The organism is Xanthomonas massiliensis, from assembly GCF_900018785.1.
Taxonomy (GTDB): domain Bacteria; phylum Pseudomonadota; class Gammaproteobacteria; order Xanthomonadales; family Xanthomonadaceae; genus Xanthomonas_B; species Xanthomonas_B massiliensis.
The window spans coordinates 1,535,297-1,589,498 of sequence record NZ_FCOY01000006.1 but is presented as its reverse complement, the minus strand read 5'-3'; the positions used below and the strand labels follow the sequence as shown (position 1 = coordinate 1,589,498).

The 54,202-nt window shown below is 71.8% G+C and carries 55 protein-coding genes and 1 pseudogene (2 of these 56 cut by a window edge); 19 read left to right on the top strand and 37 right to left on the bottom strand.

Annotated features, from left to right (window positions below; genetic code table 11):
• A protein-coding gene (locus BN3794_RS10155; RefSeq protein WP_066096875.1) for an alkaline phosphatase crosses the window boundary here: on the bottom strand, positions 1-327 show its beginning. Its footprint begins 1,374 nt before the window's first position; 327 of the gene's 1,701 nt are visible here — the first part of the coding sequence; it begins with the start codon at positions 325-327; the stop codon falls past the left edge of the window.
• Positions 328-485: 158 nt separating this feature from the next.
• Between BN3794_RS10155 and BN3794_RS10150 the strand changes: the two genes are divergently transcribed.
• Positions 486-1,826: a dicarboxylate/amino acid:cation symporter gene (locus BN3794_RS10150; protein ID WP_066096872.1), complete on the top strand. Its 1,341-nt coding sequence runs from the start codon at positions 486-488 to the stop codon at positions 1,824-1,826.
• 21 nt (positions 1,827-1,847) lie between these two features.
• On the opposite strand, the gene bla is transcribed toward BN3794_RS10150, so the two are convergent.
• From bla to BN3794_RS10135, 3 genes are all read right to left on the bottom strand, one after another.
• Positions 1,848-2,717 carry a subclass B3 metallo-beta-lactamase gene (bla, locus tag BN3794_RS10145; RefSeq protein ID WP_066096867.1) on the bottom strand — a complete coding sequence of 290 codons (870 nt, stop codon included), beginning with the start codon at positions 2,715-2,717 and terminating at the stop codon, positions 1,848-1,850.
• 266 nt (positions 2,718-2,983) lie between these two features.
• Positions 2,984-3,700 carry a C40 family peptidase gene (locus tag BN3794_RS10140; RefSeq protein ID WP_066097234.1) on the bottom strand — a complete coding sequence of 239 codons (717 nt, stop codon included), beginning with the start codon at positions 3,698-3,700 and terminating at the stop codon, positions 2,984-2,986.
• 123 nt (positions 3,701-3,823) lie between these two features.
• Positions 3,824-4,354, bottom strand: a complete 531-nt coding sequence (locus BN3794_RS10135) for a C40 family peptidase (protein ID WP_066096864.1) — start codon at positions 4,352-4,354, stop codon at positions 3,824-3,826.
• A 111-nt stretch (positions 4,355-4,465) separates the two neighbouring features.
• Between BN3794_RS10135 and BN3794_RS10130 the strand changes: the two genes are divergently transcribed.
• From BN3794_RS10130 to BN3794_RS10115, 5 genes and pseudogenes are all read left to right on the top strand, one after another.
• Positions 4,466-4,945: an FKBP-type peptidyl-prolyl cis-trans isomerase gene (locus BN3794_RS10130; protein WP_066096860.1), complete on the top strand. Its 480-nt coding sequence runs from the start codon at positions 4,466-4,468 to the stop codon at positions 4,943-4,945.
• A 138-nt stretch (positions 4,946-5,083) separates the two neighbouring features.
• Complete coding sequence (locus tag BN3794_RS10125) at positions 5,084-6,307, top strand: DUF418 domain-containing protein (RefSeq protein ID WP_066096857.1); 1,224 nt, start codon at positions 5,084-5,086, stop codon at positions 6,305-6,307.
• A gap of 70 nt (positions 6,308-6,377) precedes the next feature.
• Positions 6,378-7,739: a glutathione-disulfide reductase gene (gorA, locus tag BN3794_RS10120; protein ID WP_066096854.1), complete on the top strand. Its 1,362-nt coding sequence runs from the start codon at positions 6,378-6,380 to the stop codon at positions 7,737-7,739.
• A pseudogene (locus tag BN3794_RS15945) lies at positions 7,736-8,106 on the top strand (MGMT family protein). The gene gorA and the pseudogene BN3794_RS15945 overlap by 4 nt, the downstream one beginning before the upstream one ends.
• A gap of 43 nt (positions 8,107-8,149) precedes the next feature.
• Complete coding sequence (locus tag BN3794_RS10115; RefSeq protein WP_066097232.1) at positions 8,150-8,803, top strand: rhomboid family intramembrane serine protease; 654 nt, start codon at positions 8,150-8,152, stop codon at positions 8,801-8,803.
• A gap of 314 nt (positions 8,804-9,117) precedes the next feature.
• Here BN3794_RS10115 and BN3794_RS10110 read toward each other — a convergent pair whose 3' ends face one another.
• The 5 genes from BN3794_RS10110 to purM form a co-directional block, all read right to left on the bottom strand.
• Positions 9,118-11,136, bottom strand: coding sequence for a M13 family metallopeptidase (locus BN3794_RS10110; protein ID WP_066096851.1), 2,019 nt, complete (start codon positions 11,134-11,136; stop codon positions 9,118-9,120).
• A gap of 94 nt (positions 11,137-11,230) precedes the next feature.
• Complete coding sequence (locus BN3794_RS10105; protein WP_066096849.1) at positions 11,231-11,914, bottom strand: DUF3108 domain-containing protein; 684 nt, start codon at positions 11,912-11,914, stop codon at positions 11,231-11,233.
• Between the two features lie 2 nt (positions 11,915-11,916).
• Complete coding sequence (locus BN3794_RS10100; RefSeq protein WP_066096847.1) at positions 11,917-12,690, bottom strand: DUF3108 domain-containing protein; 774 nt, start codon at positions 12,688-12,690, stop codon at positions 11,917-11,919.
• Between the two features lie 64 nt (positions 12,691-12,754).
• Entirely contained in the window at positions 12,755-13,420 is a 666-nt protein-coding gene (gene purN / locus BN3794_RS10095) for a phosphoribosylglycinamide formyltransferase (RefSeq protein WP_066097230.1), read from the bottom strand.
• Between the two features lie 175 nt (positions 13,421-13,595).
• Complete coding sequence (gene purM, locus BN3794_RS10090; protein ID WP_066096844.1) at positions 13,596-14,618, bottom strand: phosphoribosylformylglycinamidine cyclo-ligase; 1,023 nt, start codon at positions 14,616-14,618, stop codon at positions 13,596-13,598.
• Between the two features lie 125 nt (positions 14,619-14,743).
• Here purM and BN3794_RS10085 point away from each other — a divergent pair, with 125 nt between their 5' ends.
• The 3 genes from BN3794_RS10085 to hda are packed head-to-tail and all read left to right on the top strand — an operon-like array spanning position 14,744 to position 17,720.
• Complete coding sequence (locus BN3794_RS10085; protein ID WP_066096842.1) at positions 14,744-15,859, top strand: DUF2066 domain-containing protein; 1,116 nt, start codon at positions 14,744-14,746, stop codon at positions 15,857-15,859.
• Positions 15,856-17,019, top strand: coding sequence for an AI-2E family transporter (locus tag BN3794_RS10080; protein ID WP_066096840.1), 1,164 nt, complete (start codon positions 15,856-15,858; stop codon positions 17,017-17,019). The genes BN3794_RS10085 and BN3794_RS10080 overlap by 4 nt, the downstream gene beginning before the upstream one ends.
• On the top strand, positions 17,016-17,720 hold the full coding sequence (hda, locus tag BN3794_RS10075; RefSeq protein WP_066096837.1) for a DnaA regulatory inactivator Hda: 705 nt from the start codon (positions 17,016-17,018) through the stop codon (positions 17,718-17,720). Before BN3794_RS10080 ends, hda begins: the two co-directional genes overlap by 4 nt.
• A 136-nt stretch (positions 17,721-17,856) precedes the next feature.
• On the opposite strand, the gene murU is transcribed toward hda, so the two are convergent.
• From murU to BN3794_RS10055, 4 genes are all read right to left on the bottom strand, one after another.
• Positions 17,857-18,579 carry an N-acetylmuramate alpha-1-phosphate uridylyltransferase MurU gene (gene murU / locus BN3794_RS10070; protein WP_066096834.1) on the bottom strand — a complete coding sequence of 241 codons (723 nt, stop codon included), beginning with the start codon at positions 18,577-18,579 and terminating at the stop codon, positions 17,857-17,859.
• Positions 18,576-19,607: an aminoglycoside phosphotransferase family protein gene (locus tag BN3794_RS10065; RefSeq protein ID WP_066096832.1), complete on the bottom strand. Its 1,032-nt coding sequence runs from the start codon at positions 19,605-19,607 to the stop codon at positions 18,576-18,578. Before BN3794_RS10065 ends, murU begins: the two co-directional genes overlap by 4 nt.
• A gap of 11 nt (positions 19,608-19,618) precedes the next feature.
• Complete coding sequence (locus BN3794_RS10060; RefSeq protein WP_066096830.1) at positions 19,619-19,891, bottom strand: GlsB/YeaQ/YmgE family stress response membrane protein; 273 nt, start codon at positions 19,889-19,891, stop codon at positions 19,619-19,621.
• Between the two features lie 102 nt (positions 19,892-19,993).
• Positions 19,994-21,487, bottom strand: a complete 1,494-nt coding sequence (locus tag BN3794_RS10055) for a M20 family metallopeptidase (RefSeq protein WP_066096827.1) — start codon at positions 21,485-21,487, stop codon at positions 19,994-19,996.
• Positions 21,488-21,608: 121 nt separating this feature from the next.
• Here BN3794_RS10055 and BN3794_RS10050 point away from each other — a divergent pair, with 121 nt between their 5' ends.
• Entirely contained in the window at positions 21,609-22,013 is a 405-nt protein-coding gene (locus tag BN3794_RS10050; RefSeq protein ID WP_187128050.1) for a ComEA family DNA-binding protein, read from the top strand.
• A gap of 293 nt (positions 22,014-22,306) precedes the next feature.
• On the opposite strand, the gene BN3794_RS16385 is transcribed toward BN3794_RS10050, so the two are convergent.
• Positions 22,307-22,771: a hypothetical protein gene (locus BN3794_RS16385; RefSeq protein WP_147675719.1), complete on the bottom strand. Its 465-nt coding sequence runs from the start codon at positions 22,769-22,771 to the stop codon at positions 22,307-22,309.
• A gap of 597 nt (positions 22,772-23,368) precedes the next feature.
• Here BN3794_RS16385 and BN3794_RS10040 point away from each other — a divergent pair.
• Positions 23,369-23,998 (top strand): HutD/Ves family protein, encoded by a 630-nt coding sequence (locus BN3794_RS10040; RefSeq protein ID WP_425476705.1) that lies wholly within the window; start codon positions 23,369-23,371, stop codon positions 23,996-23,998.
• 55 nt (positions 23,999-24,053) lie between these two features.
• Here BN3794_RS10040 and BN3794_RS10035 read toward each other — a convergent pair whose 3' ends face one another.
• The 15 genes from BN3794_RS10035 to BN3794_RS09965 form a co-directional block, all read right to left on the bottom strand.
• A complete protein-coding gene (locus BN3794_RS10035) occupies positions 24,054-25,676 on the bottom strand; it encodes a flavodoxin domain-containing protein (protein WP_066096816.1) in 1,623 nt (540 codons plus the stop codon).
• Positions 25,673-26,602 (bottom strand): FAD:protein FMN transferase, encoded by a 930-nt coding sequence (locus BN3794_RS10030; RefSeq protein WP_066097226.1) that lies wholly within the window; start codon positions 26,600-26,602, stop codon positions 25,673-25,675. Before BN3794_RS10030 ends, BN3794_RS10035 begins: the two co-directional genes overlap by 4 nt.
• Before the next feature lie 114 nt (positions 26,603-26,716).
• Positions 26,717-27,625, bottom strand: coding sequence for a DUF4198 domain-containing protein (locus tag BN3794_RS10025; RefSeq protein ID WP_066096814.1), 909 nt, complete (start codon positions 27,623-27,625; stop codon positions 26,717-26,719).
• 35 nt (positions 27,626-27,660) lie between these two features.
• Complete coding sequence (locus BN3794_RS10020; RefSeq protein WP_066096811.1) at positions 27,661-28,176, bottom strand: DUF2271 domain-containing protein; 516 nt, start codon at positions 28,174-28,176, stop codon at positions 27,661-27,663.
• Positions 28,177-28,201: 25 nt separating this feature from the next.
• Entirely contained in the window at positions 28,202-28,846 is a 645-nt protein-coding gene (locus BN3794_RS10015) for a PepSY-associated TM helix domain-containing protein (protein WP_066096809.1), read from the bottom strand.
• 109 nt (positions 28,847-28,955) lie between these two features.
• Complete coding sequence (locus BN3794_RS10010; RefSeq protein ID WP_066097224.1) at positions 28,956-29,651, bottom strand: Fe2+-dependent dioxygenase; 696 nt, start codon at positions 29,649-29,651, stop codon at positions 28,956-28,958.
• A gap of 60 nt (positions 29,652-29,711) precedes the next feature.
• Positions 29,712-32,039, bottom strand: coding sequence for a catecholate siderophore receptor Fiu (locus tag BN3794_RS10005; protein WP_066096807.1), 2,328 nt, complete (start codon positions 32,037-32,039; stop codon positions 29,712-29,714).
• Between the two features lie 265 nt (positions 32,040-32,304).
• Positions 32,305-32,637 carry a non-heme iron oxygenase ferredoxin subunit gene (locus BN3794_RS10000; RefSeq protein ID WP_066096803.1) on the bottom strand — a complete coding sequence of 111 codons (333 nt, stop codon included), beginning with the start codon at positions 32,635-32,637 and terminating at the stop codon, positions 32,305-32,307.
• Positions 32,634-33,182, bottom strand: coding sequence for a GNAT family N-acetyltransferase (locus BN3794_RS09995; RefSeq protein WP_066096800.1), 549 nt, complete (start codon positions 33,180-33,182; stop codon positions 32,634-32,636). The genes BN3794_RS10000 and BN3794_RS09995 overlap by 4 nt, the downstream gene beginning before the upstream one ends.
• A gap of 56 nt (positions 33,183-33,238) precedes the next feature.
• Positions 33,239-34,477, bottom strand: coding sequence for a cysteine desulfurase (locus BN3794_RS09990; protein WP_066096797.1), 1,239 nt, complete (start codon positions 34,475-34,477; stop codon positions 33,239-33,241).
• Positions 34,474-35,778: a Fe-S cluster assembly protein SufD gene (gene sufD, locus BN3794_RS09985; protein ID WP_066096794.1), complete on the bottom strand. Its 1,305-nt coding sequence runs from the start codon at positions 35,776-35,778 to the stop codon at positions 34,474-34,476. Before sufD ends, BN3794_RS09990 begins: the two co-directional genes overlap by 4 nt.
• Positions 35,778-36,542 (bottom strand): Fe-S cluster assembly ATPase SufC, encoded by a 765-nt coding sequence (gene sufC, locus BN3794_RS09980; protein WP_066096791.1) that lies wholly within the window; start codon positions 36,540-36,542, stop codon positions 35,778-35,780. Before sufC ends, sufD begins: the two co-directional genes overlap by 1 nt.
• 12 nt (positions 36,543-36,554) lie before the next feature.
• Positions 36,555-37,064: a lysozyme inhibitor LprI family protein gene (locus BN3794_RS09975; protein ID WP_066096789.1), complete on the bottom strand. Its 510-nt coding sequence runs from the start codon at positions 37,062-37,064 to the stop codon at positions 36,555-36,557.
• The gene (sufB, locus tag BN3794_RS09970; protein WP_066096786.1) at positions 37,061-38,518 is read right to left on the bottom strand and encodes a Fe-S cluster assembly protein SufB; all 1,458 of its coding nucleotides are present in this window, start codon (positions 38,516-38,518) and stop codon (positions 37,061-37,063) included. Before sufB ends, BN3794_RS09975 begins: the two co-directional genes overlap by 4 nt.
• A 16-nt stretch (positions 38,519-38,534) precedes the next feature.
• The gene (locus BN3794_RS09965) at positions 38,535-38,999 is read right to left on the bottom strand and encodes an SUF system Fe-S cluster assembly regulator (protein WP_066096783.1); all 465 of its coding nucleotides are present in this window, start codon (positions 38,997-38,999) and stop codon (positions 38,535-38,537) included.
• Between the two features lie 165 nt (positions 39,000-39,164).
• Between BN3794_RS09965 and BN3794_RS09960 the strand changes: the two genes are divergently transcribed.
• Together BN3794_RS09960 and BN3794_RS09955 are read left to right on the top strand one after the other, a co-directional pair.
• Positions 39,165-39,632: an SET domain-containing protein gene (locus tag BN3794_RS09960; RefSeq protein ID WP_066096780.1), complete on the top strand. Its 468-nt coding sequence runs from the start codon at positions 39,165-39,167 to the stop codon at positions 39,630-39,632.
• Between the two features lie 80 nt (positions 39,633-39,712).
• A complete protein-coding gene (locus tag BN3794_RS09955; protein ID WP_066096777.1) occupies positions 39,713-40,258 on the top strand; it encodes a type 1 glutamine amidotransferase domain-containing protein in 546 nt (181 codons plus the stop codon).
• A 7-nt stretch (positions 40,259-40,265) separates the two neighbouring features.
• Here BN3794_RS09955 and BN3794_RS09950 read toward each other — a convergent pair whose 3' ends face one another.
• The 4 genes from BN3794_RS09950 to BN3794_RS09935 all read right to left on the bottom strand — a co-directional run bounded on the left by BN3794_RS09950 (position 40,266) and on the right by BN3794_RS09935 (position 42,344).
• On the bottom strand, positions 40,266-40,880 hold the full coding sequence (locus tag BN3794_RS09950) for a DUF1439 domain-containing protein (protein WP_066096774.1): 615 nt from the start codon (positions 40,878-40,880) through the stop codon (positions 40,266-40,268).
• A 63-nt stretch (positions 40,881-40,943) separates the two neighbouring features.
• A complete protein-coding gene (locus tag BN3794_RS16380; protein WP_066096771.1) occupies positions 40,944-41,465 on the bottom strand; it encodes a hypothetical protein in 522 nt (173 codons plus the stop codon).
• A 28-nt stretch (positions 41,466-41,493) separates the two neighbouring features.
• Positions 41,494-41,793 carry a DUF3861 family protein gene (locus BN3794_RS09940; RefSeq protein ID WP_066096768.1) on the bottom strand — a complete coding sequence of 100 codons (300 nt, stop codon included), beginning with the start codon at positions 41,791-41,793 and terminating at the stop codon, positions 41,494-41,496.
• A 155-nt stretch (positions 41,794-41,948) separates the two neighbouring features.
• Positions 41,949-42,344 (bottom strand): HU family DNA-binding protein, encoded by a 396-nt coding sequence (locus tag BN3794_RS09935; protein WP_066096765.1) that lies wholly within the window; start codon positions 42,342-42,344, stop codon positions 41,949-41,951.
• A 211-nt stretch (positions 42,345-42,555) separates the two neighbouring features.
• On the opposite strand from BN3794_RS09935, the gene BN3794_RS09930 reads away from it, so the two are divergent.
• Positions 42,556-42,990, top strand: coding sequence for an OsmC family protein (locus BN3794_RS09930; RefSeq protein ID WP_066096762.1), 435 nt, complete (start codon positions 42,556-42,558; stop codon positions 42,988-42,990).
• A gap of 69 nt (positions 42,991-43,059) precedes the next feature.
• Positions 43,060-44,733 (top strand): amidohydrolase, encoded by a 1,674-nt coding sequence (locus BN3794_RS09925; RefSeq protein ID WP_066096759.1) that lies wholly within the window; start codon positions 43,060-43,062, stop codon positions 44,731-44,733.
• Positions 44,734-44,785: 52 nt separating this feature from the next.
• Here the strand turns inward: BN3794_RS09925 and BN3794_RS09920 are convergent, their stop codons facing one another.
• From BN3794_RS09920 to BN3794_RS09910, 3 genes are all read right to left on the bottom strand, one after another.
• Positions 44,786-45,064, bottom strand: a complete 279-nt coding sequence (locus BN3794_RS09920; RefSeq protein WP_066096756.1) for a peptidase — start codon at positions 45,062-45,064, stop codon at positions 44,786-44,788.
• 54 nt (positions 45,065-45,118) lie between these two features.
• Positions 45,119-46,012: a PhzF family phenazine biosynthesis protein gene (locus BN3794_RS09915; protein WP_066096753.1), complete on the bottom strand. Its 894-nt coding sequence runs from the start codon at positions 46,010-46,012 to the stop codon at positions 45,119-45,121.
• 164 nt (positions 46,013-46,176) lie between these two features.
• On the bottom strand, positions 46,177-47,034 hold the full coding sequence (locus BN3794_RS09910; protein WP_066096751.1) for a PhzF family phenazine biosynthesis protein: 858 nt from the start codon (positions 47,032-47,034) through the stop codon (positions 46,177-46,179).
• Between the two features lie 129 nt (positions 47,035-47,163).
• Here BN3794_RS09910 and BN3794_RS09905 point away from each other — a divergent pair, with 129 nt between their 5' ends.
• The 4 genes from BN3794_RS09905 to murD are packed head-to-tail and all read left to right on the top strand — an operon-like array spanning position 47,164 to position 52,975.
• Positions 47,164-49,773: a bifunctional aspartate kinase/diaminopimelate decarboxylase gene (locus BN3794_RS09905; protein ID WP_066096749.1), complete on the top strand. Its 2,610-nt coding sequence runs from the start codon at positions 47,164-47,166 to the stop codon at positions 49,771-49,773.
• Complete coding sequence (locus tag BN3794_RS09900; RefSeq protein WP_066096746.1) at positions 49,757-50,200, top strand: hypothetical protein; 444 nt, start codon at positions 49,757-49,759, stop codon at positions 50,198-50,200. The genes BN3794_RS09905 and BN3794_RS09900 overlap by 17 nt, the downstream gene beginning before the upstream one ends.
• Complete coding sequence (murL, locus tag BN3794_RS09895) at positions 50,197-51,585, top strand: UDP-N-acetyl-alpha-D-muramoyl-L-alanyl-L-glutamate epimerase (protein WP_066096742.1); 1,389 nt, start codon at positions 50,197-50,199, stop codon at positions 51,583-51,585. Before BN3794_RS09900 ends, murL begins: the two co-directional genes overlap by 4 nt.
• The gene (murD, locus tag BN3794_RS09890; RefSeq protein WP_066096739.1) at positions 51,566-52,975 is read left to right on the top strand and encodes a UDP-N-acetylmuramoyl-L-alanine--D-glutamate ligase; all 1,410 of its coding nucleotides are present in this window, start codon (positions 51,566-51,568) and stop codon (positions 52,973-52,975) included. Before murL ends, murD begins: the two co-directional genes overlap by 20 nt.
• A gap of 646 nt (positions 52,976-53,621) precedes the next feature.
• On the opposite strand, the gene asd is transcribed toward murD, so the two are convergent.
• Positions 53,622-54,202, bottom strand: the 3' portion of a protein-coding gene (asd, locus tag BN3794_RS09885) for an archaetidylserine decarboxylase (RefSeq protein ID WP_066096736.1). It continues 262 nt past the right edge of the window; 581 of the gene's 843 nt are visible here — the last part of the coding sequence; its start codon lies beyond the right edge, outside the window; it ends in the stop codon at positions 53,622-53,624.

Here is a 54,202-nt window from a genome sequence, read left to right as displayed (position 1 = left end):
GCTCAGCAGGTTCTCCTCGCCCGGGTTGCCGTGGCGCTGGCCTTCGAGGATGCGCGCGGCGGCGACCGTGGTCAGGCTCATGCCATCGCCGAGGAACAGGATCACGTTCTTCGCCCGGCCGGCCATGGCGCCGTTGGCGGCGGCGCGGGCGGCGCCGCTGCGGTACCACCAGGCCGGCGTCTCGCCCTGCGGATGGGCCACCGGCGCCACGTCCACCGTGCTGGCGGCGCCCGGCCCGGCGGCGTGTGCGGCAGGTCCGGAGCTGCAGGCTCCGAACAGCAGGACCGGGACGAGGACGACGGCAAGCGGGGTGCGCGGGCAGGGCATGGCGGGACGGATCCTGGCGGCGGATGGAGGGACAGGAAAGTCTGTCAGCGCCAGAAGGCATATCCGTGACACGCTGATGTTCCGCTGGCGATGTCGTGGCGCGCGCGCGTCTGGGCTATGGTTGGGCGATTCCCCCGGATCCCCCCTCAGGTGAGCCCATGAATCTGGTCGCGGCCTGGTTCCGTATTCCCTTCTGGCAGCGCGTCGTCGGCGGCTTCGTGCTCGGCGCACTGGCCGGGTGGCTGCTCGGCCCCGCCGCCGACACCTGGTTCGGCCCGCTCGGCGACCTGTACGTCACCCTGATCAAGCTGATCGCGGTGCCGCTGGTGTTCTTCGCGGTCATCAATGCCATTTCCGCCCTGCACGGGCAGGAGTCGGTGGCCAAGCTCGGCGCGCGCACCTTCGCCTGGTTCGTGGCCACCGCCGCGCTGGCGGTGGTCGTGGGCCTGGGCGTGGGCACGATCATGCAGCCCGGCAGCGGCCACCTCGGCCTGGAGGTGGCCTCGGGCTGGAAGCCGCGCGACGTGCCCGGCCCGATCCAGGTGCTGCTGGACGTGGTGCCCTCCAACGCCTTCTATGCGCTGACCGGCATCGGCACCAGGACCAACGCTGCCGGGGAGACCGTGCTGGCGGCCGGGCGCGGCTCGATCCTGCCGGTGATCTTCTTCGCCGGCCTGCTCGGCTTCGCCATGGTCAAGCTCGGCGACAAGGTCGCCGAGGCGCGCAAGCTGACCGGCCAGATGAGCGCGATCATGATCCAGGTGACGCGCTTCGTGCTGGAGGTCACCCCGATCGGCACCTTCGGCCTGATCGCCTCGCTGGTCGGCTCCTACGGCTTCGGCAAGCTGCTGCCGCTGGGCAATTTCGTACTGGCGCTGTACATCGCCTGCGCGATCCAGATCGTGGTGGTGTACGGCAGCCTGCTGCTGGCGCACGGGCTGAACCCGTGGAAGTTCTTCCGCGGCGCCTCGCCGGGCATGCAGGTCGCGTTCGTGACCTCCTCGAGCTTCGCCGCCATGCCGGTGGCACTGCGCTCGGTCATCCACAACCTGGGGGTGAACAAGGACTACGCCGCGTTCGCCGTGCCGCTGGGCGCGAGCATCAAGATGGACGGCTGCGGGGCGATCTATCCGGCGCTGTGCGCGGTGTTCATCGCCCAGTACACCGGCGTGCCGCTGACCGCCAACCAGTACTTCGTGGTGCTGATCGCCTCGGTGCTGGGCAGCTTCGGCACCGCCGGCGTGCCCGGTACCGCGGTGGTGATGGCCACGGTGGTGCTGAGCGCGGCCAACCTGCCGCTGGAGGTGATCGGCTACCTGTACGCGATCGACCGCATCCTCGACATGATGCGCACCATGACCAACGTCACCGGGCAGATGCTGGTGCCGGTGCTGGTCGCGCGCGAGACCGGCCTGCTCGACAAGCCGGTCTACGACGCGGCGCCCACCGACGTCGGCCTGGACGAGGGCGCGAGCGGCAGCGGCAGCCCGGCCCGCTGAGGCGGCACCGGGCCGGCTGGCTCAGCGCCCGATCTGCTGCTGCCGGGCCAGTTCCCCGGCCAGGGCGCGCTCGGCCGCATCGGCGTAGGCGCGGCAGGTGGTCGGCCGCGGATGCGGGTTGCCGCGGTCGGCATAGTCCCAGCCGCTGGCCTCGGCATGCGGGGTCAGCAGCAGGTCGCAGGGCAGGCCGCGCACCACCTCGAAGGTGTGGCGGTATTCCTCCACGATGCGCGGCCGGCGCGGGTTGTAGGCCAGGCGGTAGCCCGGCGCGCTCAGGCTGTCCACGTAGGCCAGCGTGAACGGCCGGCCGTCGCGGGTGTCGCGGAAGGTCCAGGCCATGCTGCCCGGGGTGTGGCCCGCCACGAAGCGCACCTGGAAGGCGACCCCGCCCAGCGTGACCGTTTCCCCGTCCTGCACCAGCCGGTCGGCCGCCACCGGCGGGAACAGCATGGCATCGCCGAAGGCGAGGTCGTCGCTGCCGCCGCGGGCCAGCAGCGCGGCCGATTCGGCGTTGCTCACCAGGGTGGCGCCGCTGGCGCGGCGGATCGCCGCCAGCGGGCCGGCATGGTCGGCATGGGCGTGGCTGTGCAGGATCAGGCGCAGGTCGCCTGGCGCCACGCCCAGCTGCGCCATGTGGGCGAGCAGCATGTCCGCCGATTGCGGCATGCCGCCGTCGATCAGCACCGCGCCCGACGCGGTCTTCACCAGCAGCGCGCTCAGCCGCGCGGTGCCGATCTGCCAGACATGGTCGCTGATGCGCAGCGGTTCGATCGGTTGCAGCCAGGCCGGCTCGACGGTGTAGGCCTGCAGCTGCGGCAGTACCGGCTCGGCGGCCGGGGCCGGGGACGAGGCCGCGAGCAGGCCCAGGGCCAGGGCCAGGTGTCGGGGCATGGGGCAGGTCCGGAAGGCGGGCGGCCATTGTCGCCGTCCAGCCGGGCCGTCTTCCAGGCCGCCGCCCGAGGTGGCCGGAAGGCGAATGAATCCAGGTCCGTGCCGACACGGCACCTGCCAGCCGACGCGCCGCGCGGCAGACCTGCGCGCCTGCACTGCCTAATGCCGGCCGGGGAAACCTGGCCGCAGGGGAAATCCGGGCCCTGGAAAGACCAGGGGCCGCTGTCGCCAGCGGCCCCCATCGTCCTGCGGCGGGACGGCCAGGCTCAGAGCGTGACGCGGCGGGCCTGGATGAACTTCTGGCTCCAGTAGCCGCTGGTCAGGCTGTCGATCTGCACGTCCTTGCCGGTGCGCGGGGCGTGCAGAAAGCGGCCGTCGCCGACGTAGATGCCGACATGGTCCACGTGGCCCTTGCGGCCGAAGAACACCAGGTCGCCGGCGGCCAGGGCCGAGGGGTCCTTGATCAGCTCGGCGTCGTCCTTGCGTGCCATCTCGCGCGATACGCGCGGCAGCTCCACGCCCAGCGCGGTCTTGAATACGTAGTTGACCAGGCCGCTGCAGTCGAAGCCTTCCGGACCCTCGCCGCCCCAGCGGTAGGGCGTGCCCAGCAGCGCCATCGCGCCGCGCAGGATCGACTGCACCTTGCCCGTGTCGTTGCCCTGGGCCCCGACCAGCGAGCCCTGGCTGACGTCGTAGCTGGCCAGCAGGCGGCTGAGGTCGCCGGCGAACATGGCCGAACGGTCCATCAGCGGAATGGTGTCGTTGCCGGCCAGGCGCGGCAGCAGGGCGGCCAGGGCGGCGGTAGCGGCGGCATCGGCGCGGTTGCGGGGCGCCTGCGCGGAACTGGAAGGGGTGCCGGTGGCGGCGGCGTCGGCCGGTGCCGACTGGGCCAGGGCGGGGAGTGCCGAGAGGCAGAGGACCGCGGTGCAGAGAAGACGGAGGGACTTCCGGATCGGGGTGGTTCGGCTTCCCCGCTGTGCCATCGCTTCGATCGTCACGCCGGTCTCACAAAAACGAATGTGTCGCGATAGTGCCGTGAAGACCGGATGGATATGTTCAAAACTTGTTAAAAATTCATGAACTGGGGTGCGACGCATTGCCCGGTTTCAGTGCAGGACCCGCCGCGCGCCGCTGTAATGGTCGCGCCAGTAGGGCCCGTCGAGCGAATCCAGGCGCACCGTGCCGCCACTGCTGGGGGCGTGCACGAAGCGGCCCTCGCCGACGTAGATGCCGGCATGGCTGACCGTGCCGCGGCTGCCGAAGAACACCAGGTCGCCGGCCGCCAGCCGCGCGGGATCGATGCGCGGGCCTTCCAGGCCGGCCAGCTGCGCGGAGGTGCGCGGCAGGCTGATGTTGGCGGCGTCGCGGTAGACGTAGGCGATCAGCCCGGAGCAGTCGAAGCCCGATTCGGGCGTGTTGCCGCCGTAGCGGTAGGGCGTGCCGACCAGGCCGATGGCACGCATCAGCACGGCGTTGGCGGCCACCGGGTCGGCGGGGGCGACGGTGTTCCACACGCGCGGGGATGCCGGCGGATGGCGCGTGGGCGCATGGCCGCAGGCGGCCAGCAGCAGCGCGGCCAGCAGCGCCGCGAAGGCAGGCAGGGGGCGGGGTCGGGGAGCAACTGGCTTGTTGTGCATGGAGCCGGGATAATGCGCTGTCCTGAACCGCCGCCATGATGGCGGCGCCCCAGCCGGCCGACAAGCCGCCCATTCGCCCGCCCGCGGCGGGCCCTCAGCCAGAGTTGCGCAATGAAGATCGAGAAAGACCGCGTCGTCCGTTTCCACTACACCGTCTCCGAGGTCGGCCAGGCGCCGATCGAGAGCTCCAGGGAGCGCGAGCCGCTGGCGATCCTCATCGGCCACGGCAACATCATCCCCGGCCTGGAGACGGCGATGATGGACAGGGAAGCGGGCGAGAGCTTCGGCGTGGACGTGCCGGCCGCCGACGCCTACGGCGAGGTCCGCGAGGGGCTGGAACAGCGCATCCCGAAGAAGCATTTCGGCAACATGCGCCTGCAGCCGGGCCAGCAGGTCGTGCTGCAGACCAATTTCGGCCCGCGCGCGGTCACCGTCAAGAAGGTCGGCCTGAGCGTGGTCGATGTCGACCTGAACCACCCGATGGCGGGCAAGGACCTGCATTTCGACGTGGAGATCGTCGAGGTCCGCGAGGCCACCCCGGAAGAGCTCGAGCACGGCCACGTGCACGGCGACGGCGGCCACGAACACTGAGCCATCGCCCCGGCCGGGCACGGTGCCCGGCGAAACGATGGCCACGTGCCTGCGACGGCCCGCTCCGGCGGGCCGTCCGCGTTCCGGGCGTTGGCCGGCGGGCGTGGTCTAATCGCGGCTTTGCCGCTTCCCGTCCCCATGGCCGCTCCTTCCCTGCAGCCGGTCGCGCCCGCCGAGCGCCTCCTGGTCCTCGACGTCGCCCGCGGCTTCGCCCTGGCCGGCATCGGCCTGATGAACATCGAGGCCTTCGTCGGGCCGCTCGACCGCGCCCTGGATGGCGTCGACCCGGGCTGGCACGGCATCGACCGCATCGCCGACACCCTGGTCTACCTGCTGGTGCAGGGCAAGTTCTACACGCTGTTCGCGCTGCTGTTCGGCATGGGGTTCGCACTCATGGTCGAGCGCGCCGAGCGTGCCGGCCGGGCATTCGCACCGTTCTACCTGCGCCGCAGCGCGGCGCTGCTGGCCATCGGCCTGGCCCATGCGCTGCTGGTGTGGTCCGGCGACATCCTGGTCAGCTACGCGCTGCTGGCCGTGCTGCTGCCGGCCTTCCGCGAGGCGCCGGTGCGCTGGTTGCCGTGGCTGGCACTGGCGGTCTACCTGGCGGCTCCGTTGCTGGTGCTGGGCCTGGGCGCGCTCGGCCAGCTGGCCCAGGCCTCGCCGCAGGACGGAGCGCACTGGCAGGCGCAGCTGCAGGCCGCCGGCGAGGCCGCGCGGCAGACGATCGAGGCGCAGCGCCAGGCCTATGGCCACGGCAGCTGGTGGCAGGCCACGGTGCAGCGCGCCCACGACCTGGGGGCCACGCTGCGCGGCCTGCTGGTGAACGGCCCGCTGATCTTCGGCATGTTCCTGTTCGGGGCCTGGTTCGTGCGCGGCGGCGCGATCCGCGCGCCGCAGGACCATGCCCGGCTGTACCGGCGGCTGCGCTGGATCGCCTGGCCGGCAGGCCTGGTGCTGATGCTGGCCAGCTGGCGGTTGCAGCCCTGGCTGGACCCGGCGCGGATGGACCTGGGCAGCGCCGCCGCCTTCGCCCTGGCCTGCGTGGCCAACCTGCTGATGTGCCTGGGCTACCTGGCCTGGGTGCTGCGCGCGGTCGCGGCGCTGCGCTGGCTGGCACCGGCCGGGCGCATGGCGCTGAGCAACTACCTGCTGCAGTCGCTGGTGTGCACCGGCGTCTTCTATGGCTACGGGCTGGGCCTGTTCGAGCGCCTGCCGCGGGCCTGGCAGCTGCCGTTCGTGCTGGGCCTGTTCGGCCTGCAGGTACTGGCCAGCCGCGCCTGGCTGGGGTGGTTCCGCTTCGGCCCGTTGGAATGGCTGTGGCGGGCGGCCACCTACCTGCGCTGGCCGCCGCTGCGGCGCTGAGCGCGGCGCGCTCACGTGGCGCACGATGCTCGCCATGGCATGCTCGCCGGCCACGGTGCGGGAATACGCGATGGATGCCTCGAGCTTCGACTACGACCTGGCGGTGATCGGCGGCGGTTCCGGCGGCCTGGCCGCGGCCTTCGCCGCCGCGGGCCATGGCGCGCGCACGGTGCTGTTCGAGCCGGGCGAGCTGGGCGGCACCTGCGTCAATGCCGGCTGCGTGCCGAAGAAGGCGATGTGGCTGGCCGCCGGGCTGGCCGAGGGGTTCGGCCTGGCCGCGCGGATCGGTTTCCAGGACGTGCCGCCACGGCCGGACTGGGCACGGCTGGTGGAACACCGCCAGGCCTACATCGCGGGCATCCACGCCAGCTACCGCACGCGCCTGGACACGGCCGGCGTTTCCCTCGTGCCCTCGCGCGCGCGCCTGGTCGATGCGCATACCGTGGAGGACGCCGACGGCATCCGCAGGCGCGTGGCGCACGTGGTGGTGGCGACCGGCGCCCATGCCGTGCGCCCGTCCATCCCCGGGGCCGCGCTGGGCGCGCTGTCGGACGATTTCTTCCGCCTGACCGCGGCGCCGCGCCGGGTGGCCGTCGTCGGCGGCGGCTACGTGGCGGTGGAGCTGGCCGCCATCCTGCAACTGCTCGGCAGCCGGGTGGAGCTGGTGGTACGCGACGCGCGGCTGCTGCCGCAGGCCGATGCCGAGGTGGCCGCAGTGCTGGCCGACAACCTGCGCCAGCAGGGCGTGCGGGTGGCGTTCGACACGACGGTGACGGCGCTGGCGCCGGCCGGCGACGGCGTGCGCGTGGGCACGGACGGCGATTTCGACGGCACGACGGTGGACCAGGCGTTCTTCGCGGTGGGACGCCGCGCGAACCTGGCCGGGCTGGGCCTGGAGGCGCTGGGCATCACTCCCGGTCCCGACGGCGAGCTGCCGGTGGACGAATGGCAGGACACCGCGGTCGCCGGCGTGCACGCGATCGGCGACGTCACCGGCCGCGCCGCGCTGACGCCGGTGGCCATCGCCGCGGCGCGACGGCTGATGGCGCGGTTGTTCGGCGGCCAGGCCGGTGCCCGGCTGGACTACGCGGACATCCCCACGGTGGTGTTCGCCCATCCGCCGCTGGCGCAGGTCGGGCTGACCGAGGCCCAGGCCCGGGAACGCTTCGGCGCGGACGTGCGCGTGTACCGCAGCCGCTTCCGGCCGATGCTGCGTGCGCTGGCCGGCTCGCCGCTGTGCAGCCTGTTCAAGCTGGTCTGCACCGGGCCGGACGAGCGCGTGGTCGGCATCCACCTGCTGGGCGAGGGCAGCGAGGAGATCCTGCAGGGCTTCGCGGTCGCCCTGAAGATGGGCCTGACCCGGCACCAGCTGCAGGCCGCCGTGGCCCTGCAGCCGACCTCGGCCGAGGAACTGGTGCTGATCGGCCCATGATCCCGGTCACGCCTGCACCCGCAGCGGTGGATTCCCAGGAGGCGCGCCTGCGCATCCTGGCGGCGGTGCGGGCGATCCCGCGTGGCCAGGTGCTCGGCTACGGCGAAGTCGCGCACCGCGCCGGGCTGCCGGGCCGGGCGCGGCTGGTGGCGCGCGTGCTGGCCGGCAACGAGGACCCGGACCTGCCCTGGCACCGGGTGCTGCGTGCCGACGGGCGCATCGCCTTCCCGCCGGGCTCGGCCGGGGCGCGCAACAGGCGCAGCGGCTGCGCCTGGAGGGCGTGCGGGTCGAGGCGGGGCGGGTGCGCCGCACCGCCGTCGCGGCGGATGGCGAAACCCTGGATCGCGCCCTGTGGGGGCCGCGCTGACGCTGCCGCTATCATGGGCGGCCTGTTTCCTCCGGACACCCGCATGTTCCCGCGAATCCCCCCGGTCACCCGCGCCCTGCTGATCGCCAACGGCGCGGTGTTCCTGCTGCAGTGGCTGCTCGGCGATGCGCGCCTGGCCGAGTTCATGCTGTGGCCGCTGGGCTCGGCGGACACCTACGACGGGGCCGGTTTCCAGCTCTGGCAGCTGCTGACCTACGGGTTCATGCACGGCAACTTCTCGCACCTGTTCTTCAACATGCTGGCGCTGTTCATGTTCGGCGCGCCGCTGGAGCAGGTCTGGGGCGAGAAGCGCTACCTGGTCTATTACCTGGTGTGCGTGGTCGGCGCCGGCCTGTGCCAGCTGGCGGTGGGCTGGTGGATGACCACGGGCGGGACGCCGCCGTATCCGACCCTGGGCGCCTCGGGCGGCATCTTCGGCCTGCTGCTGGCCTACGGCCTGCTGTTCCCCTCCCAGCAGGTGATGCTGCTGTTCCCGCCGATCCCGATGAAGGCGCGTACCTTCGTCATCCTCTACGGCGTGGCCGAGCTGTTCATGGGCTTCACCGGGCTGGCGCCGAGCGTGGCCCATTTCGCGCACCTGGGCGGCATGCTGTTCGGCTGGCTGATGATCCGCTACTGGCGCGGCCAGCCGCCGTTCGGCCGGCGCGGGCCGCCGCGGCCGCGCATCGTGCGCTGAATCGCAGGGCGGCAGCGGCCTTCGCCGCAAGCAGACGGGCCGTACCGGCCCGGGAGCGCACGGGCGCTTGTCCCGTGACCGGGAACTTCGCGACCCGTGGCACCGCGCGCGGATAGCGATGGTGGCTGGCCGCCAGGGTCTTGATGCCCCGCGGCAACCTGGTATTCCCGTTCCCCGGCCCTCGCATGCCTGGCATCTGCTGGCCCACGATCGTGCTCCGGTGCGCGGCGTGGCGCTGTCGCGTGGCCGGCCGCCAGGCAAAAAAAACGGCGCGGTATCCCGCGCCGTTTCTCAGGATGCCGCAGGACCCGGGGTCAGGGCCACACGCCGATCTGCTCGGCGCCGCTGCGGACCATCGGCTGGCCCGCCTTGCAGCTGAAGCTGGCGGCGAACCCGGGCAGGTTGGACAGCGGCGCGTTGGTGCGCCACTTGCCCGGTGCCTGGATGTCGGCGGTGCTGCGCTGGATCGCCACGTTGGGGGCGAGCTGCTGCGCCCACAGTCCGGCCCAGGCATTGAAGAACGCCTGCTGGTCGGCCTGCGCCGGGTTGGCCACGGCGTGCGCATAGGCCGCCCAGGCCAGTTCCACGCCGCCCAGGTCGGCCAGGTTCTCGTCGGCGGTGAGCTTGCCGTTGACCTTGGCCCCCTTCACGCCGGGATAGTCGTAGGCGTCGTACTGGCCGGCGATGCGCGCCTGCAGCTGGGCCCAGGCGCTCTTATCGGCCGGGGTCCACCAGCTGCGCAGCTGGCCCTGGGCATCGACCATCGCGCCCTTGGCATCGACGGCCCGGGTCAGCTCGCGGCCGACCAGGGCACCGTAGGCGCCGTACAGGGCACCGGGCGTGGCCTGCGCCGCCTGCTGCGAGAACACCGGCGGCTGCAGCACCGCGGCGGTGACGATCAGGCGGTTCTGCGCCGGGTCGTAGGCCAGCGCCGGCTGCTGCGGCAGCACGTCCCAGCGACGGTCGGCATTGCCCTTGCCGATGCGCTTCATCTCCTGGGTGTGGCGCCAGGCCGAGGCGATCAGCATGTTGCCACCGAAGCTGCCGCGCCCCATCGGCTGCACGGTGTAGTCCAGGTCGCGGCGCGGCGCGCCGATCTCGATCTTGAGCGCATCGAGCTTGGCCTGGGCCTCGGCCTTGGCCTCCGCGCTCAGCCACGGGCTGCGCTTGACCGCCTCGATCTGCGCCTGGCGCAGCTGGTCGGCGACGATGCCGGCCAGGCGCCGGCTCTCCGGCGGCAGGTAGCGGGCCACGTACTCGTGGCCGAGCATGGGGCCGGCGGCGACGTTGATCGCCTCCAGCACCTGCTGCCAGCGCGGGTCGGGCGCGACCTGGCCGCGCAGCACGCGGCCGCGGAAGTCGAATTCCGCCTCGCGGAAGGCCTTGGACAGGTACGGCGCCATCGCATCGCCCACGCGCCAGCGCAGGTAGGCCTGCCATTGCTCGGGCTTGATGCTGGCCACCAGCGCGTTGAGCTGCTTGAAGAACTCCGGATTGGGCAGCGAGACCAGGTCGTCCTTCACGCCCTGGGCCTTGAGGAAATCCTCCAGCTGCAGGTTGCGGTACTGCTTGGCGGCGTCCTTCACCGCGACCGGGGCGTAGTTGTTGAACGGATTGGCCATCTCCGCCAGCGGCCGCGAGGCCCGCGCCAGCAGCGTTTCCACCTGCAGCACCGAGGCCGAGTCGGCATCCAGGCGGTCGGGGGCGGTGCCGGTCAGGGCCAGGATCTGCTTGACGTAGCTGCGGTAGCGGCCGAGCACGGCGACGGTGTCGGCGTCGGTGCGGGTGTAGTAGGCCGGGTCGGGCAGGCCGGTGCCGCCCTGCATGAAGTAGCCGATGTGGCGGTCGAGCGCCTTCAGGTCCACGTCGGGCGAGAAGTTGAAGGCCACCGGGATGCCGACCTGGTGCAGGGCGGCGAACGCGGCGGGCACGTCCTTGGTGCGCTTGATCGCGTCGATGCGCGCCAGCAGCGGGGCGATCGGGCGCGAGCCGTCGGCCTCCACTGCGGCCTCGTCCAGGCCGCTGGCCCAGAAGTCGCCTAGCAGCTTCTGCACGTTGCCCTGCGGGGCGGCCATGGCGGCGTCGAGCAGCTGGCGCTGCTGCGCGAGCGCGTTGTCGGCGAGCTGGCCCAGCGCGCTGGTCGCGCCGGCGGCCGGCACCGGGTTGGCCTTCAGCCACGCGGCATCGGCCTGGTCGTAGAAATCGGTACACACGGCCGGCGTCGCCGGGGCCTTGGCCGGGGCACGCTTCTTGGCGGCGGCATCGGCGGGGCTGGAGGCAAGGACGGTCAGGCCCAGGCCGACGGCGAGGGCAAGCGGGCGGATGTTGGACATTGGCGGGTGGGTCCCGGCTGGATCGAAAGTGCGCGGAGTTTAGCGCAAGGGCAGGGCGGCCCGAGCCCGGTCGCGGGCGCGGGCCGCGGCGGCGTCACTGCAGCGACTGGATGACCAGTTCCAGCGTGTTCTGGCCCTTTTCGCGCTGCAGCAGCCGCGCCGGCACCGGCAGATCCGGCACGATCCAAGCGACCAGTTCCTTGTCCCCGTCCGTGCGCGAGACCTTGGTGGCCTGCTCCTGCTTGCCGTTGACGGTCAGCGTCTCCTTGCCGACCACCTTGTAGGTCATCGGCCTGACCTTGCCGTCGTCGACCATGCGGTAGGTCAGCGGCTTGCCGGCATGCAGGTCGCGGGCGATGGCCAGGTTGATCAGCAGCCCGTCCATGTCGCCCGGCTGCAGGGCCACCGGGCCGCGGCGATCGGGCTTGATGTCGCCGCTCCAGGTCGCCTGGCGGGTCTTCCAGTCGTAGTTGGCCTGCACGCTGCGCTTCTTGAAGAACGCGGCGGAGGAATCGTTGCTGCTGAGCGGGCGCAGCTGGCCGCCGGCTTCCTCGAACACGGTGCTCTGCATCAGGTTGGCCAGCTGGTTGCGGATGACCAGGCTGTAGCGCCACTGGCCGCCGTCCTCCTGGGCCAGGGTCATCAGGCCCTCGGCCTGCAGGCCCATGTAGTTGGCCTGGTAGCTGGCCTTGAACGGCTGCATCGCCAGGGCCGGCAGGCTGGCCAGCGCCAGGGCCGCCAGCGCGAGCAGGGAAAGGGGGCGGGCGAGCTTGGTCATGGTCACACTCCTTGGTATTCGGTCAGGCGCAGGTCGATGCGGTCTTCGCCATCCTCGCGCTGCAGGATGCGCACCGGGGTCGGCACGCCGTTGGCGATCCACAGGATCGTCTCGTTCTTGCCGCCGTTGGTGCGGAACACGCGCAGGGCGTCGTAGCTCAGATCGCCCACCTGCACGGTCTCGGTGGCATCGGCGGCGCGGTATTCGTGCTCGCGCACGCGGCCGAAATCGACATAGCGGTAGTGCAGGCTGGCGCCGGGGCGCGCGTCGCGCATCAGCGACAGGTTCAGCAGCAGCGCGCTCTGGTCGCCGGCCTTGAGCGGGACGGCGGCCAGGTGCTTCTTGTCCACGTCGCCGCTCCACTGCGCGGTGTGGCTCTGCCAGTCGTAGACGCCGGAGGCGCGCTTGCCCAGGAACAGGCCCTTGCGCACGGTGCCCTGGCTGAGCGGGAAGTAGGTCGGCCCGTGCACCTCGAACACCGTGCTCTGTTCCAGGTTCATGCCGAGGATGCCGGCCACGCCGCGGTCGCCGTGCACGGCCATGTCCACGCGCCAGCGCGGGCCGTCGTCGTGGACCACGCGCATGGTCGCGCTGCCGGCCAGCTTGCCCTTGTAGTAGGCCTGGTAGGTGGCCACGAAGGGCTCCAGCGGCGGCGGGGTCCAGTCCGGGGCCGCACCGGCGATCGGAGCGGACGGCGCGGCCTGGGGCGGCGCGGCGGGGGCCGCTGCCGGCAGCAGGGCGCAGGCCAGTAGCAGGAACTTGGATGTGCTGTTCATGGGGAGGCGGGTGAGCGAAGGTGCGATCATGGCCCAACGCGTGTGGCCGGCATGTGGGCAGCGGTCACGGCACCAGGTGCGTATGCGCGCAATCTAGGCGCAGCGGTCTAAACCGGCACTGACCATCCAGCCATACCCGGCCGTCGCGCTCGGCCACGCGGCCGGCGGCGAGCAGGCCGACGGTGGCCACCAGCAGCGGGTGTTCCACCGCCAGCACCCGCCCGGCCAAGGTGTCGGGCGTGTCCTCATGCAGCACCGGCACCGGCGCCTGGGCGATCACCGCGCCGGCGTCCAGTTCCGGGGAGACGAAATGCACGCTGGCGCCGTGTTCGGCATCGCCGGCGGCCAGGGCCGCGGCATGGGTACGCAGGCCGCGGTGGCGCGGCAGCAGCGAGGGGTGGATGTTGACCAGCCGCCCGGCGTAGCGGCGTACGAAGGCTTCGCCGAGGATGCGCATGTAGCCGGCGCAGACGATCCAGTCCGGCGCGGCGGCGTCGATGGCCGTGGCCATGGCCTGCTCGAACGCGGCGCGGTCGGCGAACGTGGCCGGGGCCTGCGCCCAGCGCAGCGCCGGGGCCACCCGCGCCAGCGCGGGGGCGCCGGGGCGGTCGGAGAACACGCCGACGATCCGCGCCGGCAGGGTGCCGGCGGCGATGGCGTCCAGCAGCGCCTGCAGGTTGCTGCCGCGGCCGGAAGCCAGCACGGCGATGCGCGCGGGGGCGGACGGGATCGCGGTCACGCGCAGCGCATCCGGCGGCAAGGGGAGGGGCCGGCGACGGCTCGCCGGCCACTGGCATGGTGCCGGCGGGCGCTGCCGTTCCGGCACGGACGCCTCCGCGCCGCGACGGGGAGCACCGCCGTCCCGTGCGCCGCGACCTTGCTGGCGATCATGGCCCGGGCAGCGCTCAGCCGATCCTGACGCGCTCGCCGCCGGCCGCGGTCACCTGGCCGATCTGCCAGTGCCGCAGCTGCACGCTGTCCAGGTCCGCCTCGACCCCGGCCAGCTGCGCCGGCGGCACGATCAGCACGAAACCGATGCCGCAGTTGAAGGTGCGCCACATTTCCGCGTCGGCCAGGCCACCGGCCTGCTGCAGCCACTGGAACACCGGCGGCAGCGGCCAGGCGCCGGCATCGATGTCCAGACCCAGGCCCTCGGGCACCACGCGGACGATGTTCTCGGTCAGGCCGCCGCCGGTGATGTGCGCCATGCCGTGGATGCCCTGCGGCCCGTGCCGGCGCAGCAGCTCCAGCACCGGCTTGACGTAGATGGCGGTGGGCGCCATCAGTGCCTCGCCCAGCGGGCGTCCGTCCAGGTCCTGTTGCAGCGACGCACCGCTGCGCTCGAGGATCTTGCGGACCAGCGAATAGCCGTTGGAGTGCGGGCCGGAGGAGGCGATCCCGACCAGCACGTCGCCGCGCGCCACGCGGCTGCCGTCGAGCAGCTGCGACTTCTCCACCGCTGCCACGGTGAAGCCGGCCAGGTCGTACTCGCCCGGCGGGTACATGTCCGGCATCTCGGCGGTCTCCCCGCCGATCAGCGCGCAGCCGGCCAGCTCGCAGCCGCGGGCGATGCCGCCGACCACCGCCACGGTGGTGTCCACGTCCAGCTTGCCGGTGGCGAAGTAGTCCAGGAAGAACAGCGGCTCGGCGCCCTGCACCAGTACGTCGTTCACGCACATGGCCACCAGGTCGATGCCGATCGTGTCATGGCGGTTCAGCTGCTGGGCCAGCTTGAGCTTGGTGCCCACCCCGTCGGTGCCCGACACCAGCACCGGCTCCTTGTACTTGCCGGCCAGGTCGAACAGCGCGCCGAAGCCGCCCAGCCCGCCCATCACCTCGGGGCGGAAGGTGCGCCTGACCAGCGGCTTGATGCGCTCGACCACGGTGTTGCCCGCGTCGATGTCGACGCCGGCGTCACGATAGGTCAACGGAGGATTCGCGGGAGACGTCGGGGTCACGGACAGGCACCGGGAGGGAAAGTGGCGGGATTTTAACAGCCCGCATTGGCGCCCACCGGCCATTCGGGCAACAATTCCCGGCCATGAGAACGAGGATGGAATCGCCGATGCGCCGCAGCCTTGTCCTGTTGCTGTCCCTGCTGCTGGCCTGGCCGGCGCTCGCTCCCGCCCAGTCCGCACTGCGTACCGAGGGCGACAGCGCCCGCGCGCAGGGCCTCTACGACGCCGAGGTGCCGGTGAACGGGCAGAGCGATGCCGAGCGCAAGGCGGCGCTGGGCCGCGCGCTGGGCGTGGTGCTGGGGCGCCTGGCCGGCGACCGCGGCGTGGTGTCGCGGCCCGGCGTCGCCCCGGCCCTGCGCAACGCCCAGGACTACGTGGACGGCTACGACTACCGCCAGGACCAGGGCACCGCCGCCAGCGGCGCGCCCTCGTTCCGCACCGTGCTGGTCGCGCACTTCCGCGCGTCCGACGTGGACGCGCTGGCCGCCGCGCTCGGCCTGCCGGTATGGCCGCAACCGCGGCCCAAGCCGGTGGTGTGGCTGGCCATCGACGACGGCAGCGGCCCGCGCCTGGTCGGCGTACCGCAGGCTAATGCCGCGCGCAGCCTGCTCGACCGCGCCGTCGAGCGCGGCTACCGCCTGGGCCTGCCGGCCGGCACCGCCGCCGAACAGGCCCTGGTGGGTGCGATCTGGCGCCAGGACACCGGGGCCATCGCCCGCGCCTCGGCGCGCTACAGCCCGCCCATGCAGCTGGTGGGCAAGCTCTACCGCAGCGCGAACGGCTGGAGCGCGGACTGGGTGTTCGTCGACGGCGGCCGCGAACTGGCGCGCTGGAGCACCCAGGACGCCGATGCCCGCCGCGCCATGGCCGGCGGTGCCGACGGTGCCGCCGACGCGCTGGTCAAGCGCTACGCCAAGGTGGCCGACACCGGTACCGCGGGCGTGTACCGGGTGACGATCCGCGGCATCCGCTCCGCCGACGACTACCTGCGGGTCTCCGCGGCGCTGCAGGGCGCCTCGGTGGTGCGCGCGATACGCCCGGTGCGCGCCAGCGGCGACCGCCTGGACCTGGACCTGGACCTGCTCACCGGCCCGGCCGGGCTCAACCGCATGCTCGGCAACGACGGCCCGCTCGAGCCGCTGCCGTTGCCCGAGCCCGCCGACGGCCAGCCGCTGCCGGCACAGATGCCGCAGGAGTACCGCGTCCGATGACGCCGCTTTCGCCCGAGGCGGAGATCGCCCAGTTCCTGCGCCGGCTCAAGTGGATCGCGCTGGCAGGGCTGGCGCTGTGGGTCGTGGGCCTGCTCGCGCCGATCCTGACCCCGTTCGTGCTGTCGTTGCTGCTGGGCTGGCTGGGCGACCCGCTGGTGGACCGGATGGAGGCCCGCGGGCGCTCGCGCAACACCGCGGTGATCCTGGTGTTCGTGCTGATGACGCTGCTGCTGGTACTGGCGCTGCTGATCCTGGTGCCGATGATCGAGCAGCAGGTGGTGACCCTGCTCAACGCCCTGCCGCAGGCGCACGACTGGTTGATCGGCACCGCGCTGCCCTGGATGGAGCAGCGCACCGGCCTGCAGCTGTCGATGTGGCTGGACCCGGAGCGCCTGTTCGACTGGCTGCGCAGCCACTGGCAGCAGGCCGGCGGGGTGGCGACCACCCTGTTCGGCTACGTGTCGCGCTCGGGCTTCACCATGCTGGCCTGGGTGGTGAACCTGGCGCTGGTGCCGATCCTCACCTTCTACTTCCTGCGCGACTGGGACACCCTGGTCGAGCGCGTCGCGTCGCTGATCCCGCGTGCCTACATCGGCACGGCCAGCCAGCTGGCACGCGAATCCAACGAGGTGCTCGGCGCGTTCATGCGCGGCCAGTTCCTGGTGATGATTGCGCTGGGCGCCATCTACGCGATCGGCCTGAGCGTGTCCGGGCTCAACCTGGGCCTGCTGATCGGGCTGGTGGCCGGGCTGATCAGCTTCATCCCCTACCTGGGCGCGACCACCGGCATCGTGCTGGCGGTACTGGCCGCGCTGGTGCAGGCGCGCGGTTTCGACCTGCAGCTGATGGCCGGCGTGGCCATCACCTTCGGTGCCGGCCAGCTGCTGGAAAGCTACGTGCTCACCCCGCGCATCGTCGGCGACAAGATCGGCCTGCATCCGGTGGCGGTGATCTTCGCGGTCATGGCCGGCGGCCAGCTGTTCGGTTTCCTCGGCATGCTGCTGGCGCTGCCGGTGGCGGCCGTGGCCAACGTGCTGCTGCGCTATGCGCACCAGCGCTACACCCGCAGCGAGCTCTACAGCGGCGGCGGGCCGGCCATCGTGCTCAGCCGGGACGAGCCGCGCATCGTCGAAACGTCGAAGGACACGGACCTGCCGTGAGCGTGCCGCAATTGCCGCTGGCCCTGCGCTATCCGCCGGACCAGCGCCTGGAAAGCTTCGTCGCCGCCCCCGCCGGTGCCATCGCCCAGCTGCGGGCGGTGGCCATCGGCGCGATCGGCGACTGGATCTACCTGGCCGGCGCGCCCGGCACCGGCAAGACCCACCTGGCGCTGGGCGCCTGTGCCGAGGCCGAACGCGCCGAGCGCAAGGCCGCGTTCGTGCCGCTGCATGCCGCCGCCGGTCGCACCGCGCAGGCGCTCGACGCGCTGGAAGGCATGGACCTGGTGGCGCTGGACGGGCTGGACGCGATCGCCGGCCGCCGGGGCGACGAGGTCGCGCTGTTCGACTTCCACAACCGTGCCCGCGCCGCCGGCGTCTCGCTGATCTACACCGCGCGGGCGATGCCCGAATCGCTCGGGCTGGTGCTGCCTGACCTGCGTTCGCGCCTGGCGCAGTGCACGCGCATCGCGCTGTCGCCGCTGGACGATGCGCAGCGCGCCGAAGTGCTGCGCGAGCGCGCCCACCGTCGTGGGCTGGCCCTGGACGAGGCCGCCATCGACTGGATGCTCACCCGCACCGGCCGCGACCTGGGGGCGCTGGTGGCCCTGCTGGACCGGCTCGACCGCGAGTCGATGGCCGCCCAGCGCCGCATCACCGTGCCGTTCCTGCGCAAGGTGCTGGACGAGGGCGGCGCGGGTTGAGGCGCGCCTGCGCGTCCCGGGCATGCCCGCACGGGGACCGGCGGGCATGGGCGTCACTGGCCGTGTCGTCGTCCCGGTTCGCATTCTCAGCATGCCCCGCAACGGCCGGATTCCAAGGGGCAGGGGCGGGCTGTGATCAGCCTGCGCGAGGCGCGCCGCGCAGTTCCGCGTCCAGCGTGGCCAGGCGCTGCGGCGTGCCGACGTCGGTCCAGCGTCCGCGGTGATGCTCGCCGCGCGCCGCGCCGCGGGCCATGGCCGCGCGCAGCAGCGGCGCCAGCGGGAAGCGCGGCGGCTGCAGCGCCGCGCCGGGCGTGGCCCCGATCGCCGCCGGCCAGTCGGCCAGCAGCCGTGGCCGGTACACGCCGATGCCGGCGAAGGTCAGTGCCGGCGCGCCGTCCACGCGATCGCGCACCTGGCCGTCGGCACGCAGCACGAAGTCGCCCTGCGGGTGATGGACCGGGTTGTCCACCAGCACCAGATGGGCATCGCCGGCGGGTTCGCGCGGCAGGCGCGCGAAGTCGTAGTCGGTCCAGATGTCGCCGTTGACCGCGAGGAACGGCGCGGTGCCCAGCAGGGCCAGGGCGTGCAGCATGCCGCCGCCGGTCTCCAGCGGCTCGCCGCCCTCGTGGGAATAGCGGATGGACAGGCCGAAAGCACGGCCGTCGCCGAGCAGGGGCGCGAAGCGCCCGGCCAGCCAGGCGGTGTTGACCACGACCTCCGTCACCCCGATCGCGGCCAGCTTCTCCAGGTGCCAGACGATCAGCGGCTTGCCGCCAGCGGCCAGCAGCGGCTTGGGCGTGTGCTCGGTCAGCGGGCGCATGCGCTCGCCCTTGCCCGCGGCGAAGACCAGCGCCTTCATCGCAGTTCCCCGCGTGAGCGCATGGCCGGCTTGATCCGCGTTTCCAGCAGTTCGCCCAGCGGCCGCAGCTCGGCATGGCGCGGCAGGACTTCGTCCAGGTAGGCGATGAAGCGCGGGGCATCGCCCAGGTAGCGCGGCTTGCCGTCGCGGTGGTGCAGGCGCGCGAAGACGCCCAGGATCTTCAGATGGCGCTGCACGCCCAGCCAGTCGGCATCGCGCAGGAAGCGCGGCAGGGCCGGCACCGGCAGGCCGGCCGCGGCGGCACGGGCGTGGTAGCGCGCCAGCCAGGCGTCCACGCGCGCCAGCGGCCAGCTCTGGAAGGCATCCTTGAACAGGCTGACCGCGTCGTAGGCGACCGGCCCGGCGACGCAGTCCTGGAAATCCAGCACGGCCAGGCCGCCGGCCACCGGCATCAGGTTGCGCGCCATGAAGTCGCGGTGCACCAGGACCCGGGCCTGGGCGAGGGCATTGTCCGCCAGCCGGCGCTGCACCTGCGCCAGGCCGTCGCCCGCCGCCCCGTCCAGGACGATGCCCAGGTGGCGACCGAGGAACCATTCCTCGAACAACCCGGCATCGCGCTGCAGCAGCGCCTCGCCGAACACCGCCATGTCCGCGGGCGGTGCGATCGCCTGCAGCTTCAGCAACTGGTCGACCGCCGCATCGAAGTCGGCGTCGGCGCTGTCGGCGGTGATGGCCTGTGCCAGCGTGCGCGGGCCCAGGTCCTCCAGCAGCAGGAACCCGGCCTCGACGTCGCGCGCCAGCACCTTGGGCACGCGCACGCCGCCGCCCTCGAGCAGGTCGCGCATGCGCAGCCATGGGCGCACGTCCTCGCGGCCGGGCGGGGAATCCATCAGGATCATGCTGCCGCCGTCCGCGCCGGCCACGCGCCAGTAGCTGCGGAAACCGGCATCGACCGAGGCGCGCTGCGGCAGCGCCTCGCGGCCGAGGGCCCGGCGTACCCAGTCGGTGCGCGCCTGCGCGCGCAGCGCATCGTCGCCCGGCGCGGGCGGAACCGCGGAAACGCCCATCGTCGCTGCGGTCAGCCGCCGCGGCCGCTGAACAGCCGCGACAGCGCCAGGATCGCCATCGCGCCGAGCACCGCGGCCAGGAAGCTGACCGGTTCGCCGCGCACGTACCAGCCCATGTACTGCCCGAACCAGCCCGCCAGCAGCGCGCCGGCGATGCCGAGCACGATCGTCAGCAGGCAGCCCATGCGGTTGTTGCCGGGCATGAAGAAACGCCCGAGCAGGCCGGCCAGGAAGCCGATCAGGAGGATGTACAGCCAGCTGTCACTGCCGAACAGACCTTTCATGGGCGTGTCTTGGGCGCGCGGAGGGAACGGGAGCCTAGCATCCGGCCACGGCGGCCGGCAGGGGCGGAGACGGCGCCGGCCGTCTCCGGGACGCGGGCGGCCTCAGCAGCAGCCGTGGCCGCCGTGGCGGGTACCGCTGTCGGCGGCCACCGTCGATCCGCTGGTCTCCCCGCGCAGGCTGGCGGCATGGTGTTCGAGGATCACCTGCGCCACCGAGGCGGTCAGGCGCTTGCCCATCGGGATGTGCAGGAACTCGTTGGGCCCGTGCGCGTTGGATTGCGGGCCGAGCACGCCGGTGATCATGAACTGCGCGCCGGGGAACTTCTCGCCGAGCATGCCCATGAACGGGATCGAGCCGCCTTCGCCCATGTACATGGCCGGCTTGCCGAAGAACGCCCGGCTGGCATCGTCGATGGCCTTCTCCAGCCACGGCGCCATTGCCGGCGCGTTCCAGCCGGTGGAGGCCTTCTCCAGCTCCAGCGTGACCTGCGCGCCGTTGGGCGGGTCGCGCAGCAGCGCCTGCTTGAGCAACTCGCCGGCACGCTTGCCGTCGGCGGTGGGCGGCAGGCGCAGCGACAGCTTGACCGCGGTGTAGGGGCGCAGCACGTTGCCGGCCGACTCCAGCGGCGGCATGCCGTCCACGCCGGTGATCGACAGCATCGGCTCCCAGGACCGGTTGAGCACCAGCTGGGTCAGGTCCTGGCTCATCGGCTGCAGGCCCTTGACCATCGGGAACTTCTCGAACAGCGAGTCGTTGAGCACCGCGGCCGACTTGCGCGCCTGCTCGACGCGTTCGGCCGGGATCTCCACGTGCAGCTCGTCCAGCAGGATGCGGCCGGTGGTCTCGTCCTCGATGCGCGAGAGCAGCTGGCGCAGCAGGCGGAAGCTGGAAGGCACCACGCCGGAGGCATCGCCGGAATGCACGCCCTCGGTCAGCACCCGCACGGTCAGGTTGCCGCCGGCCAGGCCACGCAGCGAGGTCGTGCACCACAGCTGGTCGTAGTTGCCACAGCCCGAGTCCAGGCACACCACCAGCGACGGCTTGCCGATGCGCCCGGCCAGGTGGTCCACGTAGGCCGGCAGGTCGTAGCTGCCCGATTCCTCGCAGGCCTCGATCAGGATCACGCAGCGTGCATGCGGCAGTCCCTGGTCCTGCAGCGCGGCGATGGAGGTCAGCGAACCGAAGATCGCGTAGCCGTCGTCGGCACCGCCGCGGCCGTACAGCTTGTCCCCGCGCAGCACCGGCTTCCACGGGCCCAGGTCCGGATCCCAGCCGGTCATCTCCGGCTGCTTGTCCAGGTGCCCGTACAGCAGCACCGTGTCCTCGCCGATGTCCTCGCCGCTGGCCGGGATTTCCAGGAAGATCAGCGGCGTGCGGCCTTCCAGGCGCACCACCTCGACCTGCAATCCCTTGATCGGCTGCGACCGGGCCCAGTTCTCCATCAGCGCGATGGCCTGGTCCATGTAGCCGTGCTCCACCCACTTGGGGTCGAACATGGGCGACTTGTTGGGGATGGCGATGTAGTCGATCAGCTTGGGGACGATCTCCTGGTCCCACTTGGCGCTGACGAAGTGGTCGAGCTTGGAGGTATCCATGGTGACTCCACGATGCGGCAAAGCCCACATTCTACGCGTTGCCTCGCGTAGGACTTTTCCTACAAGCACCAGCGCCGTTCACCGGCTGTCCATCCGGCAGGCGGGCGATAGGATGCGTGCCATGTGGAGCGGGACACTGGCCCGGCCGGCGGGGAAGCCGGCGGATCGGTTCCCAAACCACAAGGAGCGTTTCATGAAGTCTTTTGCCACGACGTTGAAGTCCCTGGCATTGGCCCTGCTGTTGACCGGTACCGCCCACGCGGTGGACAGGGTCGACATCAACAGCGCCAGCGCCGAGGAACTGGACCGGGTATTGGTGAACGTGGGGCCCGCCAAGGCCCAGGCGATCGTCGATTACCGCACGGAGCACGGTCCGTTCAAGAGCGCCGAGGAATTGGCGCTGGTCAAGGGAATCGGCTTGAAGACAGCGGAAAGGAACCGCGATCTGATCGAGGTCGGGAACGGGAAGTCCCGCGCCGCGACGCCCGCCAGGACGGCGGCGCCAAAGCCGGTGGAAAGACGCTGAGGGAACGGATTGCGGGTTAGGCTCGTCGCTGGATGCGAGGCCGTGGACCTTGTTGCGGGGAGAACGCACAGGGAGGGCTGGATGCCGACAAGGACGTATTGCGCCCGGCCGCACAGGATGTGCAGCCGGGCGTTCCTTTTTCTGGTCGGCTCGTTCTGGTCGACTCGCTTCTCGCCGGCCTGTCCTGGGCCGGACATCGTCAGGCCGATAGCATGGTTCTGTCTGTCTGGCTTGCTTGGCTTGGCTGGCTTGGCGATGGGGTAGCTGGCCGGCAGCGAACGGAAAGCAGCGGCCTACGAGCCAAAGGCTTGGCCGCCGCCTTCGTTCTGCTCTGTAGCTGACCGGCGGCGGACAGAATGCAGGGACCACGAGCCACCGGCGCGGCTGCTGCCTTCACCCTGGTTCGTAGCGAGCCGACGGCGGACAGGATCCAGGGGACCACAAGCCAACGACTTGGGCGCCGTCTTCACCCTGGCTTGTAGCGAGCCGATGACGAACAGAATGCGGGGATTCCAAGCCAACGACTTGGGCGCCGTCTTCACCTTGGCTTGTAGCGAGCCGATGACGAACAGAATGCGGGGATTCCAAGCCAACGACTTGGGCTCCATCTTCATCCTGGTTTGTAGCGAGTCGATGGCGAACAGAATGCGGGGATTCCAGGCCAACGACTTGGGCGCCGTCTTCACCCTGGTTTGTAGCGAGCCGATGGCGAACAGAATGCGGGGATTCCAAGCCAACGACTCGGGCGCTGCCTTCATTCTGGTTTGTAGCGTGCCGGCGGCGAACAGAATGCAAGAGACCACGAGCCAGCGGCTCCGCCGCTGCGTTCATCCTGGCCCGTAGCCGTCCGGCGGCGAATGAAAACAGAGACCCCACGGCCAATGGCTCGGTGGCTGCGTTCATCCTGGCCGGGAGCTGTCCGGCGGCGAGCAGAATGCAAGGGGGGCCACGGGCCAATGGTTCGAGCGCTGCCTTCATCCTGGCCTGCAGTTGTTCTGGCGACGAACGGGGTGCTGGAGATCGCAAGCCAACGACTCGGCTGCGGGCGTCCTCGTGGCCTGGCCAGCAGCGGCGGGGGCTGGTGCCGATGCGGTTCGATTTCGAAGGCATCCGCAGGCGCTCGCGCGGATGGATGGAACGCTGCGGCTGTTCGTGGAGGGCGAGCCTTACTTGCGCGCCCATGCCCGTGGCGCGCTTTCGTTCGCCGTGCACACTACCTGCGTCGAATGGGACGAGGGCGGCGCTGGCGGCCGCTGCCACCCTCGCCGTTACGGTCGGTGGGCTTCTGGCGGTGCAACGGGGAAAGGTGCCGGCGACGGGATGCGGCCGTGGCCGAAGACCGGCACACTGTGGCGATGGATTGGCTGCGATCGACTTCCCGCCTGCTTCCGGCCGCCGGTTATCGGCGCGAGCGCTGGCGCAACGGCCTTGGCTGGACCCACGAGATCCTGCGGTTGCCGGCGCAGGGCGACTGGGCGGTGCGCCTGTCGGTGGCGGAGGTGGAGCAGGCGGCCGCCTTCTCCGCCTTTCCCGGCATCGAGCGCGAGATCGTGTTGCTGCAGGGCGAGGGCATGCGCCTGGATTTCGACGACGGCGAGCAGGCGGTGCTGGTGCCGCCGTTCGGGCGCCTGCGTTTTGCCGGCGAACGCCCGCTGACCGGCGTGCCGTTGGGCGGGGCGACCCGCGACTTCAATGCGATGTGGCGACGGGAGACGGTGGACGCCACGCTGGTGCATCGGCCGCTGGTGGGCTCGATGCTGTTCGTGGCCGATGCGGGCGTGGCCTGGTCGCTGTACCTGTTGTCCGGCCAGGCGTGCTTCCCGGATGCGCCGGCCCTGGCCGGGATGCTCGAGGCCGGCGACAGCGCCTGGCTCGGCGCCGGGGAACGGACGCGGCACCGGCTGGAAGGCAATGGCGAACTGCTCGCCGTGCGCTGGACGCCCGTCGGCGCGGTCCCGGAGGCAGTTGACGGCGTTGCCGGCTGACGGGCCGGCCGGCCAACGTGGAAGTGGCGCAGCGCAGCAGCCGGTGTCGTGCCGGTCAGTACACGTCGCGCCGGTAGCGGCCCTGCATCAGCAGCGCTTCCTTGCCCTCGCGGCCCAGCGCGCGCTCGATCACGCCGTCCACGCCGGGGGCCATGCGGTGCAGGCTGCCGCAGACGTAGATCGCCGCGCCGGCCTGGATCCACTGCACCATCAGCCCGGATTGCGCCTCCAGTGCGTCCTGCACGTAGCGGTGGGCACCATCGTCGCGCGAGAACACCGCATCCAGCCGCTCCAGCCCGCCTTCGGCCTGCCAGCGGCGGAAATCGTCGCCGTAGTAGTCGTCGCTGGCCTGGTGACGCTCGCCGTACAGCAGCCAGTTGCGGGTCGCGCCGGCCTCGATGCGGGCGCGCAGCAGCGCGCGCAGCCCGGCCACGCCGGTGCCGTTGCCAATCAGGATCAGGGGCTGCTGCGGGGCAGGGGCGTGGAAATTGGGGTTGTCGCGCAGGCGCAGGTCGAGGGTGCCGCCCACCGGCGCGTGGTCGCACAGCCAGCCGCTGCCGAGGCCGGGGCGGCCGTCCGGCCCGAGCTGGCGCCGCAGCAGCAGGCGCAGCGTGCCTTCGGCGGGGATGGAGGCGATGGAGTACTCGCGTGGCGGCAGCGGTTGCAGCGCGGCGGCCAGGATCGCGGGATCGCGCGAGGCGGGGACGTCGGGCAGTTGCGAACGCTGCAGCAGGTCGCGCAGGGTATGTGCCTGGCCATGCCCGGGGACGGCGGCTCCGCCCTCCAGGCCGTGGCGCTCCAGCCACGCCTGGACACGCTGCGGGTCCTGGCGCGGCAGGATGGCGGCGATGTCGCCAGCCTGCCAGTGCGGCATGCCCGTGTCGGCCGGCACCAGGGCCAGGTCGAACACCACGCCGCCGATGCCCTGGGGATTGAGGGCGCGACGTGCGCGCAGCGTCCATGCGGCGTAGTGCGGCTGCTGCCAGGCCGGATCGGCGTCGGCCGCCGCTGCGCCCCCGCCGATGCCGGCGAGCAGGGCGCGCCAGCGCTGCAGGGCCTGGCCGTCGCCGTTGTCCACGTCGATGCACTCTTCCAGCCGCTGTGCGCCCTGCGCGGCCAGCCAGGCATCGAGCCGGTGGCCGAAGGCGCAGAAGTCGCCGTAGCTGCGGTCGCCCAGGGCCAGCACCGCGTAGTGCAGGCCGGGCAACGGCAAGGTCCGCTCCATGACCTGGCGGACGAAGGCAATGGCGTGGTCGGGCGGATCGCCTTCGCCGGTGGTGCTGGCGATGAACAGGACGCGGCGGGCCCGGCCCAGCGTGGCCACGTCCAGGCGTTCCAGCGGCAGCATGCGTGCCGGCTGTCCCTGCTCGCCGAGCAGGGCGACGCTGCGTTCGGCCAGTTCGCGGGCAAAGCCGGTCTGGCTGGCCCAGGCGACCAGGAGCGGATCGGCGCCGGTCCCTGTCCCCGTTGCCACGGCACCCGGCCGCTCCCGCCATAGCACCCGCGCGCACCAGGCGATCCACGCCAGAGTGATCCCGCCGGCGGCGAGCCAACGCCCCGTGGAAGGCGCCGCCTGCCACCATGGGCCCGCATGCAGCCGCGCCAGCCACAGGGCAAGGCCCGCGAGCAGCGCGCCGACCGCCAGGTTGCCGAACAGGGAAGGGGAGGCAGGTTTCATGCGGACGGTTCCAGGCGGTCGCGGAAGGCCGGGCTCAGCGTCTCGCGCAGTCCCGCGGGCGTGCGGGCGAGGAAGCGCACCGCCAGGCCCTGCCGCTCGGCCATCATCATGCCTTCGTCCGGGCCGAGGACAGTCATGGCCGTGGCCCAGGCATCGGCCGCCATGGCCTGCCCGGCCAGCACGGTGACCGCGGCGGCCGCGCGCGGCACCGGTTCGCCGCGGCGCGGATCGAAGGTGTGGGAATAGCGCCGGCCCGCGTGTTCGAAGCTGTGCCAGCGGTCGCCCGAAGTCGCCACCGCCAGGCCGTCGAGGGCCAGTACGCGCGGTTCCAGCCCGTTGTCGGCTTCCTCCTCGGGCGAGGACTCGACCAGTACCCGCCACGGCCGGCCATCGGGCTTGTGGCCGTAGCCGAGCAGTTCGCCGCCGACCTCGACCAGGGCCGATGCCACGTACTGCCCGCGCAGCCAGCCGGATACGGCATCGACCGCGTAGCCCTTGGCGATGCCGGACAGGTCCAGGGCCATCCCGCCCGGCTGCAGCAGGCGCTGGCCTTCCTCGGCCAGCTGCAGCCGCTGCCAGCCGGTGCGCGCACGCGCGGCCGCCACCGCATCGGCGTCGGGCACGCGCGGGGGATGCGGCGCCGGGCCGAACCCCCACAGTTCGACCAGCGGGCCGATGCTGGGGTCGAACGCGCCGCCGCTGGCGCGGGCAACCGCCACGCCGGCCTGCACGACATGGAAGAACGCCGGCGGCAGCGCGTGCCAGCTGCCGGCCGGCGCGCGGTTGTAGCGGCTGATGTCCGAACCGGCCTCCCAGGTGCTCATCTGCGCGACCACCCCGTCGAGCACGTGCTGGATGCCGTCGTGCAGGACGCGCAGGTCGCGCCGGCGCGGCACCACCACGCTGGCGCTCCAGGTGGTGCCCATGGTGTGGCCGCCGAGGCGGGCGAGGTCGAGGTCGGGGGAGTCGGACAATGGCGTCTGGGGAGATGAGGCCGGGACCGCCCGCGGCGGCCCCGGCGACGGGTGCGGGGCCGGGCGTTATTCCGGCAACACCTCGAGCGTGGCGATGTAGCTCAGCCGGCGCTGCGTGGCCTGGGCGACGCTGGTCCTGTCGTCGCTGGCGGAGGCCGAGAGCCAGTACATGCCCGCTTCCGGCCAGTTGACGGTGATCTCGCCGTTGGCGTCGGTGGTGAGCCGGATCTCGTCCTGGGCGTTGCGGTAGCGCGTGGCGCCGCGGACGATCTGGACCTCCAGGCCGGCCTTGGGCTGGCCGTCGACGAGCAGCCGGAACTTGGCCGGCTCGCCGGTGAACAGGTCGTTCGGATGGGTCACCGGCGCCAACTCCAGGCCCTTGCCGGTCGGGCGCACTTCGCTCGGATCGCCGTTGCTGACGAAGGTCTCGACGCGCGCCAGGGTTTCGCTGACCTGCACGTTCTTGGCATCCTTGGGGATCTTCGTGGCCAGTTCCGCCACGGTGACGTTGCGCAGGAAGCCGCCGTTGCCCGGACCGCCCTTGCCTTCGGGCGCCTTGCCCTTGGGCCCTTCCTGGCCCTTGGGGCCTTCTTGGCCCTTGGGCCCCTCCAGGCCTTCGCCGCCGGGGCCGCGGCCGGGGCGGTCGCCCCAGCGCGCGGACAGGCCGGTGTTGACGCTGGCCACGCGGTAGGTGCCCTGCTGGGTCAGCTCCAGGTCGAACACGCTGCGCATCTTCAGCGTGGAGGCGTTCTGCGGTTGCACCCGGGTGCCGTCCGGGGCGGTGACGACCAGGGTATCCAGGCGGATCGGCACGAAATCGGGGAAGTACAGGTCGTTGGACACGGCGGCGTCCACGGTGACCCACGGATCCTTGCCGGCCACGGTGGTCGAGGACGGCAGCAGCCATTGCTTGTGCGCCAGGGCGGAGAACGGCAGTGCGGCGAGGACCGCGGCCAGCAGCAGGGAACGTTTCATCGAGACTCCTTGGAGGAAGGGGATGTGCGAGGGGATCAGGGTTTGGCGAGCACGCTGACCGTGCCCAGCTCGGACGTGCCCTGGGCCTTGCCGGCCTGCGCCGACTTGGCCGGCCAGGAGAAGGGAACCTTGAGCAGCTCGCGGCCGCCGACCTCGCGCACCGCCTCCACCACCAGGGTGTACTGGCCCGGCGCCAGGCCCTTGAGCTGGGCGGCGTCGGTGAACGACAGCGCGTGGTGGCCGGCCGGGCGGGTCGGGCCGGTGACGCCGTCGACCGGCAGGCTCAGGGTGCGGCCGCTCTTGCGCCACCACTGGCGCAGGTCGGGCAGCCACTTGGTGCCGTGGCCCTCCTTGGATTCGCTTACCTGGTACCAGACCGCCAGGTTGGCCACGTCCTTCTGCGCCGCATCCTCGACCCAGATCGCCACGTACGGACGGTGGTATTCGGCGACGTTGAGCTTGGGCAGTTCCACGTCCACCTGCAGCGTGGCCGCGAAGGAAGGCGTGGCGACGAACAGTCCGCCCAGGGCGATGGTGAGGGTGGCGCGCATGGAAGGTCCTCGGGGTGGGAATCGGTCAATGGATGAGCAGCAGGATCAACAGCAGCGGCACCAGCACGCCCAGGCCGACCAGCGGCCAGGTCATGCGCCGCTGGCGTGCGTGCAGGTACAGCAGGAACAGGCCGGTGATGCAGAACACCAGGCAGGCCGCCGCGAACAGGTCGATGAACCAGCCCCAGCCGGGACCGGCGTTGCGGCCCTTGTGCAGGTCGTTGAAGTAGGACACCCAGCCGCGCCAGGTGCGCTCGTATTCCACCGCGCCGGTGCCGCGGTCGATGCTCAGCCAGGCGTCGCTGCCCGGCCCGGGCAGGGACAGGTAGACCTCGTCGGCCGACCACTCCGCGGCCTGGCCGCCGATCGGCAACGCCGTGCGCCGGGCCAGCCAGCCGGCCAGCGCCGACGGCAGCGGGGCGTGGCCTTCCTGCGGCCCTGCCAGGGCCTCCAGCTGGGTGGCGGGGAGCGTGAGCGTGGCGTGGTCGACCGTCGGCCGGGCCTCGATGCTGGCGGCGTGGTTGAGGGTCAGGCCGGTGGCCGCGAACACCAGCATCCCGGCCAGGCACAGCGCCGAACTGATCCAGTGCCACTGGTGCAGCGTGCGCAGCCAGAAGCCGCGGCGCTGCTGGGCCAGGGCGGGATCGGATTGGGCGGGGGAAGGCGGCACGGCGGCTCGGCGGTGGATCGAACGGAGAAGTATAAGGCATCAAGTGAGAATCGATCTCAGTTGGTGCCTGCCATCGGGAAACGCGCCGGGCCCCACGCGGTTGACATGCTCAGGTCTCGGACCAGGTGCGCAACAGGTTGTGGTAGACGTTGGTCAGGCGCAGCAGCGCCTCGCGCTCGGCCCCGGATGCGGTGAGCGCCTGGATCGCGGCATCCAGTTCGAACAGCATCTGCCGGCGCGCCGGTTCGCGCACCAGGCTCTGCACCCAGAAGAAGGAGGCCACGCGCGCGCCGCGGGTCACCGGTGCGACCCGGTGCAGGCTGCTGGACGGGTACACGATCAGGTCGCCGGCGGGCAGCTTCACCTCGTGCTCGCCGTAGGTGTCGCTGACGATCAGCTCGCCGCCCTCGTATTCCTCCGGCCCGGACAGGAACAACGTGCACGACACGTCGCTGCGCAGGGTCATCGCCGGCTGCGGGCCATGGGCGGCGCCGATGGTCATCACCGCACCGTCGACGTGGAAGCCGTACTGGCCGCCGCCCTCGTAGCGGTTGAAGCGCGGCGGCAGGGTGCGCAGCGGCAGCGCCGCGGCGAAGTAGACCGGGCTGCGCGCCAGGGCGTTGAGCACGGCCTGGCCGAGCTCCTGCTTGAGCGCGCAGGTGTCGGCCAGCTGCAGGTTGCGCTTGACCTGCGCGCCCTGGGCGCCGACGGTCTCGCGGCCGTCGACCCAGGGCGCGTTTTCCAGGGCGCGGCGGAACCGGGCCACTTCATCGGGAGTCAATATCTGCGGGATGTGCAACAACATGGCGATCTCCACGCGGGGACGCCTTCCCGTGGAAGGCGCCCCCGGCCTGCGTACCGGAGTTCAGAAGCGGATGTCCGCGCTGAGCAGGAAGGTCCTGGGCGTTCCCGGCGTGTAGCGGTAGCCGCTCTTGTTGATGGCAGCCACGTACTTCTTGTCGAACAGGTTGTATCCGTTCAAGCGCAAGGTGAAGTGGTCGTTGACGTCATAGGAGAGCACCGCGTCGTAGACGGTCCACGACTTGGTATAGGCGGGAGTGCTGCCGCCATTGGCGGTGTCGCCGCCGTCGCTGCCCTTGTGCAGTCCGCCGGAGTAGCGCACCCCGCCGCCGATGGTGAGGCCGAACGGCAGGCGATAGCTGGTCCAGCTGGTGAATGCCCGGTCCGGCGAGTAGGTCAGGTTGTCGCTGCCGTCGGCGGACACGGTCGGGCCGTTGCTGACCTTGGTGGTCATCCCGGTGAAACCGGCCGAAACCATCCAGTCGTCGGTGATGTTGCCCACCATCGATATTTCCACGCCCCTGACCCGCTTCTCGCCGGTCTGGGTCGGATTGCCCTGGTCGTCCAGTTCGTCGGTATTGATCTCGTTGGTGACATCGGTCTGGAACAGCGCCACGCTCAGGGCCAGACTGTCCGCCAGCGCCCACTTGGTGCCCGCCTCGAACGTCTTGGCCTTCTGCGGATCCGCGTCGATGCCGTTGGCGCTGGATGAGCCCGCGGCGAGCTGGAAGTTGGCGCCGCCCGGCGGTTGCTGCGAAAGCGCGTAGTTGGCGTACAGGCTGACGGTGTCGCCAACCTTGTAGACCGCGCCGAGCTTCCAATTGAACAAGGTGTCCTTGGCCTGGAAGTCGCCGTTGGATATCACGCTGCCCAGGGGCGCGGTGCCGCAATACACGGCGCCGCGGCTTCCGCCGGAGGTGCCCGCGGTATTGCAGACGCCGGTGCTGTTGTATTCGGTCTTGTAGTGGTCGGCGCGCACGCCGGCCGTGACCAGGAAGCGTTCTCCGAATTTCAGCGTGTCGAACAGGTAGAGCGAGGCGGTATCGGTCTTGCCGTAGGTGCCGGTGCCGTTGTGGTACCAGGCCAGGGTGCCGACGTCGTTCCAGTCCGGATCGTACAGATTGGCGGCGGGAAGCGAGCCCGTGCTGGTGATGCCGTAGGTGTACTGCTCCTCGCGGGTCAGTTCCAGGCCCGTGCTGAGATTGTGCTCGATGCTGCCCGTGGCGAAATCGGCGCGCAGGTTGAGCTGGTCGGTCAGGATCTTGTTGCGCTGGTCCTTGAACGTGGCATTGCTGCGGGCGAGGGTGTAGGTGGACAGGTCGTCGATGTCGGTCCATGCGATGTTGGCATTGGTGGACATGAACGAGGTGAGCAGGTAGTCCTGCGTGGTCTGGCCCCAGCGCGCGGTGTTCGTCAGCTTGACGGCGTCGGAGAAGTCGTGCTCGACGATGAACGTGGCCTGCTTGGCCTCCACGTTGTCGTGGTCCAGGCGGGTGCCGTAGAAATTCTCCGGATCCACCGGGTGGCCCACGAGCTGCTGGTTGCCGGTCTGCGGCACCCAGCCGGGCAGGCCGATGGTGGGCACGAAGCCGTCGGGGACGTTTTCCTGCTTGACGTAGTACAGGTTGAGGTAATAGCGCGTGTCCCCGTCCAGGTTGAAGCCCAGCGAGGGCGCCACGCCCCAGCGCTTGTTCTCGACATGGTCGCGTCCGGCGACGTCGCTGTCCTGCCACATCGCGTTCAGGCGCAGGGCCGCGCCGGGCAGGCCGTTGAAGGTCTGGTTCCAGTCGGCGGTGGCGCGCTTCTGGCCATCGTTGCCGCCGGTGACCGTGCCGGACACCGCATCGCGGAGGAAGGCCCGCTTGCTGACCATGTTGATCGCCCCGGTCGGCGCCGTGCGGCCGTTGTCGGTGCCGGCAGGGCCCTTTTCCACCTCGACCTGATCGATGTTGAACAGGTCGCGCGAGATCGACCCGAGATCGCGCACGCCATCGACGAAGATGCTGCTGGAAGTGTCGAAGCCTCGCATGTACACGGTATCGCCGGTGCTGGTGGAGCCGTTTTCTCCGGCATAGAACGTGCCGACGCCGGGGGTATTGCGCAGCGCTTCGGTCAGGGTCGTCGCGCCTTGCTGGTTGAACAGGTCCTTGGTGATGACCTGGATGGTCTGCGGCGTGTCTTGCAGCGACTGGGTGAACTTGGTCGAGGATGCCTTGTCGACGACGTAGCGCTGCCCGTGGACATCGATCTGGTCCAGGGTGGTCGGCTTGTCGGCATCGGCCTCCGCGTGCGCCAGCGGCGCCAGGCCGAGCGAGGTGAGCAGGGCGGCGGCGCCCAGGGCCTGGGCGGGAGTCGTGCGGGTGACGGCGTGTTTGCGGCTCTTGATGGTCATCTTTTTCGTTTCGGCGCTCGGGGTGATGCCCGTGGCGTGCGGCCGCGGCCGGACGCTCGGTCCGGCGCAGGTCTCGTTGCTGGCTGGGGCTCGCAGGGTGGCCGGCGCGTGTGCGCCGGCGTGCCGCTGGCCGGCGCGGGGCCGGTCATCGCGGCATATTCAGCCGCAAACAAGAATTATTTGCAATATTTACCGGTATCGTGACGCCGGCGACACGCATCGCCCGCCGCGGCGCCGGGGCCCGGCGCGCTCCGGGACGGAGAGCTCAGCCGCGGTCGTCGCGGGTCCAGATGCCGGTGTCGTCGATGCGGACCGGGAATTTGGCGACCGCGGTATACGCCGGCGGGCACAGGGGCTCGCCGGTGCGGACGTCGAAGCGCGCGCCGTGCAGGATGCATTCGATGCTGCCGGCGGCGGTGTCGAACGTGCCCGGGGAAAGCTCGAAGTCCTCGTGGCTGCAGCGGTCCTCCAGCGCATAGCAGTCGCCGTCGAGGTTGAACACCACGATCGGCGCGCCGGTCACCTCGTCCCAGACGCTGCGCGATTCGCCGGGCAGCAGTTCGCCCTGCGCGGCGACGAAGGTCCAGGTCTCGCTCACGCGGCCTCGGCCGTGCCGGCCAGCGGCTTCTCCAGGACCTCGAAGCGGATGTCCGCGCGCAGCGGAATGCCGAAGCGCGGGTCGCCGTACGGGAACGGCTTCTTGATGCCGGTGCGGCGGTAGCCGCGGCGTTCGTAGAACGCGATCAGGGCGTCGCGGATGTCGATGACGGTCATGCGCATGATCGTGCGGCCCCACTCCTCGCGGACGATGCGCTCGGCCTCGGCCATCACCGCCTTGCCGATGCCGCCACCCTGCAGGATGGGCGAGACCGCGAACATGCCGAAGTAGCCGGCCCCGTCCTCGTCGGCGACATGGCAGCAGGCGACCAGCTGCCCGGCCTGCTCGGCCAGCAGCACGCGGCTGCGCGGGCGGGCGATATCGGCCAGCAGGTCTTCGGCATCGATGCGGGCGCCGTCGAGGAAGTCGGCCTCGGTGGTCCAGCCGGCGCGGCTGGCCTCGCCGCGGTAGGCGGAGGTGACCAGGGCGACGATGGCGTCCACGTCGGCGGGCGTGGCGTGGCGGAAGGAAGGGCGCGTATCCATGCGCGCATTCTAGGTGCCGGCGGCGGCGGCCGGTAGCGGCCACCGCCGTGGCGGGCTCAACCGAGCAGCTTGCGCACCTTGTTCAGTGCGGCCACGAAGCCCTCGACTTCCTCGTGGGTGTTGTAGAAGGCCAGCGAGGCGCGGCAGGTGGCCCCCACGCCGTAGAACTGCAGCAGCGGATGCGCGCAATGCTGGCCCGAGCGGATGGCCACGCCTTCCAGGTCGAGCAGCGTGGCCAGGTCGTGCGCGTGGGCACCGGCGACCACGAAGGACACCACCGCGGCCTTGTCCGCGGCCTGGCCGAAGATGCGCAGGCCGTCGATCTTCTCCAGCTCCTCGGTGAGGTGGACGAGCAGGGCGTGCTCGCGCGCGGCGATGTGCTCGAAGCCCAGGCCCTGCAGGTAGTCGATGGCCGGGCTCAGCCCGGCGAAGCCGGCGATGTTGGGCGTGCCGGCCTCGAACTTGTGCGGCGGGTCGTTGAACACCGTGCCCTCGAAGCTGACCTCCTTGATCATCTCGCCGCCGCCGAGGAACGGCGGCATCGCCTCCAGGTGCTCGCGCCGTGCCCACAGCGCACCGGTGCCGGTGGGCCCGCACATCTTGTGGCCGGTCACCGCGTAGAAGTCGCAGCCGATGGCGGGCACGTCGATGGCCAGGTGCGGGGCCGCCTGGGAGCCGTCGACGACGGTCACGATGCCGCGGCGACGGGCCTCGTGGCAGATCTCGCGCACCGGGTTGACGGTGCCGAGCACGTTGGAGACGTGGGCCACCGCCAGCAGCTTCACGTCCGGCGTCATCGCCCGGCGCAGGGCGTCCAGGTCCAGGGTGCCCTCGGCGGTGATCTCGGCCACGCGGAGGCTCGCGCCGGTACGCTGGGCGACCAGCTGCCAGGGCACCAGGTTGGCGTGGTGCTCCATGCGCGAGACCAGGATCGTGTCGCCCGGGCGCAGCCGCGGCAACGCCCAGGAGTAGGCCACCAGGTTGATCGCGAAGGTGGTGCCCGAGCACAGCACCACCTCGTCGGCGCGCACGTTGAGCAGGCCGGCGAGCTTGCCGCGCGCGGCCTCGTAGGCCTCGGTCGCCTCGGTGCCCAGGGCGTGCACGGCGCGGCTGACGTTGGCGTTGTGGCGGCGGTAGAAGTCGTCGACCGTGTCGATGACCACGGCCGGCTTCTGCGCGGTGTTGGCGCTGTCGAAGTAGATCAGCGGCTTGCCGTTGACCTGGCGGCGCAGCACCGGGAAATCGTCGCGGACCTTTGCCCAGTCCGGCGCGGGGCGCGCGGCGGGCGCGTTCATGCCACCCCCGAGGCGCCCAGCGCCGCGTCCAGGTAGCCGGCCAGGAGGATGGCGGGCACGCCGTCGAGCAGGCCCAGCGGCTCGTGGCAGAAGGCGGCGCTGAGCAACTGCCGGGCCTGGGTCTGGGGCAGGCCGCGCGAGCGCAGGTAGAACAGCGCGTTGGCGTCGAGCTGGCCGACGGTGGCGCCGTGCGCGGCCTGGACCTCGTCGGCATCGATCACCAGCACCGGCTGGGTATCGATCTCGGCGTCGGGCGAGAGCAGCAGGTTCTTGTTGGACAGGGTGGCGTCGGTCCCGTCCGCGCCGGGGCGGATGTCGATGCCGCCGTGGAAGACCACGCGGCTGCGTCCGGCGGCCACACCGCGCCAGAGCAGCCCGGCGGTGGTGTCGCGGGCGATGTGCTCGATGCCCAGGCGGGTGTCGAGGTGGCGGCGGCCGTCGCCGAGCAGCACGCCGTTGGCATGCAGGCTCGCGCCGTCGCCTTCCAGGCGCACGTTGAGCTCGTGCCGCGACAGCGCCGCGCCCAGCTCCAGGTCCACGCGCCGGTAGTCGGCTCCGCGCGCCAGTACCGCATCGGTGCGCAGCAGCGAGGTCAGCCCGTCGGCCGCGTCCTGCACGCGGGCATGCACCAGCTGCGCGCCCTGGGCCAGGTGCACGTGCATCAAGGCGTTGGCCAGGTGCCGGGCGGGGCCGGCGTGGAGGTGGTGCTCGACCAGCTGCAGCCGCGCGCCGCGGCGCAGCTCGACCAGGTGGCGATGGTGCCAGGCCAGGTCCGCGGCGCCTTCGCCGGCGGCGCTGGTGATCGCCACCAGGTGCACCGGCACTTCCACCACGGTGTCCTCGTCCACGCGCAGCAGCGCGCCCTCGTCGGCCAGCGCGGCGTTGAGCCGGGCGAAGATCTCGTCGGGCCGGGCGAAGCGGCGGCCGAGGAAGCGCAGTGCCTCGTCGCCGCCGGCCAGGGCCTGCGACAGCGGCTGCAGCGACACGCCCGCGGGCAGGCCGGAAAGATCCGACAGCGCGGCCACGTGGCGGCCATCGACGAATACCAGGCGCGGGGCGGGGATGGCGGCCAGCCGCGCCGGGTCCAGCGCGGCCGGCTGCAGCGGCGCGGGGACGAAGCGGCGCCGTTCCAGCTGGCGCAGCGAGGTGTACTTCCAGGCCTCCGCGCGCGGGCCGGGCAGGCCGTCGCGCAGCGCATCCTCCAGTGCCTGGCGCCGGGCGGCATCGTCGTGCGAGTCCCGGCGCGCTTCCGCGCGCATCCCGGCGAAGGCGTCGCGCATCGAGTCGAGCAGCGCACTCATCAGGACAACGCCTCCGGGGAGACCCGGTCCTTCAGCCAGGCATAGCCGTGCTTCTCCAGTTCCAGCGCCAGTTCCGGCCCGCCGGTTTGCACGATGCGGCCATCGGCCAGCACGTGCACCACGTCCGGCTTGATGTAGTCGAGCAGGCGCTGGTAGTGGGTGATGAGCAGGAACGACCGCTGCGGCGTGCGCTGGGCGTTGACGCCCTCGGCGACGATCTTCAGCGCGTCGATGTCCAGGCCGGAATCGGTCTCGTCCAGGATCGCCAGCTTCGGTTCCAGCACGGCCAGCTGGAAGATCTCGTTGCGCTTCTTCTCGCCGCCGGAGAAGCCTTCGTTGACGCCGCGGTGCAGCAGCTCGTCCTTCATGTGCATCACCGCCAGCTTCTGCCGCACCAGCTTGAGGAACTGCATCGAGTCCAGCTCCGGCTCGCCGCGCACGCGGCGCTGGGCATTGAGCGCGGTGCGCAGGAAGTAGGTGTTGTTCACGCCCGGGATTTCCACCGGGTACTGGAACGCCAGGAACACGCCGGCGGCGGCGCGCTCCTCCGGTTCCAGCGCGAGCAGGTCGCGGCCGTCGAACTCGACGTGGCCGGCGGTGACCTCGTAGCCGTCGCGGCCGGACAGCACGTTGCCGAGGGTGGACTTGCCGGCGCCGTTGGGGCCCATGATGGCGTGCACTTCACCGGGCTTCACCTCGAGCGAGAGGCCCTTGAGGATTTCCTTGCCGGCGACGGAGGCGTGGAGGTTTTCGATCTTCAGCATGATGGTTCGCAGTCAATGGGTGGGTGCGGGGACGATCCGGGGGCTTGCGACGAGCTCGGTGCATGAGGCGCGTTCGACCTCGCCCTCCGCGAGGCCGCGCAGGTAGACGCACAGGCGCTCGGTGCGCTCCTGTTCCAGGCCCGCGCGATAGACGAGCTCGGCCAACGGCAGGATCGTGCCCCGGTGGCTGGCATCCAGGGTCTCGTACGCGAATCTGGATTCCACGTCCGCATCCCGATAGGCCAGCCAGGCGCGTTGCGATGCGCGCAGCTTGGCCACCACCGCCGGATAGTGCTGCCACTTCCTCAACACCGCCTGGTAGGTGGCGTTGAGCTCCCGGTCCACGGTCTCGGCCGCCTTGCCGGCGCACTGGTTCAAGTCGTACTGGGTGTCGGCCGCGTCGCAGTGGCCTTCCAGAAAGGCGTGATCCGGCGAGGCCGCCAGCGCGTGGGTCGCCACCAGCGACAGGGCCAGCGCGCCGGATCCCTTCAGGCATCGGCGCCAGGAGGACGGGGCGATCATCCGACCGAACCTTCCAGCGACACCTCCAGCAGCTTCTTGGCTTCCACCGCGAACTCCATCGGCAGTTCCTTGAACACCTGCTTGCAGAAGCCGTCCACGATCATCGACACGGCGTTCTCCTGGTCGATGCCGCGGGCGCGGCAGTAGAACAGCTGGTCGTCGCTGATCTTGGAGGTGGTGGCCTCGTGCTCGACGGTGGCGCTGGGGTTCTTCACCTCGATGTAGGGGAAGGTGTGGGCGCCGCACTGCTTGCCGATCAGCAGGCTGTCGCACTGGGTGTAGTTGCGCGCGCCGTCGGCGCCGCGGTCCACCTTGACCAGGCCGCGGTAGCTGTTCTGGCCGCGGCCGGCGCTGATGCCCTTGCTGACGATCTTGCTCTTGGTGCGCTTGCCGACGTGGATCATCTTGGTGCCGGTGTCGGCCTGCTGGCGGTGGTGGGTGAGCGCCACCGAGTGGAACTCGCCGACCGAGTCGTCGCCCAGCAGCACGCAGGACGGGTACTTCCAGGTGACCGCCGAGCCGGTCTCGACCTGGGTCCAGGTGACCTTGCTGCGCGCGCCGCGGCACAGCGCGCGCTTGGTGACGAAGTTGTAGATGCCGCCGCGGCCTTCCTCGTCTCCCGGGTACCAGTTCTGCACGGTGGAATACTTGATCTCCGCATCCTCCAGCGCCACCAGCTCGACCACCGCCGCGTGCAGCTGGTTCTCGTCGCGCATCGGCGCGGTGCAGCCTTCCAGGTAGGACACGTAGGCCTTGTCCTCGCACACGATCAGGGTGCGCTCGAACTGGCCGGTGTTGCCGGCGTTGATGCGGAAGTAGGTGGACAGCTCCATCGGGCAGCGCACCCCCTTGGGGATGAACACGAAGCTGCCGTCGGAGAACACGGCCGAGTTCAGCGCGGCGAAGAAGTTGTCCGCGGCCGGCACCACGCTGCCCAGGTACTGCCGGACCAGGTCGGGATGCTCGGCGATGGCCTCGGACATCGAGCAGAACACGACGCCTTTCTCGGCCAGTTCCTTGCGGAAGGTGGTGCCCACCGAGACCGAGTCGAACACCGCGTCCACCGCCACGCCGGCCAGCCGCGCGCGCTCGTGCAGCGGCACGCCCAGCTTCTCGTAGGTGTCCAGCAGCTCCTTTGGCACCTCGTCCAGCGACTTGTACTTGGGCCCCTTGGGCGCGGAGTAGTAGCTCAGCGCCTGGAAATCGATCGGCGCGATATTGAGCTTGGCCCAGTGCGGCATCGGCATCCGCAGCCAGTGGCGGTAGGCGTCCAGGCGCCAGTCGGTCATCCACTGCGGCTCGCCCTTGCGCGCGGACAGGGCACGGATGATGTCCTCGTCCAGGCCGGGCGGCAGGGAGTCGGACTCGATGTCGGTGACGAAGCCGGCGTCGTAGCGACGTCCCAGGCGTTCGAGGATTTCGGCGTTCTGCGGGGGAGCGAGTTCGGTGGCCATCGGGCTGCCTACGGTGTCAGGAACGGGCGATGCGCACGGCGATCGGTCGCCGGCGGCCTTGGCCCAGGGAAGCGGGGGAGAGCGGTTGCAGCATCTGCGCCAGGGTGACCCCGCGCAGCGCATCGAACAGCACGTCGTTGATCAGCCGCCAGTTCGAGCGCACGCCGCACTGGTGGGCGATGCCACACTGGCCGTGGTCCTGGCTGCACTCGGTGATCGCCAGCGGGCCTTCCATCGCCTCGACGATCTCGATCAGGGTGATCCGCTCGGCCGGGCGCGCCAGCCGGTAGCCGCCGCGCACGCCGCGCAGGCCCTCGACCAGGCCGGCTTGGGCCAGCGGCTTGAGCAACTTGGCCACGGTGGTCGGCTCAAGCCCGGACTGCTCGGCCAGCTCGTTGGCGCTGAGCACCTTGCCGGGCTGGCCGGCCAGGACGGTCAGCACCACGGTCGCGTAGTCGGTCAGTTTGGTGACGCGCAGCATGGCGGGAAGTGGCCGGATTCAATGCGGACCAAAATTGTACCCTTTCGCCGGCGCCAGGCCAATCGCTCGTGGCGATGGCGTTCATCGCCACCGCGCATCGCGCGCGGCTTGGGCGCGGCCGGCTTTTGCGCCAGAATCGCCGGGTTCTCCCCGCACGGAATCCCGATGGCCCGCAAGATCGTCGCCCACAAGTCCCGCATCCACGGCAACGGCGTGTTCGCCGTGGCACCCATCGGCAAGGGCGAGCGGATCATCGAGTACAAGGGGCGCCGGCGTACCCACGCCGAGGTCGATCGCAGCAACGCCGGCGACGCCGAGAGCGGGCACACCTTCCTGTTCACGCTCAACGAGCGCTACGTGATCGATGCCACGGCGGAGGGCAATACCGCGCGCTGGATCAACCACAGCTGCGAGCCCAACTGTCAGGCGGTGCTGGAGGAGCATCCGGGACGCGACCGGCGCCTGGACCGGGTGTTCATCGAGGCCATCGCCGACATCGCCCCGGGCGAGGAACTCACCTACAACTACGGCATCACCCTGGCCGAGCGTCACACCCCGCGGCTGAAGAAGATCTGGGCCTGCCGCTGCGGCTCGCCGCGTTGCACCGGCACGTTGCTGCAGCCCAAGCGCTGACGCGGCGGTAACACCCGGTTCACGGCCGCGGGACATCGCCGGCGCCAAGGTGGGGCCTCGTCCATTGCGAGGAGGTTCCCATGGCGCACGATCTCGACGGCAAACGCGTGGCGGTGCTGGCCACCGACGGTTTCGAGCAGTCCGAGCTGGAGGAGCCCAGGCGCCTGCTGCAGGCGCGCGGGACGAAGGTGGACGTGGTCTCGCCCAAGGACGGCGACGCCATCCGCGGCTGGCTGCACGGCGACTGGGGCCGCCCGGTGGCGGTGGATGTGCCGCTGGCCAAGGCCCGCGTGGCCGACTACGACGCGCTGGTGCTGCCGGGCGGAGTGATCAACCCGGACACGCTGCGCCGCGATCCGGAAGCGGTCGCCTTCGTCCGTGCCTTCGCCCAGGCCGGCAAGCCGGTGGCGGCGATCTGCCACGGTCCCTGGATGCTGGTGGAGAGCGGCCTGGCGAAGGGACGCAAGGTCACCTCGTGGCCGTCGCTGAAGACCGACCTGGCCAATGCCGGCGGCGAGTGGCAGGACAGCGCGGTGGTGGTGGACGGGCAGGTGATCACCAGCCGCAAGCCCGACGACATCCCCGCCTTCGCCGAGGCGGTCGCCACGGCGCTGCAGGCCGAGTGAGGCGCGCTCAGCGCGGCTGCAGCAGCTGCGGCGGCACCAGCGCCTGGATGTCGCGGTCGAACCGCACCACCAGGCGGCCGCCGTCCACGCCGGCGTCGCGCACCTGCAGCGTGCCCATCAGCGCGGCGGCACCGGCGGGCAGGCGGTAGACCGGCTCGCGGCGGGCGTAGTCGACCAGCCAGGCATTGACCAGCTTGCGCGTCTGCGCGTCCAGCTGGCCGTCGCCGTTGGCGGCGACGAAGCCGTCCACGCTCGGCGATTCCAGGAAGAAGGCCTGGCGCTGGCCGTCGTAGCGCAGCGCGCTGCTCATGCGGACCCGGCCCAGCGGGGTCGCGGTACCGCCGGCCGGCGCTAGGGCCAGGTCGAACTGCAGGTCGGCGCGATCGCCCGGGGGCAGCGCCACCGCGGGCCGGCTGACGGTCAGCGCCAGCAGGCCGCGGACGACGTCGCGGGTCTGCGGGAACTGCGCCTGCAGGTAGCCGTCCACGTCGCCGGCATCGACGCTGAGGCGATCGCCCTCCACCCGCGGCGTGGCCAGGGCGGTGCCCGGCAGGCACGCGAGTGCGGCCGACACGGCCAGCAGCCATGCGAGGATCGGGGGCGGGCGATGGAACAGGGCCATGGCAAGATTCCTGGTGGGCACGCCGCACAGGGTGCGCGCGAGCGGTGAACCCGGCATTAGCGCTCAGTCCAGGTGCGGCCGCAGCGAGGCGGAGGTGATCTCCCAGCCGCTGCCGTCCAGGCGCCGGTGCAGGCGGTACCAGCCGCCGGCGCGCAGCAGCCCCTGGGCGGTGTCGGCGCTCAGTTCCACCGGGATTTCCAGGGTGTCGGCGGGCAGTTGCCGGTCCAGCGGCCTGGCCTGGCCGGTGACCACGCGCATGCGCTGCACCTGCGGCCAGGCGCGCACGATCGCATCGTCCGGTTGCGGCGGCGGCCGGCCTCCGCTCCAGAACGCATTGCCGTCGCGACGCTGCTGCAGCAGTGCCTGGAAATAGGCATGCACGGTCCGCGCGGCTTCGCGCGCCTCCGGGGCGGGCACGACGGCCAGCACCGGCGTATCGGCAGGTGCGATGGTCGCACTGGTTTCGGCGGCGGCCCCGACGGCGGCCGCATCGCGGGGGCGGGCGGCGGTGGCGTCGCGGTCGTGCGGCTGGCAGGAGCAGCCGACGGCGAGCAGGGGCAACAGCAACGCGGCGGCTTTGCGCATGGGACTCTCCGGCGGCAGGCGCGCCAGTCTATGCGCTGGCCGTGTCCTGGCGGTGCCCGTCGGCCGGCGCGGGGGCATCCAGGCAGGCGGCCAGCGCCGCCAGCGGGGGCGGCAACCGCGATGCGTCGAGGCTGTCCAGCAGCAACAGGCCGATGGTAAGCGCGACGCGCTCGTCGCCGGCCATGCCGCGCAGGCGGTGGTCGGCCTCGAGCTGGCGCATCCAGTCGCGCGTGCTGGCGCGTTCGAATTCGATGCTGCAGCGGCCGCTGCAGGGCAGGCCGTCGCTGCGGACCGGCGTGACGGTGATGCGGTAACGATGGCGTGGCATGCAGGCACCACCCGGTGTGCTTCGGTGGCGACCACCTTAGCCGTGCCGGCCGGCGCGGGTGAGGGGGATGGTCGCGACGCTGCGTTCCAGCCGGGGCCGGATACGAAAACGGGACGGCGGTTGCCGTCCCGTTCCAGGTCCCGATCCGCTCGGGATCAGAGCGCGGCGTCCTTGAGCTTCTTGAGCGGGCGCACCTTGAGCTTGGTGGTGGCCGGCTTGGCGGCGAACACCTGCTCCTGCTTGGTGAACGGGTTGATGCCCTTGCGCTTCGGCTTGGCCGGCACGTGGACCGAGGTGATCTTCAGCAGGCCCGGCAGGGTGAAGGCGCCGGCGCCCTTCTTGTGGACGGACGCATGGATGGTGCTCTCCAGGGCGGCCAGCACGGCACGCACGTCCTTGGCGGCCACTTCGGTGGTCTCGACGATGTGCGCGACCAGACCGGACTTGGTCAGCGCTTCCTTGATCGGCTTGAGGGGGGCCGGCTTGGCGGCAGCCTTGCTGGCGGCTTTCTTCGCTGCTTTCGGGGCAGCCTTGGGAGCGGTCTTTGCCATGATTTCCTGTTCCGTGAACGGTTGTTGTTGGTCGTGCCGACCACCGTCGGCAAGGCGAAATGTAGGCCAAGCCACTCCCCCCGCCAATAGGAAAGCCGCAAAAAAACGCGGAAATCGCCGGATTCCGACCGGCGGCGCCGCCGCGACACGTCGGCGTAACGCGATCTGCCCTAGCGTGCGCCTTCCCACCGCAACCGCAGGAGTTCCGCACATGGGCATTTCCCGACACGCACTGGCCCACTGGGAAGGCGACCTCAAGCATGGCCAGGGCAGCCTGAGCACGCCCGAGAGCGGGCTGCTGGACAAGGCGCCCTACGGTTTCAACACGCGCTTCGGCGATGCCAAGGGCACCAACCCGGAGGAGCTGATCGCCGCCGCCCACGCCGGCTGTTTCACCATGGCCCTGTCGGCCAAGCTGAGCGGGGAAGGGTTCGCGCCGACGGCGCTGGACACGCGCGCGGAGGTGGACCTGTCGATGGACGGCGGCCCGCAGCTGTCGCAGATCCGGCTGAAGGTCACCGCCAAGGTGCCGGGCATCGATGCGGCCAAGTTCCGCGAGATCGCCGAGGACGCCAAGCAGAACTGCCCGGTGTCCAAGGCGCTGAGCGCGGTGCCGATCAGCCTGGAGGCCGAACTGGCCGGCTGAGCGCCATGCGGGACGGCGGCGCGGCGGGACGCTAGCATGGCCGCCGCCGTCCTTACGCGGAAAACCGCCATGCCCGCTCGCCTGTTGGCGCTCGCCTGCGCCTGCCTGATGCCCCTGGCCGCCGCGGCGGCCGATCTCCACCTGCTGACCGCCGCGCAGGTCCTGACCTCCGATCCACGGCAGCCCACGGCCACCGCGCTGGTATGGGACGAGGGCGGGCGCGTGGTCGCCGTCGGCGATGCCGCCGCGCTGCAGCAACGCTATCCGCAGGCCGCGCGCATCGACGCCGGGACGGCCACGGTGGTGCCGGGGCTGATCGATGCCCACGGGCACGTGATGTACCTGGGCTATGCGCTGATGCAGGCCGATCTGACCGGCGCGCGCGACACGGCCGAGGTGGTCGCGCGCCTGCAGGCCTATGCCAGGACGCTGCCGGCCAATGCCTGGATCCTGGGCAACGGCTGGGACCAGAACGACTGGCCGGGCCAGCGCTTCCCGACCGCGGCCGAGCTCGACGCCGCCTTCCCCGACCGGCCGGTGTGGCTGGACCGCGTCGACGGCCACGCCGGCTGGGCCAACTCGCGCGCCATCGCGCTGGCGCAGGCGCATGCCGGGCGTGCGCTGTCGGGCGACTGGCAGCCCGACGGCGGGCGCATCGAGCGCGATCGCGACGGCCGTCCCAGCGGGGTGTTCGTGGATGGCGCGATGGACCTGGTCGCCGCGGTCGTGCCGGCCCCCGACGAGGCCTATCGCGAGCAGGCGCTGGACAAGGCGCTGGCGGCGATGGCCCGCGACGGGCTGACCGGCGTGCACGACATGGGCACCTCGCGCGAGGACCTGGCGCTGATGCGCCGCTTCGCCGACCAGGGGCGGCTGACCGCGCGCATCGACACCTATGCCGACGGCGGCAACGCCGCGCTGGCGGACCTGTGCGCGCACGGCCCGTACACCCACCCGGGCGGGCGCCTGGAGATGCACGGGGTCAAGCTGTTCATGGACGGCGCGCTCGGTAGCCGCGGCGCGGCGCTGCTGGCCGACTACAGCGACGATCCCGGCAACCGCGGCCTGTTCGTCACCGACCCGAAGCGCTATGCCGAGCTGGTCGCCCAGGCGCGTTCGTGCCACCTGCAGGTGGCCACCCACGCCATCGGCGACCGCGCCAACCGCACGGTGCTGGATACCTACCAGCGCGTGCTCGGCACCGCGGCCGGCAGCGACCACCGCTGGCGCATCGAGCACGCCCAGGTGGTCACCCTGGAGGACATCCCGCGCTTCGCGCAGCTGGGCGTGATCGCCTCCATGCAGCCCACCCACGCGACCTCGGACATGCCGTGGGCGGAGCAGCGCCTGGGCCACGAGCGCCTGCTCGGCGCCTATGCCTGGCAGCGCTTCCTGCAGTCCGGGGCACGCCTGGCGCTGGGCTCGGACTTCCCGGTCGAATCGCCGGACCCGCGGCTGGGCCTGTACGCCGCGGTGACCCGCCAGGACGCGCAGGGCCAGCCGCCGGGCGGCTGGTTCCCCGACCAGCGCCTGAGCGCGGCCGAGGCGTTGCGCGGCTTCACCGCCGACGCGGCCTGGGCCGGTTTCGACGAGGACAAGGTCGGCATGCTCAAGCCGGGCCTGCGCGCCGACTTCGTGATCCTGGACCGCGATCCGCTGGCGGTGCCGGCTGCGCAACTGGACCAGATGCAGGTGCTGTCCACCTGGGTGGACGGCCAGGCGGTCTATCGCCGCGCGCCGTGACGCAGCCGCGCCGTCGCCCCGATCCGTGGCGGCGCACGGCGCCGGCGAGCGCTCAGGGCGTGGCGGCCGGCGGGTTGCGGCACCAGGCGGCGAAGGCCGCCGCGGTATTGTCGAATCCCTTCGCCCGCGCCAGCTCCCACGGCCGTTCGCACTGGCCGGTGCCCTCGCACCAGGCGTAGCCGGCCGAGCCGATGCAGCCGTGGGCGTCGCGGTCGGACCCGGGCGCGGGCAGGGCGGCGTGATCGTCGCGGTCCGGGGGCGGTGGCGTCGAGCATCCGGCCAGGGCGGCCAGCACGGCGAGGGCGGGCAAGGCGAGGGCACGGGCGGGCATGGTCGGTTCCTTCCTGCGGGACATGGGCCGCCAGTATGCCCGTCGCGGCGTGGGCTACCAGTCGATCGTGCCGCGCACCACGGTCCGCACGCGGCCGCCCGACCAGACCTGGCCGGCAGCGTCGAGGGCCAGGTCCAGGCGAGCGTCGAAACCGATCTCGCGGCCCTGGCTGACCGTGTAGCGGCGCGCGCCGGCGGGCAGCGCCCCGCGTTCGTCCAGCCACGCGGCCAGGACCGCGTTGGCGGCGCCGGAGGCGGCATCCTCGAAACGCCGGCCGTTGCCGACGAAGGCGCGCACGGCGAAGGCATAGGGCTGGCCGGCGCCGGCGCGGGCGTAGGCGAACACGCCCATGCTGGCGCTGGCCGCGGCCAGCGCGGCGATGGCCTCCCAGTCCGGGCGCAGGGCGCGCAGGGTGCTCTCGTCGGCGACTTCCACCAGCCACCAGCGCCGTCCACCGTCCATCAGCACCGGCGGCAGCGGGCCCCGGGCCCAGCCGGCGGTCGCCGTGGCGAGCCGGGCATCGTCGTGGCCGGCGATCTCGGCCACCGCCGCGCGCGGCGTGCGGATGGCGATGCTGCGCTGCTCGCCGCTGCCGTCGATGCGCAGCGGCAACAGGCCGGCGATGCCGTCCTGTACCAGGTGCCGGCCCAGGACGGCGTCGTCGCGCGGCGCGGCCAGGCCGGCTTCGAGCGCGGCATGCGCGGTACCGACGCTGGGATGGCCGGCGAAGGGCACTTCCTGCTGCGGACTGAACATGCGCACGCGATAGTCGCTGCCCGGCGTGGCCGCCGGGAACAGGAAGGTCGTCTCCGGCAGGCCGGTCCAGCGGGCGATGGCCTGCATCGCCGCCTCGTCCAGGCCGGCGGCGTCGAGCACCACCGCCAGCGGATTGCCGGCGCCGGCATGGGGCGAGAACACGTCGAGCTGCAGGAAGGGACGCTGGGCCATGGTCCGTAGCCGTGCGGAAAGGGGAGGCATTGTAGGAGTGCCCGCGAGGATGCGTCGCGGCGAGGGCCGGGGCGACCAGCACGATGGGCCGGCCGCCCCGGTCCGGCCGGCCACGCGCCGCGCCGCGCCGGTGCCGGTGCCGGCTGGCCCCGCGCGCGGGGCGATCACCAGTGCAGCCGGCCCTCGATCACCGGCTGCACCTGGCCGCCGATCCAGACCTCGTCGTCCTCGTCCACGCGGATCTCCACGTGGCCGTCGCGGCCGAGCTCGCGTCCCTGGCTGGCCACATAGCGGCCGCCGCGGCCGGGCAGGCGCCCGCGCGCCTGCAGCAGCGCGGCCACCAGCGCGTTGGCGCTGCCGGTGACCGGGTCCTCGGCGATGCCGGCGCCCGGGGCGAAGGCGCGCAGCACCAGCTGGTGGCCATCGCCCTCGGCCGGCGCGAAGACGGCGAGCTTGCCGCTGCGCGGCAGCGCGGCGATCGCCGCCAGGTCCGGCTGCAGGGCGCGCAACGCGGCCTCGCCGGCCACTTCCAGCAGCCACCACTCCGGGCCGTTGCTCCACAGCGACGGCTCGTCGACGGCGATGGCGGCCAGTTCCGGCGCGAGGACCGCCGGCGCCACCGCCAGCTGGCGGGCGGCGGGGCTGCGCACCGACACCACGCGCCGGCCGGGGTCCCCGCTGGCGCGGACCGGCAGCAGGCCGGCCGCGCACTGCTGCAGCAGTTGCCCGCCCGCGCCCGGCGCGGCGGCCAGGCCGGACTCGATCGCCAGCCAGGCCGCGCCGACGCTGGGATGGCCGGCGAAGGGCAGCTCCATGCGCGGGGTGAAGATGCGGATGCGGTAGTCCGCGCCGGCCTGGTCCGGCGGCAGGAAGAACACGGTCTCCGACAGGTTCAGCCAGGCCGCCAGGGCCTGCATCGCGGCGGTGTCCAGGTCCTGGGCCTGCGGCACCACGCCGAGCGGGTTGCCGGTGCCGGGACGGGCGGCGAACACGTCCAGTTGCAGATAGGGTCTCTCGGGCATGGTTGCAGGGGAAAACAAGGCCACGGAGACAGCGGAGCTTGGCATAGAATCGCAGGTTCCGCCCGGCACGCCGGGTTTTTCTTCGCTTCCCGTTTCCCGCTCTCCCCCCCCCAACGCAGACCCGTTTCCATGGCCTCTTCCCCCCTCGTCGATCGCTGGATCGTCCTCAAGTTCGGCGGCACCTCGGTGTCGCGTCGCCATCGCTGGGACACGATCGGACGGCTGGTGAAGAAACGCGCGGACGAGACCGGCGGGCGCGTGCTGGTGGTGGTCTCGGCGCTGTCGGGGGTGACCAACGAACTGACCGCGATCGCCGACGGCGCCACCGACAGCCGCCAGCGCGTGGCCGCCCTGGAAACGCGCCACCGCGAGTTCCTGGCCGAGCTGGAACTGGATGCCGAGGCGGTGCTGGGCGCGCGCTTGGCCGTGCTGCGCGCGCTGCTGGACGACCCGCGCGCCGCCACCCGGCCGCTGGACTGGCAGGCCGAGGTGCTCGGCCAGGGCGAGCTGCTGTCCTCCACCCTCGGCGCGGCCTACCTGCGCGCACAGGGCCTGGACATGGGCTGGATGGACGCGCGCGACTGGCTCTCGGCGCTGCCGCCGCAGGCCAGCCAGAGCGCCTGGTCGCAGCGCCTGTCGGTGAACTGCCAGTGGCAGTCGCAGGACGACTGGAAGGCCGGCTTCGCCGCCCAGCCCACGCGCCTGCTGATCACCCAGGGCTTCATCGCCCGCCATGCCGACGGCGGCACGGCGATCCTCGGCCGCGGCGGCTCGGACACCTCGGCCGCGTACTTCGGCGCGCTGCTCGGCGCGTCCAAGGTGGAGATCTGGACCGACGTGCCCGGCATGTTCAGCGCCAACCCGCGCGAAGTGCCCGATGCGCGCCTGCTGACCCGCCTGGGCTATGCCGAGGCGCAGGAGATCGCCACCACCGGCGCCAAGGTGCTGCACCCGCGCTCGATCAAGCCGTGCCGCGACGCCGGCGTGCCGATGGCGATCCTGGACACCGAGCGGCCGCAGCTGCCGGGCACCCTGATCGACCGCAGCGCCGCCACCGTGGCCGGGGTCAAGGCGATCAGCCGGCGCAACGGCGTGGTGCTGGTGTCGGTGGAGGACATCGGCATGTGGCAGCAGGTCGGCTACCTGGTGGACGTGTTCGCGCTGTTCAAGAAGCACGGGCTCTCGGTGGACCTGATCGGCACCTCGCAGACCAACGTCACCGTCTCGCTCGATCCCAGCGAGAACCTGCTCAGCGACGACGTGCTGGCGGCGCTGGCCGCCGACCTGGAGAAGATCGGCCGGGTCAAGGTGATCGCGCCGTGCGCGGCCATCACCCTGGTCGGGCGCGGCATGCGCTCGCTGCTGCACAAGCTCACCGGCGTCTGGGACACCTTCGGCCGCGAGCGCGTGCACATGATCAGCCAGTCGTCCAACGACCTGAACCTGACCTTCGTCATCGACGAGGCCGCCGGCGAGGGCCTGATCCCGGTGCTGCACGCGGCGATGATCGAGTCCGGCGCGATGCCGGTGCACGAGCCGGAGGTGTTCGGCCCGCGCTGGCGCGACATCCTCGGCCAGGTGCGCCCGCGCCCGGTGCCGTGGTGGCAGGGCGAGCGCGAGCGGCTGCTGGCGCTGGCCACGGCCGGCACGCCGCGCTACGTCTACCACCTGCCCACCGTCCGCGCGCGCGCGCGCCAGCTCGCCGCGGTGGCCGCGGTGGACCGGCGCTACTACGCGATCAAGGCCAACAGCCACCCGGCGGTGCTGCGCGCCCTGGTGGACGAGGGTTTCGGCCTGGAGTGCGTGTCGCTGGCCGAACTGCAGCTGGTGTTCGCCACCCTGCCGCAGCTGGATCCGGCGCGGGTGCTGTTCACCCCCAGCTTCTGCCCGCACGAGGAGTACGCGGCGGCGTTCGCGCTCGGCGTGCACGTCACCGTGGACAGCGTGGAGGCGCTGCAGGACTGGCCGGCGCTGTTCCGCGGCCGCGAGATCACCCTGCGCATCGACCTGGGCCACGGCGACGGCCACCACGTCAAGGTCAACACCGGCGGCAAGCAGTCCAAGTTCGGGCTGGCGGCCTCGCGCGTGGATGCCTTCGTCGAGGCCGCGCGCGCGCTGGAAGCGCGCATCACCGGCCTGCACGCGCACCTGGGCTCGGGCGTGGAGACGCGCCAGCACTGGAAGCGCATGTACGACGAGCTGGCCGGCTTCGCGCGCCGCATCGGCAGCGTGCGCACCCTGGACATCGGCGGCGGCCTGCCGATCCCGTACACCGAGGACGACGAGCCGTTCGACCTGCAGGACTGGGGCGAGGGCCTGGCCGAGATGAAGGCGCTGCACCCGGCCTTCGAGCTGGCCATCGAGCCGGGCCGCTTCCTGGTGGCCGAGGCCGGCGTGCTGCTGGTGCATGCCACCCAGGTGATCGAGAAGGACGGCATCGTCCGGGTCGGCCTGGATGCCGGCATGAACGCGCTGATCCGGCCGGCGCTGTACGACGCCTGGCACGACATCGCCAACCTGCAGCGCCTGGAGGAGCCGCGCGACGGGGTGTTCGACGTGGTCGGCCCGATCTGCGAATCCTCCGACGTATTCGGCCACCGCGTGCGCCTGCCGGCCGGTACCGCCCCGGGCGAGGCGATGCTGATCGCCGATGCCGGCGCCTACGGCTACACCATGGCGTCCACCTACAACCAGCGCCCGCTGCCGGCCCAGGACGTGCTCGATGCGCCCGGTGCCTGAATACGTGCTCGGCAGCGTGCTGGCCGCGGCGGCGTGCTGCGCCGGCCTGCTGCTGGCCACCGGCGGCGCCGGCGCCGACCTGCTGCGCTGGCTGCCGCCGGCGCTGCTGGCGGCCCTGCTGGGCGCAATGCTGGTTTCAGCGTGGCAGCGCCGCCGCGCCGCCCGGGCCAGCGCCGGCGGCCTGGCCTGGCGCGCGGTGCTGGCGGCGATGGCGGTGTACCCGGGCGTGCTGGCGCTCTACGCGGCGGCGATAATGGCGGGGACCGAGCACCTGCCGGCGGCCTCGTTCGCGCAGTTGCTGCTGCTGCTCGTCGTCCTCGGCTGCATGCGCATGCTGTGGGCGGTCATCCCGTATTCCGTGTTCCAGTACCTGCTGTGCCGGCGCTACCAGCGCCGCACGGCGCTTCCCGCGCAGGACCGTACATGAGCGTTTTCGACAAGCACCAGGTCACCCGTTTCCGCTTCGTCCGCTGCGGCTTCGACGCCGCCACCGGCGTGGCGCAGCTGGCCTATGCCTTCGACGACGGCGCCGAGATGGTGGAGACGGTGAGCTTCCCCGGGGCGCCGTTCGCGCTGGACGGCGCACGCGCGGCGGCGGTGGAGCGCGCCCTGCGCCTGCTGCACCTGATCGCCGGGGTGAGCTACTACAAGGCCGCGGTGCCGCCGGTCATCGAGATCGACGGCTACGCCATCGACGCGGCGACCGCCGCGCTGATGGAGCGCATCTACGTCAACGGCCTGGGCGAATTCGCCTACCGCAACGGGTTGGACCTGCACGGGCGCATCCGCTTCCCGGCCACCGCGCTGGAGGAAGCGGCCGACGCCGCGCCGGCCGCGGTGGCCGAGCCGCAGGCGCCGGTGCTCGGCCTGCGTGCGCATGCGCTGACCGCCATCGGCGGCGGCAAGGATTCGCTGGTGACCATCGAGGCGCTGCGCCGGCTCGGGGTGGCGCAGACGGTGACCTGGATCGGCGGTTCGCAGCTGATCCGCGCCTGCGCCGAGCGCACCGGCCTGCCGCTGCTCAACATCGGCCGCCAGCTGGCGCCGGAGCTGTTCGAGCTCAACCGCCAGGGCGCGTGGAACGGCCACATCCCGGTGACCGCGGTGAACTCGGCGATCCTGGTGCTGGCCGCGCTGCTGGTCGATGCCGACCAGGTGGTGTTCTCCAACGAGCGCTCGGCCAGCTACGGCAGCCAGATCCCCGGCACCGGCGAGGTCAACCACCAGTGGTCCAAGGGCTGGGACTTCGAGCGCGGCTTCGGCGAGTACGTCGAGCAGCGCATCGCCGCAGACCTGCACTACTACTCGCTGCTGCGGCCGCTGTCGGAGCTGGCCGTGGCGCGCCAGTTCGCGCGCAGCGACCGCTACGACGACTGCTTCTCCAGCTGCAACCGCAACTTCCACATCCTCGGCGAGCGCCCCGCGCACCGCTGGTGCGGGGTATGCCCGAAATGCCACTTCGTGTTCCTGGCGCTGGCCCCGTTCATGCCCAAGACCCGGCTGGTGGGCATCTTCGGACGCAACCTGCTCGACGAGGATAGCCAGGCCGCCGGCTACGACGCGCTGCTGGAATTCCACGACCACAAGCCGTTCGAGTGCGTGGGCGAGGGCCGCGAGTCGCGCGCGGCGATGGCCGCGCTGGCGGTGCGCCCGGAGTGGAAGCAGGACGTGCTGGTCTCGCGCTTCCGCCACCTGATCGAGCCGCAGCTGGAGGCCGGGGCGCTGGCGCTGGAACCGTTGCTGGTGCCCGAGCAGGAGCATCGCATCCCGGCCACGCTGTGGGAGCGCCTGCGTGCGGATTTCGCAGCTTGAGGGCAAGCGCGTCGCGCTGTGGGGCTGGGGCCACGAAGGCCATGCCGCCTGGCGCGCGATCCGCGCACGCCTGCCGGCGCTGCCGCTGACCCTGTTCTGCGGCGCCCACGAGGCCGAGGAGGCGCGCGCGCTGGGCGATGCCGCGCTGGACGTGCGCACCGGCGTGGACGGGCCGGCCCTGGCCGCGTTCGAGGTGGTGGTCAAGTCGCCGGGCATCAGCCCGTACAAGCCCGACGCGGTGTATGCCGCCGCCCACGGGGCGCGGCTGGTGGGCGGCACCTCGCTGTGGTTCGGCGAACACGCCGGCAGCGACGGCATCGTGGCGCATTGCGCCTGCGTCACCGGCACTAAGGGCAAGAGCACCACCACGGCGATGCTGGCGCACCTGCTGCGCGCCGCGGGGCATCGCACGGTGCTGGCCGGCAACATCGGCCTGCCGCTGCTGGAGGTGCTCGACCCGCACCCGGCCCCGCAGTACTGGGCGCTGGAGCTGTCCAGCTACCAGACCCCGGACGTGGCGCCCTCCGGCGCCCGGCCGGAAGTCGCGGTGGTGCTGAACCTCTACCCCGAACACCTGGACTGGCACGGCAGCGAGGAACGCTACATCGCCGACAAGCTGTCGCTGGTGACCCGGGCGCGGCCCGTGCATGCCGTGCTCAACGCCGCCGACCCGCGCCTGGCCGCGCTCGACCTGCCCGGCAGCCGCATCCACTGGTTCAACACCGACGCCGGCTGGCACCTGCGCGGCGAGGACCTGTACCGCGGCGATGCCTGCGTGCTCGACACGCGCGAGCTGCCGGTGCCGGGCCACCAGAACCGCAGCAACCTGTGCGCGGTGCTGACCGCGATCGAGGCGCTGGGCCTGGACGCGATGCCCCTGGCCGGCGCCGCGCGCAGCTTCCAGCCGCTGCCCAACCGCCTGCAGGCGCTGGGCGAGCGCGACGGCGTGCTGTACGTCAACGATTCGATCAGCACCACCCCGCACGCCAGCCTGGCCGCGCTCGACTGGTACCGCGGCCGCCGCGTCGTGCTGCTGGCCGGCGGCCACGACCGCGGCCTGGATTGGCACGACTTCGCCGGGCACATGGCCCACGGCGACGCGCCGCTGGGCATCGTCACGATGGGCGCCAACGGCCCGCGCATCCACGACCTGCTGGCGCCGCTGGCGCGGGAAGGGCGCTTCCGGCTGGAAGCGGCCGCCGACCTGGCCGACGCGGTCGCCCGCGCCCGCGCCCTGCTCGGTGCGGAGGGCGGCGTGGTGCTGCTCTCGCCCGGCGCGCCGAGCTTCGGCCCGTACCGCGACTATGTCGCGCGCGGCCGCCATTTCGCCGAACTGGCCGGCTTCGACCCGCAGGTGATCAGCGCCATCCCGGGCCTGGGCGCGGGCTGACGCCGGCAGCGACGCGGCCGGCGATCCCGCGGCGCGGTACCGTCGTCCCGGATCACGAGGAGACGCGGCCGGGATAGACCGGCTGGATTTACGCATTGGCGCCCGAGGCCGCGCAGCGCTCGATCCCGCTGCGCCGCGACGGCTATCTCCGCTTGCGTTTCCCGCAAGCCGGTCGCACGGGGGCCATCGTGGACTGGTCCTGGCGACCGGCTGGCTTTCCACCCGGCGCCGGAGGCGGTGCAGCGCCCGATCCCTTCGCGGCGCGTCGGGTCGTCTTCGCTCGCCTTTCCTGGAAGTCGGTCGCACGGGGGGCGTCGTGGGCCGGCTCTGGCGACCAGCTGGCTTTCCACCCGACGCCGGAGGCGGTGCAGCGCCCGATTCCTTCGCGGCGCGTCGGGTCGTCTTCGCTCGGCGTTCCCCGCAAGCCGGTCGCACGGGGCCATCGTGGGCCGGTCCTGGCGCCCGGCTGGATTACCACCCGGCGCCGGAGGCGGTGCAGCGCCCGATTCCTTCGCGTCGGGTCGTCTCTTTGTTCGGCGTTTCCCGGAAGCCGGCCGCACGGGGCGTCGTGGACCGGCCCCGGCGCCGCAGCGGCGGCGCGAGCGCCGGTCCCGCCACCCTGCCGGCGAGCGCGGTTGCCGTTCGGCTACAGCCGCCGCGCCAGCACCTGGCCGAGCCGGACCGGGCTCTCGGCGCCCAGGGCCGGCTCCAGCGCGGCCACCCCCGGCGGCAGCAGCACGATCACCGTGGAGCCATAGTTGAAGCGCGCCATCTCGGCGAAGCGGTCCAGGGTGATGCCGCGGCCGCGCCAGTCCTTGCGGATCACCCGGTCGGCGTACGGCGGGATCTCCACGCCGGACCACACCGTCTCCACGCCGGAGACGAGCATCGCGCCCACCATCACCTGCACCATCGGGCCGAAATCGGTATCGAAATGGCACACCAGCCGTTCGTTGCGGGCGAACAGGCGCGGCACGTCGCGCACCGCCGCCGGGCCGACGCTGAACAGCCGCCCGGGCACGTGCACGGTCTCGCGCAGGGTCGCGGTGCAGGTCATGTGCACGCGGTGGTAGTCGCGCGGGGACAGGTAGATCGTGGCGAACAGGCCGTCGGCGAAGGGGGCGGCATCGGCCTCGTCGGCGAGCAGCTCGGCGGCGGTGAAGCCCTGGCCCTTGGCCTGGAAGATGCGCCCGTCCTCGACCCGCCCGAGCTGGCTGATGCGCCCGT

Bases quoted from the DNA above. Each gene is read 5' to 3' on its own strand.
- BN3794_RS09965 (WP_066096783.1), bottom strand. From the start codon at position 38,999: ATGCTGCGCGTCACCAAACTGACCGACTACGCGACCGTGGTGCTGACC.
- BN3794_RS09925 (WP_066096759.1), top strand. From the start codon at position 43,060: ATGCCCGCTCGCCTGTTGGCGCTCGCCTGCGCCTGCCTGATGCCCCTG.
- BN3794_RS10085 (WP_066096842.1), top strand. From the start codon at position 14,744: ATGGAATCGCCGATGCGCCGCAGCCTTGTCCTGTTGCTGTCCCTGCTG.
- BN3794_RS10150 (WP_066096872.1), top strand. From the start codon at position 486: ATGAATCTGGTCGCGGCCTGGTTCCGTATTCCCTTCTGGCAGCGCGTC.
- BN3794_RS09990 (WP_066096797.1), bottom strand. From the start codon at position 34,477: ATGAACGCGCCCGCCGCGCGCCCCGCGCCGGACTGGGCAAAGGTCCGC.
- murL (WP_066096742.1), top strand. From the start codon at position 50,197: ATGAGCGTTTTCGACAAGCACCAGGTCACCCGTTTCCGCTTCGTCCGC.
- BN3794_RS09955 (WP_066096777.1), top strand. From the start codon at position 39,713: ATGGCGCACGATCTCGACGGCAAACGCGTGGCGGTGCTGGCCACCGAC.
- BN3794_RS10030 (WP_066097226.1), bottom strand. From the start codon at position 26,602: ATGGGCACCACCTGGAGCGCCAGCGTGGTGGTGCCGCGCCGGCGCGAC.
- BN3794_RS10005 (WP_066096807.1), bottom strand. From the start codon at position 32,039: ATGACCATCAAGAGCCGCAAACACGCCGTCACCCGCACGACTCCCGCC.
- sufB (WP_066096786.1), bottom strand. From the start codon at position 38,518: ATGGCCACCGAACTCGCTCCCCCGCAGAACGCCGAAATCCTCGAACGC.
- BN3794_RS09930 (WP_066096762.1), top strand. From the start codon at position 42,556: ATGGGCATTTCCCGACACGCACTGGCCCACTGGGAAGGCGACCTCAAG.
- BN3794_RS10060 (WP_066096830.1), bottom strand. From the start codon at position 19,891: ATGAAAGGTCTGTTCGGCAGTGACAGCTGGCTGTACATCCTCCTGATC.
- BN3794_RS09940 (WP_066096768.1), bottom strand. From the start codon at position 41,793: ATGCCACGCCATCGTTACCGCATCACCGTCACGCCGGTCCGCAGCGAC.
- bla (WP_066096867.1), bottom strand. From the start codon at position 2,717: ATGCCCCGACACCTGGCCCTGGCCCTGGGCCTGCTCGCGGCCTCGTCC.
- BN3794_RS10040 (WP_425476705.1), top strand. From the start codon at position 23,369: ATGGATTGGCTGCGATCGACTTCCCGCCTGCTTCCGGCCGCCGGTTAT.
- BN3794_RS16380 (WP_066096771.1), bottom strand. From the start codon at position 41,465: ATGCGCAAAGCCGCCGCGTTGCTGTTGCCCCTGCTCGCCGTCGGCTGC.
- BN3794_RS10065 (WP_066096832.1), bottom strand. From the start codon at position 19,607: ATGGGCGTTTCCGCGGTTCCGCCCGCGCCGGGCGACGATGCGCTGCGC.
- BN3794_RS10105 (WP_066096849.1), bottom strand. From the start codon at position 11,914: ATGACCAAGCTCGCCCGCCCCCTTTCCCTGCTCGCGCTGGCGGCCCTG.
- BN3794_RS09920 (WP_066096756.1), bottom strand. From the start codon at position 45,064: ATGCCCGCCCGTGCCCTCGCCTTGCCCGCCCTCGCCGTGCTGGCCGCC.
- BN3794_RS09995 (WP_066096800.1), bottom strand. From the start codon at position 33,182: ATGGATACGCGCCCTTCCTTCCGCCACGCCACGCCCGCCGACGTGGAC.
- BN3794_RS10115 (WP_066097232.1), top strand. From the start codon at position 8,150: ATGTTCCCGCGAATCCCCCCGGTCACCCGCGCCCTGCTGATCGCCAAC.
- BN3794_RS10110 (WP_066096851.1), bottom strand. From the start codon at position 11,136: ATGTCCAACATCCGCCCGCTTGCCCTCGCCGTCGGCCTGGGCCTGACC.
- murU (WP_066096834.1), bottom strand. From the start codon at position 18,579: ATGAAGGCGCTGGTCTTCGCCGCGGGCAAGGGCGAGCGCATGCGCCCG.
- BN3794_RS10035 (WP_066096816.1), bottom strand. From the start codon at position 25,676: ATGAAACCTGCCTCCCCTTCCCTGTTCGGCAACCTGGCGGTCGGCGCG.
- BN3794_RS10125 (WP_066096857.1), top strand. From the start codon at position 5,084: ATGGCCGCTCCTTCCCTGCAGCCGGTCGCGCCCGCCGAGCGCCTCCTG.
- BN3794_RS10055 (WP_066096827.1), bottom strand. From the start codon at position 21,487: ATGGATACCTCCAAGCTCGACCACTTCGTCAGCGCCAAGTGGGACCAG.
- BN3794_RS09960 (WP_066096780.1), top strand. From the start codon at position 39,165: ATGGCCCGCAAGATCGTCGCCCACAAGTCCCGCATCCACGGCAACGGC.
- BN3794_RS10100 (WP_066096847.1), bottom strand. From the start codon at position 12,690: ATGAACAGCACATCCAAGTTCCTGCTACTGGCCTGCGCCCTGCTGCCG.
- sufC (WP_066096791.1), bottom strand. From the start codon at position 36,542: ATGCTGAAGATCGAAAACCTCCACGCCTCCGTCGCCGGCAAGGAAATC.
- BN3794_RS09905 (WP_066096749.1), top strand. From the start codon at position 47,164: ATGGCCTCTTCCCCCCTCGTCGATCGCTGGATCGTCCTCAAGTTCGGC.
- BN3794_RS09900 (WP_066096746.1), top strand. From the start codon at position 49,757: ATGCGCCCGGTGCCTGAATACGTGCTCGGCAGCGTGCTGGCCGCGGCG.
- BN3794_RS10135 (WP_066096864.1), bottom strand. From the start codon at position 4,354: ATGCACAACAAGCCAGTTGCTCCCCGACCCCGCCCCCTGCCTGCCTTC.
- BN3794_RS10010 (WP_066097224.1), bottom strand. From the start codon at position 29,651: ATGTTGTTGCACATCCCGCAGATATTGACTCCCGATGAAGTGGCCCGG.
- BN3794_RS10050 (WP_187128050.1), top strand. From the start codon at position 21,609: ATGTGGAGCGGGACACTGGCCCGGCCGGCGGGGAAGCCGGCGGATCGG.
- BN3794_RS09910 (WP_066096751.1), bottom strand. From the start codon at position 47,034: ATGCCCGAGAGACCCTATCTGCAACTGGACGTGTTCGCCGCCCGTCCC.
- BN3794_RS10140 (WP_066097234.1), bottom strand. From the start codon at position 3,700: ATGGCACAGCGGGGAAGCCGAACCACCCCGATCCGGAAGTCCCTCCGT.
- gorA (WP_066096854.1), top strand. From the start codon at position 6,378: ATGGATGCCTCGAGCTTCGACTACGACCTGGCGGTGATCGGCGGCGGT.
- BN3794_RS09975 (WP_066096789.1), bottom strand. From the start codon at position 37,064: ATGATCGCCCCGTCCTCCTGGCGCCGATGCCTGAAGGGATCCGGCGCG.
- BN3794_RS10025 (WP_066096814.1), bottom strand. From the start codon at position 27,625: ATGAAACGTTCCCTGCTGCTGGCCGCGGTCCTCGCCGCACTGCCGTTC.
- BN3794_RS10020 (WP_066096811.1), bottom strand. From the start codon at position 28,176: ATGCGCGCCACCCTCACCATCGCCCTGGGCGGACTGTTCGTCGCCACG.
- BN3794_RS10130 (WP_066096860.1), top strand. From the start codon at position 4,466: ATGAAGATCGAGAAAGACCGCGTCGTCCGTTTCCACTACACCGTCTCC.
- BN3794_RS09950 (WP_066096774.1), bottom strand. From the start codon at position 40,880: ATGGCCCTGTTCCATCGCCCGCCCCCGATCCTCGCATGGCTGCTGGCC.
- BN3794_RS10080 (WP_066096840.1), top strand. From the start codon at position 15,856: ATGACGCCGCTTTCGCCCGAGGCGGAGATCGCCCAGTTCCTGCGCCGG.
- sufD (WP_066096794.1), bottom strand. From the start codon at position 35,778: ATGAGTGCGCTGCTCGACTCGATGCGCGACGCCTTCGCCGGGATGCGC.
- BN3794_RS16385 (WP_147675719.1), bottom strand. From the start codon at position 22,771: ATGAAGGCAGCGCCCGAGTCGTTGGCTTGGAATCCCCGCATTCTGTTC.
- BN3794_RS09915 (WP_066096753.1), bottom strand. From the start codon at position 46,012: ATGGCCCAGCGTCCCTTCCTGCAGCTCGACGTGTTCTCGCCCCATGCC.
- BN3794_RS09935 (WP_066096765.1), bottom strand. From the start codon at position 42,344: ATGGCAAAGACCGCTCCCAAGGCTGCCCCGAAAGCAGCGAAGAAAGCC.